We start from the raw sequence: 57,671 nt of genomic DNA, 5'->3' as shown, positions 1-57,671 counted from the left end.
TTCGCGACGCGGAACGCGCCGGTCAGGTTGGCGTCGACGACGGAGGTGAACTGCTCCTCGGTCATCCGCATGATCAGCGTGTCGTCGGTGATGCCGGCGTTCGCGACGAGAACCTCGACGGGACCCTGGTGCGCTTCGACCTCCTTGAAGGCGCGGTCGACCGACTCGGTGTCGGTGACGTCGCACTGGACGCCGAACAGGCCGTCCGGCGCACCCGAGCCGCGGTGCGTGACCGCGACCTTGTGGCCGTCCGCCGCGAGGCGCTGCGCGACAGCGAGGCCGATCCCGCGGTTGCCGCCGGTGACGAGCACCGACCGGGGAGTGGACACCGTCCTAACTGACGCGTCAGTAGTTTGTGGGGTAGACATGGGGATCAACCTATCTGTTCAGATGTGCAGAAGTGGAAGCGCGGGGCCGCGGTGGAACGCAGATCACGGCAGCCGTTGACGCAGGACCAGCGCGAGGATCAGCCCCGCCGTGGCGGACAGGACACCCAGCACGAGCCAGGGGCGGCTGGCGTCGCCGCGGGTGGTCTCGAAACCGATCTGCTCCTCGAGGGTGTCGTAGACGTCGCGCAGTTCCTCCAGGCTCGAGGCCGTGAAGAAGCTGCCGCCGGAGAGATTCGCGATCTCCCGCAGCGACGGATCGTCGACGGGCACCGGAATGCGTTCGTCCTCGATCTCGACCTTGCCGTAGCTGGTGCCGAACGAGATCGTCGAAATGGGGACGTCCTTGTCCTTCGCCTGCCGGGCCGCGGTGAACCCGCCGCGCGGATCGTCCGGGTTCTCGGGCACCGTCTGCTTGCCGTCCGAGAGCAACACGATGCGGGCGGGCGGCGCCTGATCACTGCCGCCGAGCACCGCGGCCAGCGTGTCGATCGACTGCAGCGAGGTGAAGATCGCCTCACCGGTGGCGGTCCGCTCGCTCAACTGCAGATTGTCGATCGCGACCTTCGACGCCTCGCGGTTGGTGGTCGGCGACACCAGCACCGACGCCGTGCCGGCGAACGCGACGAGACCGAGGTTGATGCCGGGGGTGAGCCCGTCGGCGAACGACTTCGCGGCGTCCTGCGCCGCGGCCAGCCGGGTCGGTTCCACGTCGGTCGCCTTCATCGACAACGACACGTCGATGACGAGGATCACGGTGGCCCGGTTCCGCGGAACCCGCTTGTCCTCCGTCGGACCGGCCAGCGCCACACTGAAGAACACCAGCGCCAGCACCATCAGCAGCGCCGGAATGTGCCGGGCCCGGCCCGGCCGCGACGGCGCGACCTTCTCGAGGAGCGCGAAGTTGGTGAACCGCAGGGTGTGCTTCTGCCGCTGACGCTGCACCCACACGTATCCCGCGACCAATGCCACGACGACCAGGAGGAACAGCAGCCACCACGGTGAGGTGAACTGGGAAAGGCTCACCGGCGGGACCTCTGGTTCGTCGAGGTCCCGTAACTGTGCTTCCGGGCGGACACGAACCGAACGACATCCGAGATCCAGTCCCGGTCGGTGCGCAGACTGAGCAGCGGGGCGCCGCAGCGCCGCAACGACTGCTCCACCTGCAGGCGGTGCTCGTCCGCGGCCCGCGCGAAGTCGGCGCGCAGTTGCGGTGTGGTCGTGAACTCGCGGGTCCGTCCGGACTCCGGATCGTGCAGCACTACATCCCCTATGTCGGGTAATTCCAGATCTCGCGGGTCGAGCACCTCGACACCGAGTACGTCGTGGCGTCCCGAGATCGCCCGCAGCGACCGCTCCCAGTCGATCGGTCCCAGGAAGTCACTGATGACGACGGCCAGACCGCGGCGACGCTGGGGGCGGCGCAACGACTCCACCGCACCCTGCAGGTCGCCCCGCACCCCGTCCGGGGCGTGCGGGGTGGTCGCGATCTGACGCAGCATCGCCTGCGCGTGGATGCGGCCACCGCGGGCCGGGATCCGGGTGGTCTGGGCGCCGGTCGAGACGATCGCCCCGATCCGGTTCCCACCGCCGCTGGTCAGATGCGTGACGGCGGCGGCAGCAGCCACCGCGAGGTCCCGCTTCTCGCAGCCGGCGGTACCGAAGTCGAGGCTCGACGACAGATCGACCACGAGCCACGTCTCGAGCTCCCGGTCGGCCACCGACTGCCGGACGTGCGGGTGCGTCGTCCGTGCGGTCACCGACCAGTCCATCTGACGCACATCGTCGCCCGGCTGGTACTCGCGGGCATCACCCGGTTCGGAGCCCGGTCCCGGGATCAGGCCCAGATGGTCGCCGTGCAGCACGCCGTCGAGGCGGCGGCGGACGGTCAGTTCCAGCGTCCGCAGCGCGGCGGACAGTTTGGGATCACGGAGTTCGCCGGAGCGGAACGACGGCGGCGGGCCGGAGCTCTGCGCACCGGCGGTACGCGCACTCACCGTGGCTGGCTCATCGCCGTCGGTCCGGGCACCGACGTGGACGGGACGGGCGGTCCGTGCTGACCGGCGGGAGCCGCCGGGACCGTGGTCGGCTGTGCGGCGATCTGCGGCAGACCCACGGTCTGCAGCACGCGGGAGATGACGTCGTCCGGGCTGACCTCGTCGGCGAGGGCGTCATAGGACAGCACGAGACGGTGACGCAGCACGTCCGGGATCACCTCGAGCACGTCCTGCGGCACCACGTAGTCACGCCCGCGCAGCAACGCCAGCGCCCGCGCCGAGGAGATGATGCCCAGCGTCGCGCGCGGAGACGCGCCGTACGCGATCCAGCCGTCGACCTCGGGCAGACCGAACTCGGCCGGCGTGCGCGTGGCCGCGATGACCCGGACCACGTAGTCGACGAGCGCATGGTGCACGAAGACACCGCTTGCGACCTTCTGCAGACGGACGAGCTCCTCCGGATCGAGGACCTGGTGGGGTTCCGGCGCATCGACACCCATCCGGTAGACGATCTCGCGCTCCTCCTCCACCGTCGGGTAGTCGACGAGGATCTTGAACAGGAAGCGGTCGCGCTGCGCCTCCGGCAGCGGGTACACACCCTCGTTCTCGATCGGGTTCTGCGTCGCCATCACCAGGAACGGGTCGGGCATGTGGTACCGCTTGCCGCCGATCGACACGTGCCGCTCGGCCATCACCTCGAGCAGCGCCGACTGCACCTTCGCCGGCGCGCGGTTGATCTCGTCGGCGAGCACGAAGTTCGCGACGACGGGACCGAGTTCGGTGTCGAACTCCTCGCGCCCCTGCCGGTAGATGCGCGTACCGATCAGGTCGGTGGGCACCAGGTCGGGGGTGAACTGGACACGCGAGAAGGATCCGCCGACCACTTTCGCGAACGTCTCGACGGCCAGGGTCTTCGCGACACCCGGCACACCCTCGAGCAGCACATGGCCTTTCGCGAGCAGACCGACCAGGATTCGCTCCACCAGCCGGTCCTGCCCGACGATCACGCGCTTGACCTCGTAGATCGCGCGTTCCAGCGTCTGCACGTCGGCGGCGAGACTGGGCGCGACCGTCTTCGTCGTCGCGCTCTGCGTGCCCGCATTCTGTGAGGGTGCATTCGGCGCGGGGACGTTCTGGGGGCCCGATCCGTTGGCGGCACCCCCGTTCTTCACACCTTCGGGAGCGGCCGTCGCGGGCGACTCCTTCCGGGCTGCACCCTCCGATACCGCATCATCACGTGAGGTCACCAAGAATCCACCGCTTTCACCTAGATCGTTCCGCCCGTTCACGTACTTGCTCAACTATTCCAGGTGCAAGCAACCCCCGCCGCAACCAAGCACGATCCGCACTGCGGACTACTTCATCGACATCATGGATCACGACACCATACGGACAGCGTAAGGGGTCATGCCATCCCATCGCACCGGGGAGATCTTGACGACGTCGCCCGACTGGGGAGCCTCGAGCATCTGGTCGTCGCCGAGATACAGGGCGACGTGCTGGCTCGCGTTCGGGCCCCAGAAGATCATGTCGCCGCGCTGCATCTCCTCCGACGGAATCTGCTCCCCCGCGGTGTACTGATAACCGGTGTAGTGCGGCAGGGAGATGCCGATCCCGGCGAACGCGTAGATCATCAGACCGGAGCAGTCGAAACCGACCTTGTTGAAGTCGCCGTAACTGTCGGCGACACCGCCGTCGCGGATGCCGAGGGTGGGACCGTTCTCGTCGCCGCCACCCCACGCGTACTCCACACCGATCTGGGACAGTCCCCGGTCGATGACGGTCTCGATGGCCTCGCTGCCGGTCAGGTCCTCACCGCTGGTCGACGGTTTCGACTTGGGGGTGGACTTGGGCGTGGTCGTCCCGCCGTCGGCGGAGTCCTCGTCCTCCGAGTCGTCCTCGATCGTGGTGTGCGCGCGCTGCCCCGCGGCGAGTTCGGCGGCGCGCTGTCGTGCCGCCTCGTTGGCGGCGACCCGCGCGGCAGCCTGTGTCGCGGCCTCCCGGGCCGCGGCGGCGATGGCAGCCTTCTGCGCGTCCTCGGCGCGTTTCTGCTCCTCCCACGTCGCGTACGCCTCACGTTGCCCCTGCAACCCCGCGACGTTCCCGCGGGCGGCGTCGAGCTGGGCCTGGGCGGCCGCGCGATTGCTCTCGATCTGCGCCTTCTTGGCCGCCTGGTCCTGCAGCGCCGACCGCGCGACCGCGATCGCCTGCTCCGCCAGCGACTTCTTCGACGCGGCCTGGTCGGCGGCCACGTCCGCCTGCTGCTTGGCCTCGCGTGCCGCGGAATCCTTGTTGGCCTGCGCGGTCCGTGCCCGCTGCAGACCCTCGAGCACCGCGTTCTGGCTGGTGGCCAGGAGTTTCAGAACCTGCGCGCGATCGAGGACGTCGCCGGGACCCTGGGCGCCCAGGTACGTCGAGATCGAGGAGACGTTGGTGCCCTGCGTGTAGCTCGACCGGGCGTACTTGTCGAAGTCCTTCTGCGCGAGTTCGATCTGGGCCCCGGCGTCACGCAGAGCCTGCTGCGAGGCCCCGACCACACTGGCCGCCAGATCGGCGGCGCTGCGCGCGTTCTGCAGATCGACCAGGGCCCGGTTCACGTCCTCGCGCTTGATGGCGACCTCGTTGTCGAGCTGGGCGAGCTGCTGATCCGCGGAGGCGACCTGGTTGATCAGTTCGCTGACCTGCCCGAGGCCCGCCGACACCTGGGTCTGGGCCTGCGCGATGTCGTTGTCGGACGGATTCGGCGGCGGGGGTGGTACCGCTGCGGCCAGGCCCGGTGTGCTGCCGACCAGGGCTCCGACGATGCCCAATCCGATCAGGAGGCGCGCTGCGCGAGTGTGCCCGCGGGAGAAGCTACGGTGCCCCACTCCAGCTCGTGCTTGTCGCTTCACAACTCTCTCCCTCGGTTCTGCACCGATCGCGCACACCGCGCCGTGCTCGTCGTGGGGAGAAATTTGCGGCAACCACACCTTCCCGCGCTTCGGCGACGCCGACATATACCGGATCGCCGTCACTCTGGACGTCAATCACCAGCCTGCGACACTTCTTCCCCAAGAGCGCCAAATGCACCGTACGACACTTCCGGACTCTATGGAAACTTTAGTCACAAATAACACATGAGTAATTTGACCAGCGGAAATGTCCAACTGTGAATCGTCGGCGCTAGTTAGGCGCATCGACGCAGGCAGCGGCCACGCTCGGGCGAATCGTGAAATTGCCGCCGAGTTATCCCGGAAATTCGGGAGGAGTCAGGGCTTCTGTCGCTCGTACGACGTGCCGGCCCCCGCGGCGCTGTCACCCTTTTCCGCGGCGCCGTCGCGAGATACGGACGCCCGGCGCGATTTCGCGAAGAACGTGGCAGCCGACGCGATGACGACGATCGCGACGATGACGGCCGTGAACAGGGCCCACGGAGGTCCCGGCTCGATGACTTCGTCGACGAAGTGATTCGCGGAGACCACCGCATCGCCGGTGTAGGTGCGGTCCTGACCCGATTCGAGCAGGACCCGGCTGATCGAATCGCTGTACGTGCCGACCCAGCTGGGGCTCAGCACCAGGACGGTGCCTCCCTCTTCCGCGCCGACCTCGGTCGCGAGGTCGCGCAGCTGCGAATCGCGGCCGGGATCCTCGTCCAGCACCACGATGCTCAGCTTGATCCCGTGGTCGGCCGCGCGATCGACCACGGCGGCGAGTTCGGTCGCCTCGTCGGACGGCGCCGACACGCCGTCGTCGGACACGTCCGCGACCACGTCGGAGACGTCGAGGTCTTCCGGAAGGTCCGTCGACAACGGGAGCGCCGAATGGACGGGGAGCATGGCACTGGCAGGAAGTGCGGTGGCGATAGGGGCAGGCATCTCTCATCCGGGTTTGCTGTAGGAACGTAAGCCTCGCGTGAACACTACGTGAGGTGTCCCCGAAGTTCCGTTCCGTCTGCGCGCTTCCCGCGTCGGGGTCGAGGAGAATCTGCGAAGGGAACACGCCCCATGCCGACCCGAATTCTCACAGGACAAGCGTACTGTTAGACTATCGGAGGTACCGCGGTAGGGGCCGATTCCGTCATCGCTAGCACTACAGCGCACACGGATCAGCCGTGCCCGCAGTGCCTGCAGCCGTCGACACAGCCCCGTCGGCGGCGACCCTCATAGACGAGTGGAGCTGACGTGAGCACGAGTATTGATTCGTTCGGCGCCAAAGGCACCCTCGAGGTCGGTGAGAACTCCTACGAGATCTTCCGCCTCTCGGCCGTGCCCGGCACCGAAAAACTGCCCTATGCACTGAAGGTTCTCGCCGAGAACCTGCTTCGCACCGAGGACGGCGCGAACATCACCGCCGACCACATTCGCGCCATCGCGAGCTGGGATCCCTCGGCCGACCCGAACGTCGAGATCCAGTTCACGCCCGCCCGCGTGATCATGCAGGACTTCACCGGCGTCCCCTGCATCGTGGACCTCGCCACCATGCGTGAAGCGGTCACCGCACTCGGCGGCGACCCGAACAAGGTGAACCCCCTCGCACCCGCCGAAATGGTCATCGACCACTCGGTCATCATCGACGTCGCCGGCCGCGCCGACGCCTTCGAGCGCAACGTCGAGATCGAGTACTCCCGCAACGGTGAGCGTTACCAGTTCCTCCGCTGGGGCCAGGGCGCGTTCGACGACTTCAAGGTCGTCCCCCCGGGCACCGGCATCGTCCACCAGGTCAACATCGAGCACCTGGCCCGGACGATCATGGTCCGCAACGGCCAGGCATACCCCGACACCTGCGTCGGCACCGACTCGCACACCACCATGGTCAACGGCCTGGGCGTGCTCGGCTGGGGCGTCGGCGGCATCGAGGCCGAGGCTGCCATGCTCGGCCAGCCCGTCTCCATGCTGATCCCGCGCGTCGTCGGCTTCAAGCTGACCGGTGAGATCAAGCCCGGCGTCACCGCCACCGACGTGGTCCTCACCGTCACCGACATGCTGCGCAAGCACGGCGTCGTCGGCAAGTTCGTCGAGTTCTACGGCAAGGGTGTGGCCGAGGTTCCCCTGGCCAACCGCGCAACGCTCGGCAACATGAGCCCCGAGTTCGGTTCCACCGCCGCGATCTTCCCGATCGACGCCGAGACCGTCAGCTACCTCCGCCTGACCGGCCGCTCCGAGGAGCAGCTCGCCCTCGTCGAGGCGTACGCGAAGGAACAGGGCCTCTGGCACGACGCCGACCACGAGCCCGAGTACTCCGAGTACCTCGAACTCGACCTCGGTGACGTGGTTCCGTCCATCGCAGGCCCGAAGCGCCCGCAGGACCGAATCCTGTTGTCGGACTCGAAGAACGCGTTCCGCAAGGACATCCACAACTACGTGGAGGAGCACCACCCCGCGGGTCACTCGCAGCTCGACGAGGCCGTCGAGGAGTCGTTCCCCGCGAGCGATCCCGCCGCCCTGTCGTTCGCCGACGACGGCGCCGTCGACGTGCAGTCGGCCGCCAACGGATCCGAGGGCCGCCCGACCAAGCCGGTCAAGGTTCTGTCCGAGGACAAGGGCGAGTTCATCCTCGACCACGGTGCCGTCGTGATCGCGTCGATCACCTCCTGCACCAACACGTCCAACCCGTCGGTCATGCTCGGCGCTGCCCTGCTCGCCCGCAACGCCGTCGAGAAGGGCCTGTCCGCCAAGCCGTGGGTCAAGACCTCCATGGCTCCCGGTTCGCAGGTCGTCACCGACTACTACAACAAGTCCGGCCTCTGGCCGTACCTGGAGAAGCTCGGCTTCTACCTCGTCGGCTACGGCTGCGCCACCTGCATCGGTAACTCCGGCCCGCTGGACGAGCAGATCTCGCAGGCCATCCAGGACAACGACCTCACCGCCACCGCGGTGCTGTCGGGCAACCGCAACTTCGAGGGACGCATCTCCCCCGACGTGAAGATGAACTACCTGGCCTCCCCGCCGCTGGTCATCGCATACGCCCTCGCAGGCACGATGGACTTCGACTTCGAGCACGACGCCCTCGGCAAGGACGCCGACGGCAACGACGTGTTCCTGAAGGACATCTGGCCCTCGCCCCAGGAGATCCAGGAGACCATCAACTCCTCGATCAGCCAGGAGATGTACGTCAAGGGTTATGCGGACGTCTTCAAGGGCGACGAGCGCTGGCGCGGGCTGCCCACCCCGGAGGGCAAGACCTTCGAGTGGGACGCCAACTCCACCTACGTGCGGAAGCCACCCTACTTCGACGGCATGCCGAAGGAGCCGACCCCGGTCAGCGACATCAAGGGCGCCCGCGTCCTCGCGCTGCTCGGCGACTCGGTCACCACGGACCACATCTCCCCGGCAGGCAACATCAAGGCCGGCACGCCCGCGTCGCAGTACCTGGACGCGAACGGCATCGACCGCAAGGACTACAACTCCTACGGTTCGCGTCGCGGTAACCACGAGGTGATGATCCGCGGCACGTTCGCGAACATCCGTCTGCGCAACCAGCTCCTCGACGACGTCTCCGGTGGCTACACCCGCGACTTCACCCAGGACGGCGGCCCGCAGGCGTTCATCTACGACGCGTCGCAGAACTACCAGGAGGCCGGCATCCCGCTGGTCGTGCTGGGCGGCAAGGAGTACGGCTCCGGATCGTCCCGTGACTGGGCCGCCAAGGGCACCAGCCTCCTCGGCGTCAAGGCCGTCATCACCGAGTCGTTCGAGCGCATCCACCGCTCCAACCTCATCGGCATGGGCGTTGTGCCGCTGCAGTTCCCGGCCGGCGAGTCCGCTGCGTCGCTGAAGCTGGACGGCACCGAGGTCTTCGACATCGAAGGCGTCGAGAAGCTCAACGAGGGTGTCACGCCGAAGACCGTCAAGGTCACGGCAACCCGCGAGAACGGTGAGAAGGTCGTCTTCGACGCGGTCGTGCGCATCGACACGCCCGGCGAGGCCGACTACTACCGCAACGGCGGCATCCTGCAGTACGTGCTCCGCAACATGATCAAGGGCTAGGCGCTCTAGGCGCTACCGCGCCTGTGCGCGTTTTCGGCCAGGACAGGCACTAAGCGCGCACGACCATCTTCGAGCGGATCTCACCGTCCCGGACACATGGTCGTGCGCGCTTAGTGCATGAGGTGACCTTTCTCGCGAAGGGCCGAAAACGCGCACAGGCGAACGACGAAGGAGGAAGCCTTTGCCCAAGGTCAGTGAAGACCATCTCGCGGCACGGCGCAGTCAGATCCTCGACGGCGCCCGCCGTTGCTTTGCCGAATACGGCTACGACGGCGCCACCGTCCGCCGGCTCGAAGAAGTGACCGGACTGTCACGCGGGGCGATCTTCCATCACTTCAAGGACAAGGACGGCTTGTTCCTGGCGCTCGCCCACGAGGACGCGACCAGGATGGCCGACGTGGTCGCCCACGAGGGCCTCGTCCAGGTGATGCGGGACATGCTCGCCCAGCCCGAACAGTTCGACTGGCTGGGAACCCGGCTCGAGATCGCCCGGCGCCTGCGGAACGATCCCGACTTCCGCAGAAGCTGGTCACAGCGGTCGGCGGAACTCACCGAGGCGACTATGGCGCGCCTCGCGCGGCAGAAGTCCGCGGGCCGCCTCCGCGACGACGTCCCGACCGACGTCCTGATCGGCTACCTGGACCTGGTGCTCGACGGCCTCGTCGCACGCATCGCCTCCGGGCACGCCGGCGACAACCTGTCGGCCGTCCTCGACCTCGTCGAGGAATCCGTCCGACGCCGCGACTGACACCGCACTCCCCCACCGACACCGGTCAGGTCTTGCGACGGTGAGCTCCGCCTCGTCCGCGGAGCTCCACCTCGGACTCCGCGAGGATGTTGCGGACGAATCCGTACGATCTCCCCATTTCCCGGGCAAGGGATCGAATACTCGCACCGGCCTGGTAGCGCTCCTTCAGCTCCGCCTGCAGATCGGCGCGCGACGGTCCCGTGATCCGAGCGCTCTTGGCGAAGACCCCGATGTCAGCCATGAACTCCTCCAGTCGGCGAGCGACGGTGGTTTCCACGGTAGAGCCCCGCGACGGCGATATCTACGCGCAGTGCTCAGGCGAGCTGAATCAGTTCCAGGTAGTCCTGCGACCAGTGGTCCTCCGTGCCGTCGGGCAGGAGAATGACTCGCTCCGGGTCGAGCGCCTCGGCCGCGCCCGGGTCGTGCGTCACCAGCACCACGGCACCGGTGTAGCTGCGGAGCGCGTCCAGCACCTGCTCGCGGGAGACGGGGTCGAGGTTGTTCGTCGGCTCGTCGAGCAGCAGAACGTTCGCCGCGGACGACACGAGACCCGCAAGTGCCAGGCGCGTCTTCTCACCGCCCGACAGGGTCCCCGCGGGCTGCTCGAGCTGCGGGCCGGTGAACATGAACGCACCGAGCAGCGAACGCAGCTCCTGCTCCCCCGTGTCCGGCGCCGCGTGGCGAATGTTCTCCCACACCGACGCGTTGTCGTCGAGGGTGTCGTGTTCCTGCGCGAAGTAGCCGATCTTCAGCCCGTGACCGGGGACGAGTCCGCCCGCGTCCGGCGTCTCGACGCCGCCGAGAATGCGCAGGAGCGTCGTCTTACCGGCACCGTTGAGACCGAGCACCACGACGCGTGACCCACGGTCGATCGCGAGGTCCACCCCGGTGAAGATCTCGAGCGAACCGTAGACCTTGGTCAGGTTGTCCGCCATCAGCGGAGTCTTGCCACACGCCGCCGGCTCAGGGAACCGGATCCGGGCCACCTTGTCGGACACACGTTCCGCGTCGAGGTCCGACATCAGCTTGTCGGCGCGCTTCGCCATGTTCTGCGCCGCCACCGCCTTGGTGGCCTTCGCGCCGAGCTTCGCGGCCTGAGCGCGCAGCGCACCGGCCTTCTTCTCCGCGTTGGCGCGCTCACGGCGACGACGCTGCTCGTCGGTCGCTCGGGCGTCGAGGTACTTCTTCCAGCTCATGTTGTACACGTCGGCCTCGCCGCGCACGGCGTCGAGGAACCACACCCGATTCACCACGTCGTTGAGCAGATCGACATCGTGGCTGATCACGATCAGACCACCCTCGTGGTTCTGCAGGAATCCCCGCAGCCAGGTGATCGAGTCGGCGTCGAGGTGGTTGGTCGGCTCGTCGAGCAGAAGGGTCGTGTCCGACCGTCCGCCGCTACCGTCCGACGCGGCGAACAGGATGCGCGCCAATTCGACACGGCGGCGCTGACCACCCGACAGGGTGTGCAACTGCTGACCGAGGATGCGGTCGGCCAGACCGAGGCTGTTGCAGATGCGTGCCGCCTCGCTCTCGGCCTCGTACCCGCCGAGGGCGGAGAAGCGGTCCTCGAGGTTGCCGTACTTGCGCACGGCCTTGTCACGCTCGGCGTCGTCGACGACCTCCGACATCAGGATCTGCTGCTTCTCCATGTCCCGAAGCAACGAGTCGAGTCCGCGCGCGGACAACACTCGGTCCTTCGCGAGGACGTCGAGGTCGCCTTCCTTCGGGTCCTGCGGCAGATATCCGAGATCGCCGGTGCGTACCACGGCACCCGCGTACGCCTCCCCCTCCCCCGCGAGGATGCGGAGGGTGGTCGTCTTGCCGGCACCGTTGCGGCCGACCAGCCCGATGCGGTCGCCGGGCTGTACCCGCAAGGCCGGCCCGGGCGCGGACAGCAACGTCCGTACTCCAGCTCGAACTTCCAGGTCGGTAGCGGTGATCAACAAGACTCCTAGGAAAATGACGCTCGCGTTGAATGAGGAAAACTGCGCAATGGACACACGAACCAGCAATTTTACCCGACCGCCGACGACTCGGAACACGCCTGCCAGTGATCCCGCTAACGTTCGCCGCCGTAAACGCCCCCCGGTAGGCCCGGGCCCCTGCGTGGAGGCGTGATCGAGGGTGCGGTGTGTGGTCGTGAGGTGGTGGGGCTGGCGACCCCCGGTGGGTCGTCCTGACAGGGGCAAACCTCACATTCGGAAAACTCTGCTGTTCCGTCACGGCCCGACTCATTCACCGCCTTCGGACCCGGCGTCCGGTGGAGCCAGGAAGCCCGGCCGGCACCTTTCCGAAAATCGGAGGCGCGTTCACGTTCCCGCACCTGCCCAACTGCTTCTCGCTCACCTCTCGCGCTCACCCGCAGCCAGGCCGACCCGGCGGCACCACCCCGCTCCCCTGATCGGGGATTGCGGTGGTGTGTTCATGGGTTCGGGACCTGTGGGGTGAGTCCCCACTTCCCCGGGCGCCCGGGGCGACACAGCCGAAATTCGGGAAACTTGCGCGTTCCGTCCGCGTCCGATTGTGGAACCTGGCATGTCTCCGGCCGACAACTCCCGGCCGTGACAGGCTTGCGGCGTGACAGCTTCCCCTCGTCCAGCGATCTGGGACGTCGCGATCGTCGGCCTCGGGCCTGCCGGCCGCGCCCTCGCCCACCGGGCCACGGCTCTCGGTTCGACGGTCGTCTCGGTCGACCCGCTCCCCCGCAGATCGTGGACCGCGACGTACGCAGCCTGGGAAGACGAGCTCCCCGACTGGCTCCCTCGGGACGCCGTCGTGACGAGAACTCCTCGCCCGACAGCCTGGACGACACGTCGCCACACCATCGATCGCACATATTGCGTTTTGAATACATCAGTACTGCAATCAATACTCAGCAGCGAATGTGGAACAGTTCTCGCAGGTAGAGCCATCGACCTCTCCCCCACTTCCGTCCAACTGGACGACGGCTCGACCCTGAAGGCACACGTCGTCGTCGATGCCCGCGGCACCGGCGACAGCCCCGACCTCGCCCAGCAGACGGCGTACGGCGTCGTGGTGGACCCCGGCACGGCCGCACACGCGCTCGCCGGCGAGCGCTCGGTCTTCATGGATTGGCGCCGCGACAACGGCACGTCGCCGTTGGACTCGCCGTCGTTCCTCTACGGCGTGCCGCTCTCGCGGGAACGGTTTCTGCTCGAGGAGACGTGCCTCGTCGGTCGCCCCCCGCTCCCGATCTCGGAGCTCGCCACCAGACTCCACGACCGGCTACGACAGCGGGGCGTCACCGTGCCGTCCCATTCGGACGTCGAGAGGGTCCGATTCGCCGTCGAGCCACCACCCGAGGCCGGTCGTGCTCACAGCTCGGATCAGGTGCGGTTCGGGGCCCGAGCCGGGTTGATGCACCCCGGAACCGGCTACAGCGTGGCGGCGTCGCTCCTGTGCGCAGATGTTCTGGCCCGCGATCTTCGTGACGGTTCGAACGCCCGACTGTGGCCGTGGAAGGCCCGCACCGTCGCGTCGCTGCGATCGGTCGGCCTTCGCGTCCTCCTGAATCTGGATGCGGAGCACGTCCCCGAATTCTTCGAGCATTTCTTCGATCTGCCGCCACAACTCCAGGCGGCATATCTGTCCCAGCGGTCGAATCCGCGCGGAACCCTGTCGGCAATGGGCCGGATGTTTCGAGCGTCCTCCGGCGATATCCGCAGTGTGATTCTCCGTTCGACGCTGCGCCGGGAAGTTCGATGAACTGTCGCGCGAACGCGAAAAGGAGACCATCATGGAACGCATGCGGTCGATATGGAAGGGCTCGATAGCGTTCGGACTCGTGAATGTGCCGGTCAAGGTCTATTCGGCAACCGAGGATCACGACATCAGATTTCATCAGGTCCATGCCAAGGACGGCGGCCGGATCAAATACAACCGCGTCTGCTCCGAATGCGGCAACGTCGTCCAATACGCCGATATCGACAAGGCCTACGACTCCGACGACGGCGTGCGCGTGGTGTTGACGGACGATGATTTCGGGAAACTGCCCGCCGCCGAGAAACACGAGATTCCCGTTCTGCAGTTCGTGCCGACCGAACAGATCGACCCCATTCTGTTCGAGAAGAGTTACTTCCTCGAACCGGATTCCAGCTCTCCGAAGGCCTACGTCCTACTCGCGACAGCCCTCGAGAACAGCGACCGTACAGCCCTCGTCCACTTCACCCTCCGGCAGCGCACCCGACTGGCCGCGATGCGTTCACGGGACGGGGTGCTGGTGATCCAGACGCTGCTGTGGCCGGACGAGGTACGGGCGGCGGAATTCTCCTCACTCGACGGCGTCGACAAACCGAAGGCGAAGGAACTCGCGATGGCCGAGACGCTCGTCGACAGCATGGCCGACGACTTCGACCCCACCGAATTCACCGACGACTACCAGGTGCAGTTGCGGGAACTGCTGGACGAGATGATCGAGTCCGGCGGCAAGAAGGTCATCCCCGTCGCCGAGGTCGAGAAGAGCGGCGAGGACGCCGAAGTGGTCGATCTGGTGGCCGCACTGCAGCGCAGCGTCGACGCCGCCGGGAAGAAGGCCGCACCGGCCAAGAAGAAGCCGGCGAAGAAGGCACCGGCCAAGACCGCGGCGAAGAAGGCCGCCTCGAAGTCGTCCACCTCGGAACGCAAACGCGCCTGAACCGACGCGGAGGGGCTCGGCGAGATGATTCTCGCCGAGCCCCTCCGCGTTACCAGTGGTGGGTGGTCAGACCGTGAAGCCGAGCGCGCGCAACTGCTCGCGTCCGTCCTCGGTGATCTTGTCGGGGCCCCACGGCGGGAGCCACACCCAGTTGATCTTCAGTTCGTTGCACAGACCGCTGCGCACGAGCGCGCCCCGCGACTGGTCCTCGATGACATCGGTCAGCGGGCAGGCCGCCGACGTGAGCGTCATGTCGAGGGTCACGACGTCCTCTTCCTCGGTGATCCCGTACACGAGACCGAGGTCGACGACGTTGATGCCGAGTTCGGGATCGACGACGTCGCGCATCGCCTCCTCGAGCTCCTCGAGGCGTTTCGGGTCGGTAATAGCACCCGACGCGGCGGTGGCGGTCTCGCCGCCCTGGTCGGCCGTCGCCTGCTCCGGAACGGCCGTGGCGTCCGCCTCCGGCGTCTGCGTCTCGCTCATGATGCCTGTCCTCCGATTCGAGCTGGTTCGCCGTCTGCTGTCGGAACGGCCGAATCCTGTTCGTCCACAACACGGTCGTCCACTATCTGAACAACCGCGTCCTTGAATGCCATCCATCCCAGCAACGCGCATTTCACACGCGCCGGGTACTTCGAGACGCCGACGAAGGCGATGCCGTCCCCGAGGACGTCCTCGTCCCCCTCGACGGTACCGCGGCTGCTGACCATTTCATTGAACGCGGCAACGGTCTGCAGGGCCTGCTCGACGGGCATACCCACCACCTGATCGGTGAGCACCGACGTCGACGCCTGGCTGATGGAGCAGCCCTGGCCGTCGTACGACACATCCACCACGGTGCCGTCGTCGGAAAGCTGCACCCGCAGCGTCACTTCGTCACCGCACGTGGGATTGACGTGGTGGACTTCGGCGCCGAACGGTTCACGCAGGCCGCGGCCGTGGGGATGCTTGTAATGATCCAGGATCACTTCCTGGTACATCTGTTCCATTCTCATGCAGGAACCTCCCCGAAGAACTCCTGTGCACGCCGCACGGCTGCCGCGAGAGCCTCGACCTCGTCGATCGTGTTGTACAACGCGAACGACGCCCTCGCCGTGGCCGCGACACCGAAGCGGCGGTGCAGGGGCCAGGCGCAGTGGTGGCCGACGCGGATGGCGACTCCCTCGTCGTCGAGGATCTGCCCGAGATCGTGGGCGTGGATTCCGTCGACCACGAACGACACGGCCCCGCCGCGGTCCTCGGCGGTCGTGGGTCCGATGATGCGCACGCCGTCGATGGCACCGAGCGCTGCCAGCGCCGCCTCGACCAGGGTGTGCTCGTGCGCGGCGACCGCGTCCATCCCGATCTCTTCGAGATACCGGACCGCGGCACCGAGCCCGACCACCTGCGACGTCATCGGGACGCCGGCCTCGAACCGCTGCGGGGGCGGCGCGTAGGTGGTGCGTTCCATCGTGACGGTCTCGATCATCGAACCACCGGTGATGAACGGCGGCATAGCGTTCAGCAGTTCGCGGCGGCCGTACAGGACACCCACCCCGGACGGACCGAGCATCTTGTGCCCCGAGAAGGCTGCGTAGTCCACACCGAGCGCGTGGAAGTCCACCGCCATGTGCGGGACGGACTGGCATGCGTCGAGTACCACCAGCGCACCGACCGCGCGGGCGCGGCGCACCAACTCCTCGACGGGTGCCACCGCCCCGGTGACGTTGGACTGGTGGGTGAACGCCACGACCTTGACAGCGTCGGTCAGCTCGAGCGAATCGAGATCGATTCGGCCGTCGTCGGTGACGCCGTACCAGCGCAACGTCGCACCGGTGCTGCGCGCAAGTTCCTGCCACGGCACGAGATTGGCGTGATGCTCGAGTTCGGTGATGACGATCTCGTCACCGGGGCCGAGGTGCCGCTCGAAGCGATCGTCGCCGAGGACGTGGGTGACGAGGTTCAGGGACTCCGTCGCGTTCTTGGTGAAGACGAGTTCGTCGCTGTCGGCGCCGACGAACGCGGCGATCGCCGCACGTGCGTTCTCGTACGCGTCCGTGGCCTCTTCGGCGAGCTGGTGAGCGCCCCGGTGCACGGCCGCGTTACAGGTGGTGAGGAACTCCCTCTCGGCGTCGAGCACCTGATTCGGGCGCTGAGACGTCGCGCCCGAATCGAGGTACACCAGCGGTTTTCCGTCGCGAACCGTACGCGCCAGGATCGGGAAGTCCTCCCGGATCCGGGTGACGTCGAATACGCGCACCGAGGTGGTCATCTGCGTTTATGCTCCTTGCGTTGCTGCAGCCTGGGTGAAGCGCTCGTAGCCGTTCGCTTCGAGCTCGTCGGCCAGTTCCGGTCCGCCCGACTCGACGACACGACCGCCGACGAACACGTGGACGTATTCCGGCTTGATGTACCGGAGGATGCGCGTGTAGTGCGTGATCAGCAGGATTCCGCCGTGCTCGCGTTCCTTGTACTTGTTCACGCCCTCGGAGACGACGCGCAGGGCGTCGACGTCGAGACCGGAGTCGGTCTCGTCGAGAATCGCGATCTTCGGCTTCAGGAGACCGAGCTGCAGGATCTCATGGCGCTTCTTCTCACCGCCTGAGAAACCTTCGTTGACACTGCGCTCGCCGAACGAGGGGTCGATGTCCAGCTCGGTCAGCGCTTCCTTCACTTCCTTCACCCAGTGGCGGAGCTTCGGGGCCTCGCCACGGACTGCGGTGGCCGCGGTGCGCAGGAAGTTCGACATGGAGACGCCGGGGACCTCGACGGGGTACTGCATCGCGAGGAACAGTCCCGCGCGGGCGCGCTCGTCGACGCTCATCTCGAGGACGTCCTCACCGTTGAGGGTGATGGAGCCCGAGGTGATCTGGTACTTGGGGTGACCCGCGATGGCGTACGACAGCGTCGACTTGCCGGACCCGTTGGGTCCCATGATCGCGTGGGTCTCGCCGGAACGAACCGTCAGGTTCACACCCTTGAGGATGTTGATCGGTTCGGCGTTCTCGTCGGTGTTCGCGACGTCGACGTGCAGGTCCTTGATTTCCAGGACCGAGGTTTCGGGGGTGGAAGCGTCAGGGGTAGACATTGTGATCCTTCGAAGAAATGGGAAGTAATGGTCCGGCGGCGTGGGTCACACGCCGACTGCGGCGAGTTCGGCCTCGACGGCAGCCTCGAGACGCTCGCGAATCTCGGCGACGGCGATCTTGTTGATGATCTCGTGGAAGAACCCGCGCACGACGAGTCGCCGTGCCGCGTCTTCGGGGATTCCACGGGCGCGCAGGTAGAACAACTGCTCGTCGTCGAATCGACCCGTGGCGCTGGCGTGGCCGGCACCCACGATCTCACCGGTCTCGATCTCCAGGTTCGGAACCGAGTCCGCGCGTGCACCGTCCGTGAGGACGAGGTTGCGGTTCAGCTCGAACGTGTCGGTTCCCTCGGCCGCGGCGCGGATCAGCACGTCGCCGATCCACACGGTGTGGGCGTCGGGCTTTCCCGAATTCGGATCACCCTGCAGGGCGCCCTTGTAGACCACGTTGGACTTGCAGTGCGGCTGGGAGTGATCCACCAGCAGCCGCTGCTCGAAGTGCTGTCCGGCGTCGGCGAAGTACAGGCCCAGCAGTTCCGCGTCGCCGCCCGGGCCGTCGTACTTCACGGTCGCGGACAGGCGCACGAGGTCGCCGCCGAGGCTGACCGCGTTGTGCCGCAGCACCGCGTCACGGCCCAGCCGCGCGTGATGCGAGGCGACGTGCACGGCGTCGTCCGCCCAGTCCTGGACGGCGACCACGGTGAGGCGGGAGCTGTCGCCGAGAACGAATTCGACGTTCTCGGCGAACGTGCCGCTACCGCGCTGGTCGATGACGACGGTCGCCTTCGCGAAGGCTTCGAGCCGGATCTGCAGGTGCCCGAAGGCGACCTTGTCCTCGCCCGGGCCGGTCACGGTGATGTTGATCGTCTCGGCGACCTCGACCTCACGGCCGACGGTCACGACGGTGGCTGTCTCGAAACCCGAGTAGGCCTGCGCGGCCACCCGATCGGCGGGGACGCCGGCCTTGCCGAGCCGGTCGTCGTCACGCCCGACGGTCTCGACCCGGACGGAGTCCGGACCGGCGACGTCGACGGTGACCGTGCCGTTCGCGACAGCCGTTCCGTCGTGCAGTCCGCGGAGTCGGCGCAGCGGTGTGAACCGCCAGACCTCGTCACGACCACCCGGGATCTCGAAGGCGTTGACGTCGAACGAGGTGAAGACCTCACCCTTGTTCTTGATCGGCGAGCCGGTGGCGGTCCGCGCTATCCGCGGATTCTCGCCTGCGACGGCTCCCGCGACTCCGAGATTCTGGACACCAGTTTCTGGCGTGGTCACTAACCCACCGCCCCTTCCATCTGCAGTTCGATCAGGCGGTTCAGTTCCAGGGCGTACTCCATCGGGAGTTCCTTGGCGATCGGCTCGACGAAGCCGCGCACGACCGTGGCCATGGCCTCGTCTTCGGTGAGCCCGCGGCTCATCAGGTAGAACAGCTGGTCGTCGCTCACCTTCGAGACGGTGGCCTCGTGGCCCATGGTCACGTCGTCCTCGCGGATGTCGACGTACGGGTAGGTGTCCGAGCGGCTGATCTGGTCGACCAGCAGCGCGTCACACTTGACCGTGGACTTGGAACCGTGAGCGCCCTTGTTGACCTGGACGAGTCCGCGGTAGGACGCGCGTCCGCCGCCCCGGGCCACCGACTTGCTGATGATGGTCGACGACGTGTACGGCGCGAGGTGCAGCATCTTGGCACCGGTGTCCTGGTGCTGGCCCTCACCGGCGAATGCCACGGAGAGAACCTCGCCGCGGGCGTGCTCGCCCATCATCCAGACGGCCGGGTACTTCATGGTGACCTTGGACCCGATGTTGCCGTCGATCCACTCCATGGATCCGCCGGCTTCGACCTTGGTGCGCTTGGTGACCAGGTTGTAGACGTTGTTCGACCAGTTCTGGATGGTCGTGTAGCGGCAGTGACCGCCCTTCTTCACGATGATCTCGACGACCGCGGAGTGCAGGGAGTCCGACTTGTAGATCGGCGCCGTGCAGCCCTCGACGTAGTGCACCGAGGCGCCCTCGTCGACGATGATCAGGGTCCGCTCGAACTGGCCCATGTTCTCCGTGTTGATGCGGAAGTAGGCCTGCAGCGGAATGTCGACGTGAACACCCGGCGGGACATAGATGAAGGAGCCACCCGACCACACCGCGGTGTTCAGCGCGGAGAACTTGTTGTCGCCGGCCGGGATGACCGTGCCGAAGTACTCCCGGAACAGCTCGGGGTGCTGCTTCAGACCGGTGTCGGTGTCGAGGAAGATCACGCCCTGCGCCTCGAGGTCTTCACGGATCGAGTGGTAGACCACCTCGGACTCGTACTGAGCCGCGACACCGGCGACGAGGCGCTGCTTCTCGGCCTCGGGGATGCCCAGCTTGTCGTACGTGTTCTTGATGTCCTCGGGCAGGTCTTCCCAGCTCTCGGCCTGCTTCTCGCTCGAGCGGACGAAGTACTTGATGTTGTCGAAGTCGATGCCCTCGAGGTTCGATCCCCAGTTCGGCATCGGCTTCTTGTCGAAGGTCTTCAGCGCGCGCAGGCGGATGTCGAGCATCCAGTCCGGCTCGCTCTTCTTCGCCGAGATGTCGCGCACGACGTCTTCGGACAGACCGCGCTGTGCACTGGCACCGGCCTCGTCGGAATCGGACCAGCCGTACCCGTAATGCCCGAGTGACGCGATGGTCTCTTCCTGCGTGAGCGGCTCGGCGTTGGCCGACGCAGTGGATGTCACCTGGTCTGATGTGACGGTCATGCGAGCTCCTTCCGGAGTCTTGTTACGAGACCGGCGAGGGCTGGTCGCCGGTGGAATACAGGTTGCTGACTAGGGGATCTATCGGGAGAGCGTTGTTATTTGGGACCGGACGGTGGGACGAGTGGAACGTGGGTGGTGCATGCGCAGTCACCGTTCGCGATGGTCGCGAGCCGCTGGACGTGGGTGCCGAGCAGTTGGGCGAACGCTTCCTGCTCGGCTTCGCACAGTTCCGGGAACTCTTCGGCCACGTGTGAGACCGGGCAGTGGTGCTGGCAGATCTGCACGCCGTTGCCGACCGGGCGCGTCGATGCCGCGAATCCGGCGGTGGTGAAGGCGTCGGCGATGGCGTCGGCGGTGTTTTCGAGGCCCTCGGCGCTCTGGTCGGCTGCCGGGGTCACGTTTCCGACGATCGCCTGGACTCGGCGACGCGCGAAATCGGTGATCGCGGCGTCTCCCCCGACCTCCCGCAGTTGACGCATGGCCGCGCCGGCGAGGTCGTCGTACGCGTGTCCGAGCCTGCCGCGGCCCTTGGCGGTGATCTGGAAGTATTTGGCGGGACGTCCCCGTCCGCGGTGACGCACGGCGACGGACGACGCCTCGCGCGCCTCTCCGGATTCCAGGAGCGCGTCGAGGTGTCGACGGACACCGGCGGCACTCAGACCGAGGCGGGTTCCGATTTCCGACGCGGTGATCGGCCCCTCCTCGAGGAGGAGCTTCACGACGGCAGCGCGGGTGTGGCCTTCGTGGCCGACGGCGACGGGTGACGCGGTTTCGACAGGCGCCGCCGAGGAAGGCGCGTGAACTGCGCTTTCCTTCGTTGCACGTGGTGTCGTTTCCGTTTTCACAACACTAGTGTGACGGAATTCGGATCGCAGGTCTACTAAGGGTGCCCTGCCTTACACCTGTGATTATGTGCTGTCGCCGCTCGGGAATACTGGCCGAACCGGCTGTGTTCGGCGCACCGCTACGCTGCCTGTGTGCCGCAGACCCCCGAGAACCCGGAGCCGACCCGCGCGGAGCCGACCTTCACGGCTCGCGCCGCTCTTCGACATCCGGCCGAGCTCGCCCGGCGGGCGCTGGGCATCGACGGCCGCTCCCCGCGCCCCTCGGTGGCGGCCGCGTTGCACGGCGACGAGCCGGAGACCGCGGGCCTGAACGAGCAGGAGACCGCGCAGCTCCGCGGAATCCGCCGGTTCGGCGCGACCGGGGCCGTCCTGATGGCGGTGGGCGCGCTGGGCGCCGGCGCCCAGCCGGTACTGCAGAACCCTGTCCAGGGTCTTCGCGTCATCGGTCTGCCCGCCCGTATCCCCAGCGTCGCGTTGACGCTGACCATGACCGGCACCGTGATGATCGTGCTCGCGTGGCTCCTCCTCGGACGCTTCGCGATCGGCAGTCTGCAGTCGGGGGCCGTGCGCCGCCTCAACCGGTCCCAGCTCGACCGCACCCTGCTGCTGTGGATCATCCCGCTGTCCGTCGCGCCGCCGATGTTCAGCAAGGACGTGTACTCGTACCTCGCGCAGAGCGAGATCGCGGCCCGCGGGCTCGATCCCTACGCCATCGGTCCCGCGGGTGCGCTCGGCGTCGATCACGTCCTGACCCGGACCGTGCCGACGATCTGGCGCGACACGCCGGCGCCGTACGGGCCGCTGTTCCTCTGGATGGGGCGCGGGATCAGCTGGCTGACCGGTGAGAACATCGTCGCGGGAATCTTCCTGCACCGGCTGCTGGCCCTCGCCGGTGTGGCCATGATCGTCTGGGCGCTCCCCCGGCTGGCGCGGCGCTGCGGCGTCGCCGAGGTCAGCGCCCTGTGGCTGGGCGCCGCCAACCCCCTGCTGCTGTTCCACCTGGTCGCGGGAATTCACAACGAGGCGCTGATGCTCGGTCTCATGCTGGCCGGGATCGAGCTGGCGCTGCGGGCGATCGAACGGTCGGAGCCGATCCGCGGGCAATCCCTTCTCCTGTTGCTGTCGGGGGCGGCACTCATCGCCCTGTCGTCGACGATCAAGATCCCCTCCCTCCTCGCACTGGGATTCGTCGGGATGGCCCTGGCCCGGAGATGGGGCGGGACTCCGAAGGCCGTGCTCATGGCGGCCGCCCTGCTCGGCGGGGTGGCCCTGGTGGTCACCCTCGTCATCAGCACGTCCAGCGGACTCGGCATCGGCTGGGTACACACCCTCGGCACCGCGAACGCGGTCCGCAGCTGGATGTCCATCCCCACCCTCCTCGGGCTGGGCACCGGACTGGCCGGGGTCCTGTTGGGCCTCGGCGACCACACGACGGCGGTGCTGAGCCTGACCCGGCCGATCGCGGCCGTCGCTGCGGCGTTCATCACACTGCGGATGCTCGTCGCCACGCTCGTCGGCCGCATCCACGCTGTCGGCGCGCTGGGACTGTCCCTCGGCGCGGTCGTCCTCCTCTTCCCCGTGGTGCAGCCCTGGTATCTGCTGTGGGCGGTCCTGCCGCTCGCGGCCTGGGCCACGGCACCCGCCTTCCGCGTCCCCGCCATCGTCTTCTCGTCCATCGTCAGCGTCATCCTGATGCCGAACGGCGGCGAGTACCAGCCCTTCGTCATCGTGCAGGCCGCCATCGCCACCATCTTCACGGCCGGAACGCTGATCGTGATCACCCGCAACCGGCTGCCCTGGCGGGTCGATTCGGAGCAGCACCCGACCGTGCCGGATCCGCAGGATCCGCCCCGGGACGACGTCGACGCGGAAAGCCGGGGCACCGGCCGGGTCACACCAGGCCAAGGCTTACGCTGATTCCCCGTGACCTCGCGAACGCCCGGATCGGCGCAACCTGCTGTACGCCTGGAAGGCGTGGTGAAGACCTTCGACGGTGTGAGGGCCGTCGACGGACTCGATCTCACCGTCGAACCTGCACAGGTGGTCGCGTTGCTCGGTCCCAACGGCGCGGGTAAGACCACCACAGTCGAAATGTGCGAGGGCTTCGTCCGCCCGGACAGCGGCACCGTCCGTGTCCTCGGACTCGACCCCGTCGCCGATGCCGGCGCCGTCCGGGCCCGGATCGGTGTGATGCTCCAGGGCGGCGGCGCGTACCCCGGCTCCCGCGCCGGTGAGATGCTCGACCTCGTCGCGGCCTACTCGGCCGACCCCCTCGACCCCGACTGGTTGCTGCGCAGCCTCGGACTCGAGGATTCCCGTCGCACCCCGTACCGCAGGCTGTCGGGCGGGCAGCAGCAGCGCTTGTCCCTGGCCTGCGCGCTGGTCGGCAGGCCGGAACTGGTCTTCCTCGACGAGCCCACCGCCGGACTCGACGCCCAGGCCCGCCTGCTCGTGTGGGAACTGATCGACGCGCTGCGCCGCGACGGCGTCAGTGTGCTGCTGACGACGCACCTGATGGACGAGGCCGAGGAACTCGCGGACCGGCTCGTCATCATCGACCACGGGTCGATCGTCGCGGCGGGTACGCCCGCCGAGGTCACCAGCCGCGGCGCCGAGGGGCAGCTGCGGCTCAGCGCGCCCGCAGGCCTCGACACCGAGCCCCTCGCGAGAGCCCTCCCCGACGGTTTCCGGGTGGCCGAGTCCGGGCCGGGCACCTACCTCGTCGAAGGGCCGATCGACCCGAAGGTGGTGGCGTCGGTCGCGTCGTGGTGCGCCGACCTGGACGCCCTGATCAGCGACATCCGTGTCGACCAGCGCAGCCTCGAGGACGTCTTCCTCGAACTCACCGGCCGGGAACTGAGGGGATGACGATGAGCACCAGTGACCGTCTGACGGAGAATCGTTTCGCCCCCGGCACGTTCACACCCGATCCCCGCCCGAGCGGTGCGGCGGTCATGTTGAGGGCGCAGACCGCGCTCGAACTCAAACTGCTCCTGCGCAACGGCGAACAGCTGCTGCTGACCATGTTCATCCCGATCACGCTGCTGATCGGCCTGTGTCTGCTGCCCATCGGCGACCTCGGAACGTCGCGGGTCGACAAGGTGGTGCCCGCCGTGATGATGGTGGCGGTGATGTCCACCGCGTTCACCGGCCAGGCCATCGCGGTCGGTTTCGATCGCCGGTACGGGGCCCTCAAGCGGCTCGGCGCCACTCCCCTGCCGACGTGGGGAATCATCGCCGGGAAGAGCGCCGCCGTGGTCATCGTCGTCGCCCTGCAATCGGTGCTCCTCGGTTCGATCGGACTGGCGCTCGGCTGGCGTCCGAGTGCGTGGGGACTCGTCCTCGGCGCCGTGATCATCGCCATGGGCACCGTGACGTTCGCGGCGATGGGACTGCTGCTCGGCGGCACCCTCCGCGCCGACATCGTCCTCGCCCTGGCCAACATCCTGTGGTTCGTGATGGTCGGCGTCGGCAGTGTGGTGTTCGCCACCGGCGATCTGCCCTGGCTCCTGCACACCGGGGCCCGGCTGATCCCGTCCGGTGCGCTCGCGCACGCGCTCGACGCCGCCCTGTCGGGGTCGGTGGACCTGCTCAGCGTCGTGGTCCTCGTCGTCTGGGGTGCGGCCGCGGGAGCCCTGGCGGCCCGGACGTTCCGGTTCACGTGATCCGCCGACCCACAGCCCGGCGCGCCCGCAGCCTCGGCACCGTCCTGGCAGTCCTGCTCGCCGTCCTCGGCTGCGGCACCCTGCCCGCGGGCGCCGCACCGCAGTGGGGATCGCCCGCCGCGCCGAACCCGTTCCTCGGACCCGCAGGCACGTCCACGATGCACGGCGATGCGGGGTCCACCGACGTGACTCCGCTGCCCGGTCCCGGCACCGGCCCGGTCACCCTGTCCGCGTACCCGCTGGTCTCGGCGTGCCCGACCCTCCTGCAGGGTTCCGACCGGCTCGTCGTCGCCCTGTGCACGTCCGTGGCCGGCCAGGTCCCCACCGTGCACCTGATCGACCCCGCCGCTCCCGCCGCCCCGTTCGGCGCCTCACTCGCCACGTTCGCACTGGCGAAGGGCAGCCTCCTGGGCGGCGTGTACGCGTTCCTCGACAACGACAACCGACTGGTCGTGGTGGACGGAAACCGTCAGCTACTGCGCCTCGGACATTCGAAGGACCCCGAAGGCCGCTGGCGGATCACCGTCGACTCGCACGTCGACCTGTCCGGCAGTGTTCCGCCGGGAGACAACGTGACCGGGCTGACGCCGGACTGGCAGGGCAACGTCTGGTTCGCGACGGGCGGCGTCGTCGGAGCCGTGGATCGCGCCGGCGTCGCGCACAGCCTGCCGCTGGCCGCGGGCGAGCAGGTCCAGAACAGCATCTCCACCTCGCCCGCCGGCACCGCGGTCGCGACGACGCACGCGCTGTACCAGTTCACGCTCCGCGACGGCGCGGTGCGCGTGGACTGGCGGCGGGACTATGACCGCGGTCCGGACCGTAAGCCGGGGCAACTCAGCCACGGCACCGGCTCCACTCCCACCTACTTCGGGCCGTCGACCGGCAGCGATTTCGTCGCGATCGTCGACAACGCCGACCCGCAGGTGAATCTTCGGGTCTTCCGCGCCGATTCCGGTGACGAGATCTGCTCCCTCCCCGTGCTCGGCAACCCGGGCGGCAGCGAGAACTCCCCGATCGGCATCGCCAATTCGGTGTACGTCGCCGGGACCTACGGCTACCCGTATCCCGCCGTCCCGGACGGCGCGGGCCCGGCGGTTCCGACGAACGCCCCCTTCACCGGCGGCATGACCCGCGTCGACATCGACCCGATCGGCTGCCACCAGGTGTGGAGCAACGACGTCCGCAGCGCGGCGGTGCCCCACCTCTCGACCGGTGACGGCCTGCTGTACACCGTGATCCGCCACGGGTTCGACGTCACGACACCCCTGGACGGCTTCTCGTTCGCGGTGATCGATCCGGCGGACGGCTCGGTCGAGCGCACCAGCCCACTCCCCGGTACCGCGGTCAACGACACCCTGCAGATGTCCGGACTCGTCACCGACACCGGCGACTTCTGGCAGGGCACGGTGACCGGCATCCTGCGGATTCGCGGCGAGTAGCACGGAGTCGAGCGCGCCGCCACCGGCCCAACGACACGCTGTAGTTGACGGCCCTCTACCATCGACGTCGTGCTGTATCGCGGGTTTCTGAGCCTGGTAGACCGTCTTCCCCTTCCGTCGCTGACCGTGCAGCGTGTCATCGCGTTCGCGGTGATCCTCACGCAGGGCGGGATCGCCGTCACCGGGGCCGTCGTGCGGGTGACCGCCTCCGGCCTCGGATGCCCCACCTGGCCGCAGTGCTTCCCCGGCAGCTTCGTGCCGGTCGGGCACGGCGAGGTCGCCGTCGTCCATCAGGCGGTCGAGTTCGGCAACCGGTTGCTCACGTTCGTCGTCGTTGTCGCCGCGGCCCTGATCGTCCTCGCGGTCACCCGCGCCCGCCGCCGGAAAGAGGTCCTCGTCTACGCGTGGATGATGCCCCTCGGCACCGTCGTGCAGGCCGTCATCGGCGGTGTCACGGTGCTCACCGGACTGCTGTGGTGGACGGTCGCGGTCCACCTGCTCGCGTCGATGGCGATGGTGTGGCTGGCGACCGTGATGTACGCGAAGATCTGCGAACCCGACGACGCGCCGGCGATCGACGTGATCCCCGCCCCGCTGCGGTGGCTCACCGCGCTGTCGGGTGTTGCGCTGGCCGGGGTGCTCGCCGCCGGAACGCTGGTCACGGGCGCCGGACCGCACGCGGGAGACAAGAGTCTCGACCGCGTGGTTCCCCGTCTCGAGGTAGAGATCGTCACGCTCGTGCACCTGCATGCCCAGCTGCTGGTGGGCTACCTGGCGTTGCTGGTCGGCCTGTGCTTCGGCCTGTACGCCGTGGGCGCCACCCGCGCGGTGAAGGTACGCGTGCAGGTACTACTCGCGCTGGTGGTGGCGCAGGCGCTGATCGGACTCGTCCAGTTCTTCACCGACGTTCCCGCGGTCCTCGTGGCATTCCACGTCGCGGGAGCCGGGCTGTGCACCGCCGCCACCGCGGCGGTGTGGGCTGCGGGACGCACCCGCGAGTTCGTCACGCAGCCCGACACCGCGAGCGTCTAGCGCTCGTTGCGGGCCTTCGGGAAGCGCGTCTGCCGCGCGACCCAGCCGGCCATCTTCTGGAAGTGGCCCTTGCGGGGCGTGACGATGCTGGTGATCGCGCGGTCCCACTCCGAGACGGTGACGTCGTCGAAGGATGCGACGACGGCGTTCGCGGTGGCGAGGTCCTCGACCACCTGGTCACCGAGGATGCCGTCGGCTCCGACGAGCGTGATGCGGACGCCGGCGAGTCCGATCGGCTGGATGACCGCACTGGCGGAACCGCCGTGCTCGGCCACGAACTTCTTGATCGCGTCGACCGTGTGGGACGGGAGCGAGGGCGCCGGGCTCGCGGGCGCCGGTTCGGCATGGGTATCGGTACTCATGCCCCCGAGAATACTGGGCGGTACCGGTGTCGCGCCCGCCAGGCTCGGTGCGGCGGCACTGGCCGTGTAGAACTGAAACCATGCGCGCTATACAGGTTTCCCGTCTCGGTGGTCCCGACGTCCTCGAACCCGTAGAGGTTCCCGAACCCGAGATCGGAGCGACGGATCTTCTGGTTCGCACCGACGCGATCGGCATCAACTTCATCGACACGTACTTCCGGACGGGGCTGTACCCGCGGCCACTCCCCTACGTCCCCGGAGACGAGGGTTCCGGGGTCGTGGAGGCCGTCGGCGGCGACGTGACCGGTATCGCTCCCGGCGATCGGGTGGCCTGGTGCTCCGCCCCCGGCAGTTACGCCGAGAAGGTGGTCGTGCCCGCGGCGGTGGCGATCGCCGTCCCCGACTCCGTGCCCGCCCCGCAGGCCGCTTCCGCTCTGCTGCAGGGAATGACGGCCCACTACCTGGCCCACTCGACCTACCCGATCCAGTCCGGCGACACCGTCCTGGTCCACGCCGGAGCGGGCGGAGTCGGCCTGCTGCTGACCCAGATGGCGACCACGCTGGGCGCGCGGGTGATCACCACGGTGTCCTCCGACGCCAAGGAGCAATTGTCCCGTGACGCCGGCGCACACGAGGTGCTGCGATACGACGACGACATCGCCGCCCGGGTGCGTGAGCTGACCGACGGCGAGGGCGTCGCAGCCGCCTACGACGGTGTCGGCGCGTCCACGTTCGAGGCCAGTCTCGCGTCGGTGCGGATCCGGGGGACGGTCGCGTTGTTCGGTGCGGCGAGCGGCCCGGTGCCGCCGTTCGATCCACAACGGCTGAACCCGGCCGGATCGCTGTTCCTCACCCGGCCCACACTCGCGCACCACGTCCGAAACCGTGAGGAACTGGCGTGGCGGGCGGGAGACGTGTTCTCCGCCCTGGCCGACGGTTCACTGACGGTCCGGGTGGGCGCGGAGTACCCGCTCGCACGGGCCGAGGACGCGCACCGCGACCTCGAGGCGCGTGCGACGACGGGCTCGATCGTGCTGGTGCCCTGACGCGGAGCGTCACCTCGGGCCGTGACGCGGAGGTCAGCTCAGCAGGCCGGCCACGGTCTGCAGTCCCAGCACGGAGTCGACGGCGAGTCCCACGAAGACGATGGCCAGATAGTTGTTGGACTGCAGGAACAGGCGGAGCGGTTTCACGGCCGCTCCGCCGCGGACGCTGCGGTACAGCTGATGGGCCATCAGCAGGAACCAGGCACCGGCCACGAGGGTCACGGCGGCATAGACGACACCCGCGGCGGGGACGAGCACGAGGGACGTGATCACCATCGCCCAGCTGTACAGCAGGATCTGCTTGGTGACGTGCTCCTCGGTGGCGATCACCGGCAGCATCGGGACACCGGCCGCCTTGTAGTCCTCCTTGTAGCGCATGGCGAGGGCCCACGTGTGCGGCGGCGTCCAGAAGAAGATGACCAGGAACAGCACGATGGGCTGCCAGCTCAGCGACCCGGTGACCGCCGACCAGCCGACCATGACGGGCATGCAGCCCGCGGCGCCGCCCCAGACGACGTTCTGCCAGGTCCGGCGCTTGAGCACCATTGTGTACACGAGTACGTAGAACGCGATGGTCAGGACGACCAGGCAGCCGGCGAGCAGGTTGGCGCGCCACCACAGCCAGAGGAACGACGCGACACCGAGAGTCATGCCGAACACGAACGCGTGGGACGTGGGCACCGCGTCGCGGGCCAGCGGCCGGCGGGCGGTGCGTTTCATGACCTTGTCGATGTCGGCGTCGACGACGCAGTTGAGGGAGTTCGCGCTCGCGGCGCCCATCCACCCGCCGAACAGCGTGCTGAGGATCAGCAGGATGTCTACATTGCCGCGATCTGCCAGCAGCATCGCCGGGATGGTGGCGACCAGCAGCAGCTCGATCACCCGCGGCTTGGTCAATGCGATGTAGGCCAGGACCTTGCCCGTGACGCGACCCAGCACCGTACCGGTGTCGGTCGCGCGGGGGGCGGGGCTGGGGCTGCCGAAGCCGTGTCCGCTCGGCTGATGCCCTGTCCGCACGTTCTCTCCTCGCACCACGCGTAATTCCACATCCGAATGCCGCCGCCTGCTCCCGAAGTCGTTCGCGACGGCCGGCCGTCTACTACAAACGATGGTAGACCGCCGTAATGCGCGAACCGAATCGACCCGGATACGACCGCACACTAGGCTGGAGTCGCACAAGAGGCCCACGCATCCTCAGGCTCCACGTTCACCCATGTCAGGAGACTTCTGCCCGTGTCGATCACAGACGACATCCACGTCCTCACGCAACCGGTTCACCCCGCCGACTGGACCGAACTGGACACCAAGGCCGTCGACACCATCCGGGTGCTCGCCGCGGACGCGGTGCAGAAGGTGGGTAACGGTCACCCCGGCACGGCCATGAGCCTCGCCCCCCTCGCCTACACCCTCTTCCAGCGCGTCATGCGCCACGACCCCACCGACGCCGACTGGATCGGTCGCGACCGGTTCGTCCTGTCCTGCGGGCACTCCAGCCTCACCCTGTACATCCAGCTGTACCTCGCCGGCTACGGTCTCGAACTCGACGACCTGGAGGCGCTGCGCACGTGGGGCTCGAAGACCCCCGGCCACCCCGAACACGGCCACACCCGCGGTGTCGAGATCACCACCGGGCCGCTCGGTCAGGGCCTCGCCTCCGCCGTGGGCATGGCGATGGCCGCCCGCCGCGAACGCGGCCTCTTCGACCCTGAGCCCGCCCTCGGCGACAGCCCGTTCGACCACCACATCTACGTCATCGCCTCCGACGGCGACATCGAGGAAGGCGTCACCTCCGAGGCCTCCTCCATCGCGGGTGTCCAGCAGCTCGGCAACCTCACCCTGATCTACGACGACAACAAGATCTCCATCGAGGACGACACCGCCATCGCGCTGTCCGAGGACACCGCCGCCCGCTACGAGGCGTACGGCTGGCACGTGCAGATCGTCGAGGGCGGCGAGAACGTCGTCGCCATCGAAGAGGCCCTGAACAAGGCCCGCGAGGTCACCGACAAGCCGTCGCTGATCCTGCTCCGCACGATCATCGGTTTCCCCGCACCGACCAAGATGAACACGGGCGCGGCGCACGGCGCCGCCCTCGGCGCCGACGAGGTCGCGGCCGTGAAGAAGGCTCTCGGCTTCGATCCGGACAAGACGTTCGAGGTCGCCGACGAGGTCATCGCCCACACCCGCAAGGTCGTCGAGCGCGGCGCGCAGGCACACAAGGAATGGCAGGCCCAGTACGACGAGTGGACGCAGCGCGCCCCCGAGGGCAAGAAGCTCCTCGACCGTCTGATCGGCCGCGACCTTCCCGCCGGCTGGGCCGACGTCCTCCCCACCTGGGAGCCCGATCCCAAGGGCGTCGCGACCCGCAAGGCGTCCGCCGCCGTTCTCAACGCCGTCGGACCGGTGCTCCCCGAACTGTGGGGCGGCTCCGCCGACCTCGCCGAGAGCAACAACACCACCATCAAGGGCGCCGACTCGTTCGGTCCCGAAGCCATCTCCACCCGGATGTGGACGGCCCAGCCCTACGGCCGCACCCTGCACTTCGGGGTCCGCGAACACGCCATGGGCTCGATCCTCAACGGCATCGCGCTGCACGGACCGACCCGCCCGTACGGCGGCACCTTCCTCGTCTTCAGCGACTACATGCGTCCCGCCGTGCGACTCGCCGCGATCATGAAGACCCCGGTCACCTACGTGTGGACGCACGACTCCATCGGACTCGGCGAGGACGGGCCCACCCACCAGCCGATCGAGCACCTCGCCGCGCTGCGCGCGATCCCCGGCCTGTACGTCGTGCGGCCCGGCGACGCCAACGAGACCGCCCACGCCTGGCGCGCCGTCCTCGAGAAGGGCGCCGACGAGGCCACCCGCGCTCCCGCCGGCCTCGCCCTGACCCGCCAGGACCTCCCCGTCCTCGAGGGCACCAGCTACGAGGGTGTCTCCCGCGGCGGCTACGTCCTCGCCGACGCCTCCACCGGGGCACCGGAGGTCGTGCTCATCGGCACCGGATCCGAGCTGCAACTCGCCGTCGCCGCCCGCGAGACCCTCGAGGCCGACGGCATCCCCACCCGGGTCGTGTCCATGCCCTGCGTCGAATGGTTCGACGCCCAGGACCAGGCCTACCGCGACGGCGTCCTCCCCCCGACGGTCAAGGCACGGGTCTCCGTCGAAGCCGGCATCTCCATGCCCTGGTACCGCTTCGTCGGCGACGCGGGCGAAATCGTCTCCATCGAGCACTTCGGCGCCTCCGCCGACTACAAGACCCTGTTCCGCGAGTTCGGTTTCACCGCCGAAGCGGTCACCGCCGCCGCACAGCGCTCACTCGCACGCGTGAAGGGATAGACCGCCATGACTCAGAACCCCAACCTCCAGAAGCTCTCCGAAGCAGGCGTGTCGGTGTGGCTCGACGACCTCTCCCGTGACCGCATCGAGTCCGGCAACCTCGCCGAGCTCGTCGCGACCAAGTCCGTCGTCGGTGTCACCACCAACCCGTCGATCTTCCAGGCCGCACTCAGCAAGGGCCACGTCTACGACGCACAGGTCCGGGAGCTCGCCGAGCGCGGTGCCGACGTCGAGGCCACCATCCGCACGGTGACCACCGACGACGTGCGCGCCGCCTGCGACGTTCTCGCCCCGCAGTTCGAGGCGAGCCACGGCGTCGACGGCCGGGTGTCCATCGAGGTCGACCCGCGCCTCGCGCACGACGCCGACAAGACGGTCGCGCAGGCCGTCGAACTGTGGAAGATCGTCGACCGCCCCAACCTGTTCATCAAGATTCCGGCCACCGAGGCCGGTATCCCGGCCATCGCCAAGGTGCTCGGTGAGGGGATCAGCGTCAACGTCACGCTGATCTTCTCGGTGGAGCGCTACGAACTCGTCATGGGCGCGTACCTGGACGGCCTCGAGGCGGCGAAGGCGGCCGGTCACGACCTGTCCCGCATCCACTCGGTGGCCTCGTTCTTCGTCTCCCGTGTCGACACGGAGATCGACAAGCGGCTCGACAAGATCGGCACCCCCGAGGCGCTGGAGCTGCGCGGCCAGGCCGCCGTCGCCAACGCCCGCCTGGCGTACGCCGCGTACCAGCAGATTTTCGAGGTGCAGCCGCGGTTCCAGGGTCTGCTGTCCGACGGTGCGCGCCCGCAGCGCGCGCTCTGGGCGTCGACGGGAGTCAAGAACCCCGATTACCCCGACACTCTGTACGTCGCCGAACTGGTGGCTCCGAACACCGTGAACACGATGCCGGAGAAGACTCTCGACGCGTTCGCCGATCACGGTGAGGTCGCCGGCGACACGGTGTCCGGCACCGCGGTCGAGTCGCAGGAGGTGTTCGACAAGCTCAGCGCCGTCGGCATCGACCTCACCGACGTGTTCAAGGTCCTCGAGGACGAGGGCGTCGACAAGTTCGAGGTGTCCTGGACCGAGCTCCTGGAGGCCACCGCGGAGCAGCTGCGCGCAGCAGGGCAGAAGAGCTGATACGTGAGCGAGCCCGCAGCGTCAGACGATTGGGTCAATCCACTCCGCGACGGTAGGGACAAGCGCCTACCACGCATCGCCGGGCCGTGTGCGCTGGTGATCTTCGGTGTCACCGGCGACCTGGCCCGGCGCAAGTTGATGCCCGCCATCTACGATCTGGCCAATCGTGGTCTTCTGCCGCCCGGGTTCGCTCTCGTCGGGTTCGCCCGCAGGGATTGGTCGGACGAGGACTTCGGCAAGATCGTCCACGATGCCGTGCGCGACCATTCCCGCACCCCGTTCCGGGAGGACGTCTGGGAGCGACTGTCGGAGGGCCTGCGTTTCGTCAAGGGCAGCTTCGACGACCCGGCCGCCTTCCAGGAACTGGCCAACACTCTCGGGACGCTCGAACGCGAACGCGGGACCGGCGGCAATCACGGGTTCTATCTCGCGATTCCGCCGGACGCGTTCCCGGTGGTCCTGAAGCAGCTGTCCGAGGCCGGTCTCGCGCAGTCGAACGACGACCAGTGGCGCCGGGTGGTCATCGAGAAGCCGTTCGGTCACGACCTCGAGAGCGCACGCGAGCTCAACGCGGTCGTGAACGAGGTCTTCCCGGAGGACACGGTCTTCCGGATCGACCATTACCTCGGCAAGGAGACCGTCCAGAACATTCTGGCGTTGCGCTTCGCGAACCAGTTGTTCGATCCGATCTGGAACGCCCACTACGTGGATCACGTCCAGATCACCATGGCCGAGGACATCGGTCTCGGTGGACGCGCCGGGTATTACGACGGCATCGGGGCGGCGCGCGACGTCATCCAGAATCATCTGCTGCAACTTCTCGCATTCACCGCGATGGAGGAGCCGATCAGCTTCGAACCGTCCGAGTTGCAGGCGGAGAAGATCAAGGTGCTCTCCGCCACCAGGCTCGCCCAGCCGCTCGACGAGACCACGGCACGCGGCCAGTACGCGGGCGGCTGGCAGGGCGGTACCCGGGTGGTCGGACTGCTGGAGGAGGAAGGGTTCTCGAAGGACTCCACCACGGAGACGTTCGCGGCCATCACCCTCGAGGTCGACACCCGCCGCTGGGCGGGGGTGCCGTTCTACCTCCGCACCGGGAAGCGGCTCGGCCGCCGGGTCACCGAGATCGCCGTGATCTTCAAGCGCGCACCGCATCTGCCGTTCGATCAGACGATGACCGAGGAACTGGGGCAGAACGCCCTCGTCATCCGGGTGCAGCCGGACGAGGGTGTGACCATGCGGTTCGGGTCCAAGGTGCCGGGGTCGAGCATGGAAGTCCGCGACGTCAACATGGACTTCAGCTACGGTCAGGCGTTCACGGAGTCGTCGCCCGAGGCGTACGAGCGCCTCATCCTCGACGTACTCCTCGGTGAGCCCTCGCTGTTCCCCGTGAACGCCGAGGTCGAACTGTCCTGGGAGATCCTCGACCCCGCGCTCGGGCACTGGGCTGCGGGCGGCAGGCCGGAACCGTACGAGGCCGGCACGTGGGGCCCGCCGTCGGCAGACGAAATGATGCACCGTACCGGTCGCGAATGGAGAAGGCCGTAGATGATCATCGACATTCCCGCGACCACCACCGGACAGGTCAACAAGAAACTGGTGGAGGTGCGCAAGACCGGCGGCGCAGTGACCCTGGGACGAGTCCTCACGCTGGTGGTATGCACCCGCGACAGTGAGTACTCGGAGGACATCATCGACGCCGCCAACGAGGCGAGCCGGGAGCATCCGTGCCGCGTCATCGTCGTCGCCTGGGGGTCCCGTGACGCGGAACCCCGCCTGGACGCGCAGATCCGCGTCGGCGGCGACGCCGGTGCGTCGGAGGTCGTCGTGCTCCGCCTGTTCGGCGAACTCGCCGACCACGAGAGCAGCGTGGTGGTGCCGTTCCTCCTCCCCGACACTCCCGTCGTCGTGTGGTGGCCGGAGACGGCCCCGGAGGTCCCCGCCGAGGACCCGGTGGGCAAGCTGGCGATCCGCCGCATCACCGACGCGACCGATCGCGCGGATCCGGCCGCCGAGATCAAGAGCCGCCTCGCGTCGTACTCGTCCGGTGACTCGGACCTGGCCTGGAGTCGCATCACCTACTGGCGTGCGCTCCTGACCTCGGCCGTCGATCAGCCGCCGCACTCGCCGATCACGTCCGCTGTGGTGTCCGGGCTGGTGGACGAGCCCGCCGTCGACATGATCGCGGGGTGGTTGGCGAGCCGCGTCGACGTCCCCGTCACCCGGCGGGTCGGCCCGCTGTTCGTGGAGATCAACTTCGCCGACGGTGGTGCTCTGACCATCAGCCGCCCCCAGACCGGCACCACGGCGACGCTGACACGTACCGGCAAACCCGATGCGCGGGTCGCGCTCCGCAGGCGGGAAACGAGCGAGTGCCTGGCCGAAGAACTACGCAGGCTCGACGCCGACGAGGTCTACGAGACCGCACTCGCCGGGCTGACGAAGGTGACCTATGAGTGACATCCATGTAGAAGTCCACCCCGACACCGACACGCTGGTGACGAGGGCCGCGGAGCGGTTCGTCGCCACCGTCGTCGCCGCCCAGAAGGACCGTGGTACGGCGTCGGTGGTCCTCACCGGAGGCGGCACCGGGATCGGGCTGCTCGAGAAGGTGCGGGAGAACCCAGGCGACATCGACTGGCGCGCGATCGACATCTACTGGGGTGACGAGCGCTTCCTGCCGGCCGGCGACCCGGAACGCAACGACGTGCAGGCGCGGGCCGCACTGCTCGACCACGTCGACGTCGACCCCGACCGGGTGCACACCATGCCCGTCGCCGACGGCATCTACGAGAACGATCCGGAGGCGGCTGCCGTCGCGTACGCGCAGGTGCTCGGGGCCCACGCCGACGGCAAGCAGGTTCCGGTCTTCGATGTCCACCTGCTCGGCATGGGCGGTGAGGGACACGTCAATTCGCTGTTCCCCGACACCGACGCGGTACGCGAGGAGCACCGGTTCGTCGTCGCGGTGACGGACTCCCCCAAGCCGCCGCCGGTGCGGGTCACGCTGACCCTGCCCGCTGTCCGGCACGCCGACGAGGTGTGGCTCGTCGTGGCGGGCGACGCCAAGGCCGAGGCCGTGGCCGCCGCGATCGCGGGCGCTCCGCCCGTCGAGATCCCGGCATCCGGGGCGCGCGGACTGTCGGCCACCCGGTGGCTGCTCGACACGTCGGCCGCGTCCCGGCTGCCGGGCTGACGCTGTCATCCGACGGGGTCCTCGTCGTCGTCCGCCGGCAACCCGGCGGGCGACCGAGGGTCCCGCTCGATCGGTGACCGGGTGACCCGGCATTCGGTGACGATCCGACCGGCCCGACGCGGGCTCGCCGCGCTCGTCCCCCGCCGTCCCACTCCCCCGCGCCAGTAGTCCGGGTTGCCCGCGCAACGCCTCATCCGTCGCCCCACTTCGTCTCGGAAACGTTCGTGCTCTTTCCCGTTTTGACGCAGCGACGGACGGTTCGGTTCCCCCGCCCCGCAAGAAAGTTCACTCGCTTCTCGCGGGACGCGGGAACCGGCGCGCTACCCGCTGTTGCGCAGCGCGGTCGCCAGCCCGTTCATCGTGAGCTGGATGCCGCGGCGCGTCTGATCACTGTCGTCCCCGGCCCGGTAGCGGCGCAGCAGTTCCACCTGCAGGTGGTTGAGGGGCTCGAGGTACGGGAACCGATTGTGCACCGACCTCTCCAGACCGGGGTTGTCGGCGAACAGGGTGTCGTTCCCGGTGATCGCCTTGTACATCCGGATGGTCCGCTCGTGTTCCTCGGCGATCTTGCCGAACACCCGCCGGCGGAGTTCCTCGTCGGGAACCAGTTCCGCGTAGCGGGCCGCGAGACCCATGTCGGACTTCGACATCACCATGGCCAGGTTCGACAGCACGGTCCGGAAGAACGGCCACGTCTCGTACAGGCGGGACAGCGTGGCCACCCGCTCGGGGTCGCCCTGCGTCCATTCCTCGAACGCCGCACCCGTGCCGTACCACCCGGGCAGCATGACCCGGGACTGGCTCCACGACAGCACCCACGGGATGGCCCGGAGATCGGAGATGGACGTGGTCTGCTTCCGTGAGGCGGGGCGGCTGCCGATGTTGAGGGCACCGATCTCCGCGACCGGAGTCGACATCTCGAAGTACTCCACGAATCCGGGTGTCTCGTGCACCAATTCGCCGTACGCGCGGCGGGCCAGCGCCGCGAGCTCGTCGAGAATGCGGTACGCCGGTTCCGCGTCGTCGCCGAGTCCCTCGACGTCGAGCAGGGTGGCTTCGAGGGTCGCGGCGAGCAGCGTCTCCAGATTGCGTTGCGCGAGGCGGGGTTCCGCGTACTTGGCGGCGATCACCTCACCCTGTTCGGTGATCCGCAACGACCCGGCCACCGCGCCGGGCGGTTGCGCGAGGATCGCCTCGTAGCTGGGGCCGCCGCCGCGACCCACGGTGCCGCCGCGACCGTGGAAGAGCCGCAACCGGATTCCCGTCTTGCGGGCGGCGTCGACCAGATCCAGCTCGGCGCGGTACAGCGCCCAGTTGGCCGCCAGGTAGCCGCCGTCCTTGTTGGAATCGGAGTACCCGAGCATCACTTCCTGCGAGTCGCCGCGCGACGTCACCAGCGCCCGGTAGATCGGCACCTCGAGGGTGGCCTCGAGCGTGGCGGCCCCCTGCTGCAGGTCCTCGATCGTCTCGAACAGCGGCACGATCCCCACCGGGCAGGACGGCGCCTCCCCCGATCCGGGGTCGAGCAGACCCACCTCCTTCAGCAGCACGGCGGCCTCGAGCATGTCGCTGACGGAGGTGCACATGCTGATGATGTAATTGGGCACGGCGCCCGCACCGAGGGTCCGCACCGCGTCGGCGCCGGCCTGGAGAATGGCGAGTTCCTTCGTGGTCAGCTCGCTGAAGTCCGCGTTCGCGGTGGTCAGTGGTCGCCGGGTGGACAGCTCCGCCGACAGCAACTCCACCCGCTCGTCCTCGGACAGCGACGGGTAGTCGGCGTGCACGCCCGCCCACGCCAGCAGCTCGGCGACGACGGTCTCGTGCACGTCCGAGTTCTGCCGCATGTCCAGTCCGGAGAGGTGGAAACCGAACACCTCCACCGAGTCCCGCAGGCCCGCGAGCCCGTCGTCGGCGATGGTGCCGTCGCCGCCACGCCGCAGGGAGTCGTCGACGACGTCCAGTTCGTCGAGCATCTGCCGTGGCGAGTCGTACGGTGCGAGCCCGAGGTCGAGCCCGTGATCGGGTGCCTCACCCAGAATGCGGTGCGCGGTGGCCGTGAGACGCCCCCGGATGCCCCGCACCGCGCGCCGGTAGGGCTCGTCGGCCCGGAACGGGGAATCGTCCTGCGACGCCGCGGCCAGGAGGTCGAGAGCGGGGGTGACGGTGACGAGGCGAGCCGACATCGACAGTTCACGTTCGAGTGTCTCGAGTTCCCCGAGGTGGTGCTCGAGGGCGGTGGCCGCGGCACGGATGGTGGCCTGCCGGACCACCTCGTCGGTGACATAGGGGTTGCCGTCGCGGTCTCCGCCGATCCACGACCCGGGACGCAGAATCGGCTCCCGGCCCAGATCCGCGTCCGGCCACCGCGATCGCAGGGCGCTGCGCAGTTCGGCGTTGATCTTCGGGACGACCTCGAACAGTGCGGCGTCGTAGTACCGCAGTCCGACCTCGATCTCGTCCTGGATCCGCAACCGCGACAACCGGATCAGTGCGGTCTGCCACAGGGTGAGGATCTGCCGTCGCAGCCGGACGTCGACGTCGGCCGTCTCGGTCTCGGTCAGGGCGGTGCGCTCGCGGTAGCGCATCAGCTCGGTGATGCGGGACTGGGTCTCGAACACCGTCCGGCGGCGGGTCTCGGTGGGATGGGCGGTGATGACCGGCGACACGAGCGCCCCGCGCAACGCGTCCGCGACGACGTCGCTGCCGAGGTGCGCGGCGTCGAGTTTGGCGAACGTGGCGGTCAGCGTGCTGTCGGGGGCGGGTTCACCGGCGGCGACGTGGACGGCGCGCCGGCGTTCGCGGTGGATGTCCTCGGCGAGATTCGCCAGCAGGGCGAAGTGGCTGAAGGCCCGGATGACGGGGATGGTGTCGCTCGTGGAGACCTGGGTGAACATGTCCGCCAGATCTGCGCGGTCGATTTCGGAACGACGAACCCGGAACGATTCGACCCTGGCCTTCTCGACGAGGTCGAAGACGCTGTCCCCGGCCTGTTCCCGCACTATCTGACCGAGGATGCCGCCCAGGAGCCGAATGTCTTCGCGGAGTGGTTCAGTGGCCTCACGTGGGGTTTCGATCATTCATCCAGTATCGACCGGTGACGGCCCGTCTGCATGATGAAGCCGATCAGCCGAACTTGATCTCCAGGCCGATGCCGATGATGGCGATCAACCAGATCAGGCCGGTGAAGACGGTGAGCCGGTCGAGGTTCTTCTCGACCACGGTGGAACCGGACAGGCTCGACTGGACGCCACCGCCGAACAGGCTGGACAGACCGCCGCCCTTACCGCGGTGCAGCAGCACCAGCAGAATCAGCAGCAAGCTGGTGACCACCAGCAAGATATCCAGAAACAGTTCCATGTCTGTCTACGTCCACCCATCCAGTAGGAACAACAACGACCTCGTACACCCTACAGGCGCTCCGCGCCCGTGCGCCTTTCCGGTACCTAGCGCTGCCGGAAAGGCGCACGGGCGCCGAAGGCGCCTTACGGCAGAGGTCCGCCCGCGGCGATCGCCGACAGGGTGGCGAACTCGTCGGCCTTCAGTGAGGCGCCGCCCACCAGGGCGCCGTCCACATCGGTCTGACCGACGATCTCGCCGACGTTCTTGGCGTTGACGCTACCGCCGTAGAGAACGCGGACACCGGACGCGACGTCCGGCGAGGCGAGCTCACCGAGCGTGGCGCGGATCGCGGCGCACACTTCCTGCGCGTCCGCGGCACTGGCCACGCGACCGGTTCCGATGGCCCACACCGGCTCGTACGCGATGACGACCTTGGCGATGTCCTCGGCGGACAGTCCGGCGAGCGAGCCCCGCAACTGTTCGACGTTGTAGGACACGTGCTCGCCGGCCTCGCGCACGTCGAGACCCTCACCGATGCAGACGATCGGGGTGATCCCGTTCTTCAGCGCGGCCTTGGTCTTGGCCAGCACGGTGTCGTTGTCCTCGCAGTGCAGGGTCCGGCGCTCCGAGTGCCCGACGACGACGAACGTGCAGCCCAGCTTGGCCAGCATGGAGCCGCTGATCTCACCGGTGTACGCACCCGAATCCTGGGCCGACACGTCCTGCGCACCGTAGGTGAGCAGGAGCTTGTCGCCCTCGACGAGGGTCTGCACGCTGCGGATGTCGGTGAACGGCGGGATCACCGTCACGTCGACCTTGTCGAAGTACTTCGCCGGGAGCGAGAAGGCGATCTTCTGAACCAGCGCGATGGCCTCGAGGTGGTTCAGATTCATCTTCCAGTTGCCGGCGATCAGCGGCTTCCGTGCCATGCCTCAGCCCTCCAGAACTGCGATGCCGGGGAGTTCCTTGCCCTCGAGGTACTCGAGGGAGGCGCCGCCACCGGTGGAGATGTGCGAGAACCCGTCCTCGGGCAGACCGAGCTGGCGCACCGCCGCGGCGGAGTCACCGCCACCGACGACGCTGTACGCGCCCTTCCCGGTGGCCTCGATGATCGCCTCGGCGACACCCTTGGTGCCCGCGGCGAACTTCTCGAACTCGAACACGCCCATCGGGCCGTTCCAGAACACGGTCTTCGCGCTGGTCAGGATCGCGGCGAACCGGCGAACCGACTGCGGTCCGATGTCGAGACCCATCCAGCCGTCCGGAATCTCGAGTACCGAGACGATCTTCGACTCGGCGTCGGCCGAGAACGAATCGGCGATGACCACGTCCTGCGGGATGTGGATCACGTCGGCGTACTGCTCGAGCAGCGCCTTGCACGTGTCGATCATCGACTCCTCGCACAGCGAGTCGCCGACCGAGACGCCCTGCGCCGCCAGGAACGTGTAGTACATGCCGCCACCGATGACGAGGGTGTCGACCTTGGGGGCCAGCGCCTCGATCACCGCGAGCTTGTCCGACACCTTCGACCCACCGAGCACGACCGCGTACGGCCGCTCGGGCTCCTCGGTGAGCTTGCCGAGCACCTTGATCTCGGCTTCGACGAGCGTGCCCGCGTAATGCGGGAGCAGCTTGGCCACCTCGTACACCGACGCCTGCGCGCGGTGCACGACACCGAACCCGTCGGACACGAACGCGCCGTCGTCGCCGACGAGTTCGACCAGGGCCTTGGCGAGCTTCGTCCGCTCGGCCTCGTCCTTGCTGGTCTCCCGCGGATCGAAGCGGATGTTCTCCAGCAGGAGAACGTCGCCGTCCGTGAGCCCCTCGGCCCGTGCCAGAGCGTCCTGCCCGACGACGTCGCCGGCGAGCTGGACGTTGCGTCCCAGCACCTCGGCGAGCTTCACCGCCACCGGTGCGAGGGAGTACTGCGGGTCGGGCTCGCCCTTGGGGCGACCCAGATGGGCGGTGACGATGACCTTGGCGCCCGCCTCCGCCAACGCCTTCAGCGTCGGCGCGGAAGCGATGATGCGCCCGGGATCGGTGATCCGGTCACCGTCGAGCGGAACGTTGAGGTCGGAGCGCACCAGCACGGCGCGCCCCTCGACCCCAGCGTTCAGCAAATCGTCGAGAGTCTGTACTGCCACTGTTACCGGACCTTCGCTCAGAGAGACTTGGCGACGAGACCGATGAGGTCGGCCAGACGGTTGGAGTAACCCCACTCGTTGTCGTACCAGGACACGATCTTGGCCTGATCGTCGATGACCTTGGTGAGGCCGGAGTCGAAGATCGAGCTGTGCGGGTCGGTGACGATGTCGGACGACACGATCGGGGCGTCCGTGTACTTCAGGATGCCCTTGAGCGGTCCCTCGGCGGCGGCCTTCATCGCGGCGTTGATGTCCTCGACGCTGGCCGACTTCTTCAGGTTCGCGGTGAGGTCGGTCACCGAGCCCGTGGGGATCGGGACACGCAGCGCGTAGCCGTCCAGCTTGCCGAGCAGCTGCGGGAGGACCAGGCCGATGGCCTTGGCGGCACCGGTGCCGGTGGGGACCACGTTCAGGGCGGCGGCGCGGGCGCGACGCAGGTCGCTGTGCGGGCCGTCCTGCAGGTTCTGGTCCTGGGTGTAGGCGTGGACCGTGGTCATGAGGCCCTTGACGATGCCGAACTCGTCGTCGAGCACCTTGGCGATGGGGCCGAGGCAGTTGGTGGTGCACGAGGCGTTGGAGATGATGTTCTGGCTGCCGTCATACTTGTCGTCGTTGACGCCCATCACGATGGTGATGTCCTCGCCCTTGGCCGGGGCGGAGATGATGACCTTCTTGGCGCCGGCCTCGAGGTGGCCCTTCGCCTTGGCTGCGTCGGTGAAGATTCCGGTGGACTCGACGACGACGTCGACGCCCAGGTCACCCCAGGGAAGCGCCGCGGGGCCTTCCTTGATGGCGAGTGCCTTGATCTTCTGGTTTCCGACGACGATGGTGTCTTCACCTTCGAGCGAGACGTCGTGCGGGAGACGACCCAAGATGGAGTCGTACTTCAGGAGATGCGCCAGCGTAGCGTTGTCCGTGAGGTCGTTGACCGCCACAATCTCGATGTCGGTGGTTCCGAGCGCCTTCTGCGCATCCACCGCCCTGAAGAAGTTACGCCCGATACGGCCGAAACCGTTTACGCCTACCCGGACAGTCACAATCTGCTCCTTTGCGCATGATTCTGGTTGTGCAGCTCTGCTCCCGCGCCGCTACGACACCACCGACGGTGGTCGGCGCGAGGGTTCATCGGTCGATGTGGCTCTTACCCTAGTGCGCATGCCACTCGCGCGCGCAGTCACCTCCGGGCACCTTTCCGGCCGCCCCGACCCGGACGAACGGGACGCTCGTTCGATCTGACGCAACGAGCGTCCCGTTCGTCCGGGGAGTGGGAGTGGCGGGCGGCGACTGCCGGCGACGGTCAGGCGTCGTCGAGAAGGTCTGCGGTGACGGCCGACTCGGTGTCGGGGATGCCGGTTTCCTTGGCCTTGCGGTCTGCCATGGACAGCAACCGCCGGATGCGGCCGGCCACGGCGTCCTTCGTCATCGGCGGGTCGGCGAGCTGGCCGAGTTCCTCCAGGGACGCCTGCCGGTGCTCCACCCGGAGGTGACCGGCCGCCGCCAGATGGTCGGGAACCTCGTCACCCAGGATGTCGAGGGCCCGTTCGACGCGGGCAGCGGCCGCGACGGCCGCCCGCGCGGACCGGCGCAGGTTGGCGTCGTCGAAGTTGGCGAGCCGGTTGGCGGTGGCACGGACCTCCCGGCGCATGCGGCGTTCCTCCCACACGAGGCGGGTGTCCTGGGCCCCCATCCGGGTGAGCAGTGCGCCGATGGCCTCGCCGTCACGGATCACCACCCGGTCGGTGCCGCGGACCTCGCGGGCCTTCGCGGAGATGCCCAGCCTGCGCGCCGCCCCGACGAGGGCGAGCGCCGCCTCCGGGCCGGGGCAGCTGACCTCGAGCGCGGACGATCGCCCCGGCTCGGTCAGCGAACCGTGTGCCAGGAACGCGCCGCGCCACGCGGCCTCCGCGTCGGCGACGCTGCCACCGACCACCTGCGCGGGAAGCCCGCGCACGGGGCGTCCCCGCAGGTCCAGGAGACCGGTCTGGCGGGCGAGAGCCTCGCCCTCCTTCGCGACCCGCACGATGTACCGGGACGACTTGCGCAGCCCGCCCGCACTGAGGACGTGGACGTCGGCGCTGTAGGTGAACAGGTCGAAGATCTCGCGGCGCAACCGGCGGGCCGTGGACCCCAGGTCCACTTCCGCCTCGACCACTACCCGGCCGCCGACGATGTGCAATCCCCCGGCGAACCGCAGCAGCGACGAGACCTCGGCCTTCCGGCAACTCACATGAGTGATGACGAGACGACTGAGTTCGTCTTTGACCTCTGCTGTCATTGCCACGAAGCGCTCTCCCTTTCCTCTGGTGTCTCGGCCACTTCGCTCCCCCGAGACCCCGCGTCGGGGTCGCTCCAGAGCTGTTCGAGAACGGACGCAAGTTTTCCTGCATGGTGCGTGTGGGTGCCGTGCTCCGACACGTCGGCGTACACGACGCGTGCCTGGAACTGTCCGGCGGCGCGGGCGAGGTGCTCGCGCTCGCGACCCGGTGGCACCGAACCCGAATCGACCACGACGAAGTCGACGGTGAGTTCGGGTGCGTGTTGGGACAGTACGTGCAGATGACGCTCGGTGGAGAATCCTGCCGTCTCGCCCGGCTCCGGAGCCAGGTTGAGCACCAGCACCTTCCGCGCGGCGGTGGCGATCAGCGTGTCGAGGAGTTCCGGCACGAGGACGTGCGGGATGACGCTGGAGAACCACGACCCCGGACCGAGGACGACCATGTCTGCCACGTCGATCGCCCGGACCGCGTCCGGGCACGCGGGCGGATTCGCCGGCAGCAGACGCACGCGGCGCACCTTGCCGGGCGTGGTCGCGACCGCGACCTGACCGCGGATGCAGCGGCTGACCCGCGGGTCCGCCTCGAGGCCCTGCACGTCAGCCTCGATGTCCAGGGCGATCGGCGACATCGGTAGCACCCGCCCGTTGATCCGCAGCAACCGGGCGAGTTCGTCCAGCGCGGCGACGGGGTCGCCGAGCACCTCGGTGAGGCCGGCCAGGATGAGATTGCCCACCGAGTGGCCGGCGAGGGCGCCGATTCCGCCGAAGCGGTGCTGGATGGTGTCCGTCCAGTCCTGCACCTCGGGGTCGTCCGCGGCGAGTGCGGCGAGCGCCATCCGCAGATCCCCCGGCGGGATGACACCCAGTTCGGCGCGCAGCCGTCCCGAGGATCCGCCGTCGTCCGCGACGGTCACGACCGCCGTGACGTCACGGCTGAGCCGGCGCGCGGCACTGAGAGTGGCGAACAGTCCGTGGCCGCCGCCGAGCGCGACGATCGCAGGCGGCTGGTGCACCGGCCTCATTCGCGCCCCAGATCACGATGGACGACACGCACGTTCAGCCCGGAGTCCTTTCCGAGTCGGCTCGCCAAGGCCTCCGACATCGCGACACTCCGATGTTTCCCTCCGGTGCACCCCACCGCGATGGTCATGTAGCGCTTCCCCTCCCGACGATATCCCGCGATCGTCAGATCCAGCAGGTGGTGATAGGTGGCGAGATAGTCCTCGGCACCGTCCTGCGACAACACGTAGTCCCGCACGTCCGCACTCTGCCCGGTGTGCGGACGCAACTCGGGTATCCAGTGCGGGTTGGGCAGGAAGCGGACGTCGCAGACGAGATCGGCGTCCATCGGAAGACCGTACTTGAAACCGAACGACTGGACTGTTACTTGCATGGTCCGGTTCTCGGCGTCGCCGAACGCGTCCTCGATCTTCTGCCGCAACTGGTGCGCGGCGAGGGACGACGTGTCGATCACCAGATCCGCGGCGGCCTTCACCTTCGCGAGCTGATCGCGCTCGGCGGCGATGCCCTCCGACAAGGTGCCCTCGGCGCCTCCCCCCGACAGCGGGTGGCTGCGGCGTACCTGTTCGAAACGGCGCACCAGGACCTCGTCCGACGCGTCGAGGTACAGCACCCGTGTGTGCACGGGTTTGCTTTCCAGTTCGGTGAGGACCCAGCCGAGGTCGCCGGTGAACAACCGGCTGCGCACGTCGATGACGACGGCGAGCCGCTCGAGCCGCGAATCGGATTCCAGGCTCAGATCCACCATCCGGGAAATCAGTTCCGGGGGAAGGTTGTCCGCGACGTACCACCCGAGGTCCTCGAGGACCTTCGCCGCCGTCTGCAGCCCCGCCCCGGAGAGCCCGGTGACGAGAAGGAAGTCCATCGGCCGAACCGTGGGTGGACGGTCGCTCTGCGCGTGCTGCTCGTTCACTCGACACCTGTCCGTTGCGAAGCGCTCTGTGCTGCCTGGCCGTGCTGTGCTACCGGTTCGCGGGGAAGATCCGCGCCGTTCTGATCTGCCGTGCCCGGCCCGTTCCGATCTGGTTCATCATCCCCCACTCCCGCGACGTCCGCAGACGGTTCCTCCGCCCCGAGAGCGGTGAGTACCGCTTTCGCCGTGGCCGTTCCGATGCCGGGGACCGCGGTGATCTCCTCGACGGAGGCCTGCTTGAGTCGGGCGACGGAACCGAAATGCGTCACCAGGGCCTTGCGCCGGGTCTCACCGAGCCCGCGGACGGAGTCGAGTGCGGATGCCGTCATCCGGCGGGACCGCTTGCTGCGGTGGAACGTGATCGCGAAGCGGTGGGCCTCGTCGCGCACCCGCTGCAGGAGGTACAGCGACTCGCTCGTGCGCGGGAGGATCACCGGGTCCTCCTCCCCCGGCACCCACACCTCCTCGAGCCGCTTGGCCAGCCCGATCACCGCGACGTCGGTGATGCCCAGTTCGTCGAGCACCGCCGAGGCCGCGGCCACCTGCGGGGCCCCGCCGTCCACGACGAACAGATTCGGTGGGTACGCGAACCGCCGCGGCCGGCCGGTCTGCGGGTCGATCGCCGCCTCCGGGGCGAGGTCGCCGCCGTCCCCGCCCGACACCTGGTCTGCGTCCGCCCCGGCCGCTTCGGCGCGCAGCACCCCGACGTCACGGTTGTGCCGGAGGAACCGCCGCCGGGTGACCTCGGCGATGCTGGCGACGTCGTCGGAGCGACCGTCGCCCGCGGCCTCCTTGATCGCGTAGTGGCGGTAGTCGGACTTACGGGGAAGGCCGTCCTCGAAGACGACGAGGGAGGCCACCACGTCGGTGCCCTGCACATGACTGATGTCGACGCATTCGATGCGCAGGGGCGCCGAGTCCAGGTCGAGGGCCTCCTGGATGCCCTGCAGGGCCGCCGACCGCGACGTGAAGTCGCCGGCGCGGCGCAGCTTGTGCTGCTGCAATGCCTCCATCGCGTTCCGCTGCACGGTCTCGGCGAGAGCCTTCTTGTCGCCGCGCTGCGGCACGCGGAGGCGGACCGCGGATCCGCGGAGACCGCTGAGCCACTCCTGCACCTGTTCGGCGTCGGGCGGCAGCACGGGCACCAGGACCTCCCGCGGCACGCCGCTGGTGCCGGCCTCCTGGTCGGTCGCGCCCGACAGCGCCGCCTGCTCACCGTAGAACTGGGTGAGGAACTGCTCCACGAGCAGCGGCAGGTCCGATCCCGCCTCGGAATCGACGCTGGCCCAGTCGATGACGTCGCCGGCCTTCTCGACCACCCAGCCGCGCTGACCGCGCACGCGGCCACCCCGGACGTGGAAGACCTGGACCGCGGCCTCGAGCTCGTCGGTCGCGAACGCGGCGACGTCGGCGTCGGTGCCGTCACCGAGCACGACGGCCTGCTTCTCGAGCGCTCGCCGCAACGCGCCCACGTCGTCGCGCAGCCGCGCCGCCGTCTCGAAGTCGAGTTCTTCCGACGCCTCCTGCATCCTGGCCTCGAGCTGCCGGACCAGCTTGTCGGTGCGTCCCGACAGGAAGTCGCAGAAGTCCTCGACGATCTTGCGGTGTTCGGCCGCGGACACGCGTCCGACGCACGGCGCGGAGCACTTGTCGATGTAGCCGAGCAGGCAGGGACGGCCGATCTGGTTGTGACGCTTGAACACCCCGGCCGAGCAGGTGCGGGCGGGGAACACCCGCAGCAGCAGGTCGAGGGTTTCGCGGATGGCCCACGCGTGCGAGTAGGGACCGAAGTAGCGGACACCCTTGCGCCGGGGCCCGCGGTAGACGAACAGCCGGGGGTATTCCTCGTTCAGGGTGACCGCGAGAACCGGGTACGTCTTGTCGTCGCGGTAGCGGACGTTGAACCGGGGATCGAATTCCTTGATCCAGTTGTACTCGAGCTGGAGAGCCTCGACCTCGGTGCTCACCACGGTCCACTCGACGCTGCCGGCCGTGGTCACCATCTGGCGGGTGCGCGGGTGCAGCGTCGAGACGTCGGCGAAATAGGAATTCAGCCGTGATCGAAGACTCTTCGCCTTCCCGACATAGATGACCCGGCCGTGCGGATCGCGGAACTTGTACACCCCCGGATCGACCGGAACAGTTCCGGTCGCGGGGCGATATGTCGAAGGATCGGGCACCCCTCCACGTTAGTCGGCGCCACCGACCAACCCCGCATCCGCGACGTCGCGGAGGGCCGACCCCCGGGTTAGGACGGTGCGTACTCCGACGCGAGCGCGCGGAAGCGGTCGACGGCGTCCACGGCGTATTCGCGATCGTTCGACTGGATGGCCATCACGGCCAGGTATTCGTCGTCGGGTAGCTCGATCCGGGCCCACGCCGCGCCGTCGGGGAAGGACAAGCCCTCGTACAGGTCCCATTCGACGATGCGCTCCCCGAGGACGTTGCGCACGGCGATGCCGCGGGGCCCGACCCGCACCCTGGGCCGAGTCAGCAGCAGGACCGCTGCCGCGAGGAGGCAGCCGATGCCCGCGAATGCCAGCTGGTCGGCGAGGCGGAAGTACACACCCGTCGAATCGCCGCGCAGCAGGATTGCGAACGTCACATGCACGACGACGAGTAAGGTCGCCACACCGATCGCGTATCGCCGCGACTTGCGCGGCGTCGCGACGAGTGTCCACTCGGATTGCGGAGTGGTCATGACTGGAGCCGGATCATACGAAGGACTCCTCGGCGCGGCGCAGTCGTGCCAGCGTGACAGCGGTGTCGAGCGCGGCCGCGCACGCCTGACCGCCCTTGTCCTCGACCGAGCCGGGCAGGCCACTGCGGTCGACGGCCTGCTGCTCGGTGTCCGTGGTGAGCACACCGTTTCCGACCGGGGTGCTCTCGTCCAGCGAGACCCGGGTCAGACCGGCCGTCACCGCGTCGCAGACATATTCGAAGTGCGGGGTCCCGCCGCGGATCACGACACCGAGCGCGACGACGGCGTCGTGCGTGCGGGCCAGGGCCTGCGCCACCACCGGAAGCTCGATGGCACCGGCGACCCGGACCAGCGTGACGTTCTTCACGTTCGCCTCGGCCGCCACCCGCTGCGCGCCGGCGATCAGCGCCTCGGAGATCTCGGCGTGCCAGCTGCCGGCGACGATGGCGAGCCGGAGGTCGCCCGCCTCGCCGAGTTGCAGCTCCGGCAGTCCCTCACCACTCACAGCATTTCTCCCGCTTCGAAGTCGTCGAGCCCGATCAGGTCGTGGCCCATGCGGTCACGCTTCGTGCGCAGGTACGTCAGGTTCTCTGCGTTCGCCCGCAGCGGCATCGACACCCGCTCGGTGATCTGCAGTCCGTACCCGTCGAGACCGACCCGCTTGGCCGGGTTGTTGGTGAGCAGGCGCATCGAGGAGATACCCAGATCCACCAGAATCTGCGCGCCGATGCCGTAGTCGCGGGCGTCGGCGGGCAGGCCGAGCTCGAGGTTGGCGTCGACGGTGTCCGAACCCGCGTCCTGCAGCTGGTAGGCCTGCAGTTTGTGCATGAGGCCGATGCCCCGGCCCTCGTGTCCGCGCATGTAGAGGACCACACCGCGGCCCTCCTGCGCGACCATGTCCAGGGCGGCGTCGAGCTGGGGCCCGCAGTCGCAGCGCAGCGAACCGAACACGTCGCCGGTGAGGCATTCGGAGTGCACGCGCACGAGCACGTCACTGCCGTCGCCGTCGGGGCCGGGCAGGTCGCCGCGGACCAGGGCCACGTGCTCGACGTCGTCGTAGATGCTCCGGTAGCCGACGGCCGTGAACTCGCCGTGCCGGGTGGGGATGCGCGCGGACGCGACCCGCTCCACGTGCTTCTCGTGCTTGCGGCGCCACGCGATGAGGTCGGCGATGGAGATCAGGGCGAGGTTGTGGTCGTCGGCGAAGACCCGCAGCTCGTCGGTCTGGGCCATGTGGCCCTCGTCCTTCTGGCTGACGATCTCGCAGATCACACCCGCCGGCCGCAGGTCGGCCATCCGGGCGAGGTCGACGGCGGCCTCGGTGTGGCCGGGACGGCGCAGCACGCCGCCCTCCTTGGCGCGCAGCGGCACGACGTGGCCGGGCCGGGTGAAGTCCTGGGCGCCGCTGGACGGGTCGGCCAGCAACCGCATGGTGGCGGCGCGGTCGGACGCGGAGATGCCGGTGCCGATGCCCTCGCGGGCGTCGACGGTCACGGTGTACGCGGTGCCGTGCTTGTCCTGGTTGGTGGCGTACATCGGAGGCAGGCCGAGGCGGTCGCAGTCGGCGCCGTCGAGCGGCACACAGAGATAGCCGGACGTGTATCGAACCATGAAGGCAACCAACTCGGGGGTGGCTTTCTCCGCGGCGAAGATGAGGTCTCCCTCGTTCTCGCGGTCTTCGTCGTCGACGACGACGACTGCCTTGCCTGCGGCGATGTCCGCAACGGCGCGCTCGATACTGTCGAACCTGGTCACGTGCTCGGTCTCCAAAGTCTTGACTTAGGCATCTTCGAATACAACGGATGCATCCGTGGGATGCTCCTCAACAGTACGACTCAGCGGCCGGCCGCTTGCAGCCGCTCCACATACTTCGCAATCACGTCGACCTCGAGGTTGACGGGCGTCCCGACGGACGCCGCCCCGAGCGTGGTCAATTGCAGCGTGGTCGGGATGAGTGAAATCTCGAAGTATTCCTCGCCACGTTCACCACCGAGGGCCGAGACCGTCAGCGACACACCGTCGACGGTGATCGAGCCCTTCTCCACGACGTACCGGGAGATCGCGTCGGGCAGCGCGATGCGCACGACCTCCCAGTTCTCGGACGGGCTGCGGCTGATGATGTGCCCGGTGCCGTCCACGTGACCCTGGACGAGGTGGCCGCCGAGGCGGCTGTTCAGGGCGGCGGCCCGCTCGAGGTTGACGCGGCTGCCCACGTCGATCTTCTGCAGGCTCGACCGGTTCAGCGTCTCCTGCATGACATCGGCCGTGAAGGAACCGTCGGCCAACACCTCCACGACGGTCAGGCACACCCCGTTCACCGCGATCGAATCCCCGTGCGACGCGTCGGAAGTCACGACCGGACCACGGACGGTGAACCGTGCGGCGTCGGCCAGTTCCTCCTTGGCGACGACCTCACCCAACTCTTCGACGATCCCGGTGAACACTGTGGCTTCTCCTACGTTCGGTGACTGTCAGGGTTATCGGACACTGCTGGAACCAGACTCAACAACAAATCGGGGCCGATTGTTTCGACCGACTCGTGACGGAACCGCAGCGCACCGCCGATCGTGTGCACACCCGCCTCCGTGACCGCGGACGTGCCGGCGCCGAGGACCAGCGGGGCGAGGTACGCCTGGATGCGGTCGACCCGGCCCGCGGCGAGGAACGCGCCCGCCAGCCGGGGCCCGCCCTCGAGCAGCACATCGGTGTACTCGGCGAGAGCGGCGAGGACCTCGTCCACGTCGCGTGTGCGCAACAGCAGGGTGGGCGCGGAGTCGTCGAGGACCCGGGCGTCCGCCGGGATGTCGCCGAGTCCGACGACGACGCGCACCGGCTGGTGCGCCGCGAGCGATCCGTCGGGCATCCGGGCGGTCAGCCGCGGGTCGTCGGCGAGCACCGTCCCCGTGCCGACCACGATCGCGTCGAGTTTCGCCCGGTCGGCGTGGACGCGTTCCCGGGCCTCGGGACCGGTGATCCACTGGCTGGTGCCGTCGGCGGCGGCGCTGCGCCCGTCCAGGGTGGCAGCGTATTTCCACGTCACGTGCGGCCGTCCGGTGCGCTGCCGGTGCAGCCAGGCCCGGAGCGGCCCGCGTTCGACGTCCTGGGCCCGCAGCCCGGACGTCACCTCGACACCGGCCGAGACGAGGGTTTCCGCGCCGCCGGCGGCCTCGGGGTTCGGATCGCCCACCGCATAGTGCACCGCGACCACGCCGGCATCGAGGAGCGCCTGCGAACACGGCCCGGTCCGCCCGTGGTGGTTGCACGGTTCCAGCGTGACGACGGCGGTGCCGCCGCGGGCGGCGTCCCCCGCCTCCCGCAGTGCGACGACCTCCGCGTGCGGACCGCCGGGAGGCTGCGTCATCCCGACACCGGCGATGCGCCCCGCGGAATCGAGGACCACCGCGCCGACCGCCGGATTGGGGCTGGTGAACCCGCGCGCCGACTCCGCGGCGCCGATGGCGATCTGCATCGCGGCGTCGAGGTCCGCAGCCGAATTCTCGTGCCGCACGTGGGAGTTCACGATGTGCCGGAGCGCCGTTACCGCGACAGGCTCAGGTGCGGCGACGCCGTGGCGGCGCTGGCGCGCAGGGCGCGCACGGCCTCCGCGGGATCGCTCGTGCCGTAGACGGCGGACCCGGCGACGAAGCAGTCGACGCCCGCCTCGGCGGCGGCCTCGACGGTGTCGGCGTTGATGCCGCCGTCGATCTCCACGACCAGCCGCAGCTCACCGGAGTCGACGAGACGGCGGACGGCCTTCGCCTTCGACAGCACCTCCGGGATGAACGACTGACCACCGAAGCCGGGCTCGACGCTCATGACGAGAAGGGTGTCGAAGTCCTTCAGGATCTCGAGGTACGGCTCGATCGGCGTGCCGGGCTTGACGCTGAGGCCGGCCTTGGCCCCGGCGGCGCGGATGTCGCGTGCCACGGATCGGGGGTCGTCGGTCGCCTCCGCGTGGAACGTGACGTTGTGCGCGCCCGCCTCCGCGTAGGGCGGCGCCCAGCGACCGGGGTCGTCGATCATGAGATGGCAGTCGAGCGGGATGTCCGTCGCCGCGAGCAGGCTCTGCACAACAGGAAGGCCGAGCGTCAGGTTCGGCACGAAATGAGCGTCCATCACGTCGACATGCAGCCAGTCGGCACCGGCGACCGCGGCCGCCTCCTCGGCGAGACGCGCGAAATCGGCAGACAGAATGGACGGTGCGATCATCGGGGTTGCCACGCGCCGCAGTTTAGTCGTACGCGTGCCGGGGCCGGATCCCGCGGTCCATACTGGGCTCATGCCGACCTGGACGGACGTCGTGGCGATCGGTGCGTCCCTGCCGCAGGTGCAGGAGAGCACCTCGTATCGCACTCCGGCACTGAAGGTCGCGGGCAAGCTGCTCGCCCGGTTACGGGCCGAGTCGGACGGGGGCCTGGTGGTGATGTGCGACCTCGACGAGAAGGCGGCCCTGCTGGCCCAGGGCGCGCCGTTCTACACCACTCCGCACTACGACGGTCACGGTTCGATCCTCGTCGACCTCGAGAACGTCGACGTCACGCAGCTGACCGAGTTGCTGCAGGACGCCTGGCGGATCAAGGCACCGGCGAAGCTGCGCAAGCAGTTCGATCAGATTTGACGAGAAAGGCGAGGGCCCGGGCGGCGCCCGCACACCGGCCCGGACCCTCATCGGATCGGCGTCAGACGCCGAGCTTGAGGCCCGCCCCCGCATCGACCCGGAGTTGCTGACCGGTGACGAACCGGGACTCGTCGGACGACAGGAACACCACCGCGTGCGAGATGTCCTCGGGCTCGACCCACGGGGTGGGCATCGCCTGCATGAACGGGAACGTGACTTTCGCGTCCTCGGCGGTCGGGTTCTCCAGGTCGGGGCGGAACGTGCGGAACATCGGCGGGCTCTGCAGCATGTCCGTGTTGCAGTTCGTGGGGTGGATCGCGTTGACGCGGATGGACTTCGGGCCCAGGGTGAGCGCGAGCGAGTTGGTGTACGTCCACAGCATCTTCTTGGCGAGACCGTAGCCGTCGCCGCCCGGCCCCTGCAGGGCCTGCTGACCGTTCAGGCCCGTCTGCGGGACCAGCCCGGCCACCGATCCCGTCGCGATGATCGACGCACCGGCGTCCAGGTGCGGAAGGGCCGAGTGGATGGTGTTGATCACTCCGACGAAGTCGACGTCGAACGCATCGACGAATCCCTCGACGGGCACGTCGTTCCCGAGAGGCGCGATCCCGGCATTGGCGACCACGACGTCCAGCCGGCCCAGCGTCGCGACCGCGGCGTCGAGTTCGCGCTGCAGGGCCGCGCGGTCGCGCACGTCCACCTTGGCGGTGACGACCCGGCGCCCCGCCTTCTCGACGAGCCGTCCCGTCTCCGCGAGATCGGCGTCGGTCGCCAGCGGGTATTCGTTGGATGCGATGTCCTCGCAGAGGTCGAAGGCGATGATGTCGGCGCCCTCGTCGGCGAGATGCACTGCATGACTACGACCCTGCCCCCGCGCCGCTCCGGTGATCAGAACGACCTTCCCCGCTACCCGATTCATCTGAAGTCCTCCACTCGCTTCGTGACGTACGTCTCTGTCGCGAGAAGAATTAGAACACGTTTCACACAAAAGTGAAACAGGTTCTACCGAGAGTCGGGCAGATGTCCAGGTAGCGGGGAGGCGACCGTCCTACGGCTTGCGCAACGCGGCCATGAACATCGCGTCGGTACCGTGCCGATGCGGCCAGAGCTGGACGCTCGGACCGTCTCCCAGACCCGGCACACCGGGAACGAGCTCACGCGTGTCGAGCGCCGTGAGCCCGTAGCGGCGCACCGCATCCGCGACCACGGCCACCGTCTCGGACAGATGCGGCGAACACGTCGCGTAGAGGATCACACCACCCGGACGGACCAGCTCGACGGCCGACGCGAGGAGTTCCCGCTGCAGTTTCGCGAGACCCGCCACATCCGACGGCTGGCGGCGCCACCGCGCCTCCGGACGTCGGCGCAGCGCACCCAGTCCCGTACACGGCGCGTCGACCAGGATGCGGTCGTACCCGCCGTCCAGCCCGGGATCGCGCCCGTCGGCGACGTGCACGTCCACGGGAAGTTCCTTGGTCGTCTTCCGGATCAGATCCGCGCGATGCTCCACCGGCTCCACGGCGTCGAGGCGTCCGCCCTCGATTCCGGCGAGGGCGCCCAGCAGGGCAGCCTTGCCACCCGGGCCGGCGCAGAGGTCGAGCCAGCGGCCGGTGTCCGGCCCGTCCAGCGGTGCCAGGGAGAGCGCCCGGGCGACGAGCTGACTGCCCTCGTCCTGCACTCCGGCGAGCCCCTCGCGGACGGCGTCGAGCAGCCCGGGATCACCGCCGTCGAGATAGACCGCGTACGGCGAGTACCGCCCCACCTCACCGCCGGTGGCGAGCGCGAGTTCCTCCGACGAGATCTCCCCCGGCCGGGCGACGAGGTGCACCACAGGCCGGGCGTCGTCGGCGATGAGGACGTCCTCGAGCTCCCCGGCGTCGGCACCGAGCGCGTCGGCGAACACCTGGGCGATCCAGGTGGGATGCGCGTGCTCGAACGCCAGCCGCCCCACCGGATCGGCGGGAGCCAGGCGCTCCACCCATTCCGCCTCGGACCGTTCCGACACCCGGCGCAGCACGGCGTTGACGAAGCCCGCCTTTCCCGGACCGGCCTCCGCGCGCACGAGATCGACCGAGGTGGCGACGGCCGCGTGCGGCGCGACGCGGGTGCGCAGCAGCTGGTAGGCGCCCAGCTGGAGGACGTCGAGCAGCGGTCCGTCGATCTCGGCGATCGGCCTGCCCGCGCAGTCGGCGATCACGGCGTCGAGGAGCCCCCGGGCGCGGGCGGCTCCGTAGGCCAGTTCCGTCGCGAGGGCCGCGTCGCGTCCGTCCAGGCGCCGCTCACGCAGCAGTCCGGGCAGCACCAGATTGGCGTAGGCATCGCGTTCCCGGACGGCGCGCAGCACGTCCCGCGCGGCGAGCCGCGGCTGGTCGAGACCGGACTGCGACGCGTCGGGCCGGCGGGCCTGACGGGGACGGTTGTTGCGGGCCCCCGAGCCGGACTGGCCGCGACGTGCGGGCCTTCTGGATTCGCTCACTGTGCCCGTACCTCCGCGTCGAGTCGTGCGCCTCGCGCCCAGTCCAGGGCGGCCATCTGTTTCTTGCCCTGCGGCTGGATGCGGTCGAGCCGCACCGCCACCGTGGACGTGCCGATCAGGAATCCGGCTTTGGTCACGGAGATCTCCCCCGGCTCCAGTCGCTCCTCCGTCGGAGTGACCGGGCCGACCTTGACGCGCAGATCACCGATCGTGGTCCAGGCGCCGGGCGCGGGGGTCACCGACCGGACGTGCCGGTCCACCACGGCAGCTGTTCTGTCCCAACGGATCCGGGCCGCCTCGACGGTCACCTTGGGGGCGTGGGACACCCCCTCGGCCGACTGCGGGACCGCGGTGATCGCGCCGTCCTCGATCCCGTCGAGAACCGACTCCAGGAGGACCGCGCCACTGTCGGCCAGGCGTCCGAGGAGATCCCCGGCGGTATCGGTGTCGCGGATCCTCTCGGTGACCACCCCGTAGACCGGCCCGGTGTCCATTCCCGCCTCGAGCCGGAACGCGCTCGCACCGGTCATGTCGTCGCCCGCGCCGATCGCGGCCTGCACGGGGGCGGCCCCGCGCCACGCCGGCAACAGGGAGAAGTGCAGGTTCACCCAGCCGTGGGCCGGGATGTCGAGGACCTTCTGCGGCAGCAGGGCCCCGTAGGCGACGACCGGCGCGCACTCGGGGGCGAGGTCGGCGAGACGCGCCAGGAATTCCGGTTCCGAGGGCCGCTCGGGAGTCAGCACCTCGATGCCGTGGGAATCGGCGAGTGCACCGATCGGCGAGCGGACGACCTTGCGTCCGCGGCCTGCGACCGCGTCCGGGCGGGTGATCACCGCCACGACGTCGTGGCGCGGCGAACGGATCAGACGTTCGAGTGAGGGAACGGCGGGCTCGGGGGTTCCGGCGAAGACTATGCGCACGTCGGCGACCCACACGACGGACGGTGGACCGCTGCGCGGGCCGAAACGATACTCACGAAGAAAGCTCCCCTTTGATCGACGATGTGCCGACCAGTCTAGGGAGTCGAACCCGGGCCATAACACTCGGCGAACAGTCGGCGAATCGATTCCGCAGAACCGCACACAGCAACGGCGGACGGGTATTGACTGTTCTGAGGCCGGCGCGAACGGTCGGGCCGGTGTCCCGTTTTCGAACCTCTGGAGGTCACGATGGCAGGAATTGAGAGCAAGTTCGACAAGGCATACGAGACGAAGCCCGTCGAGGAACTGGCCAGTGCCCCCGTCGCCGCCCTGCAGGGCGTGAGCGATTCCGACGCCGAACACCTCGCGGCCGCGTTCAACATCAAGACCGTCAAGGACCTCGGCACCAACAAGTACTTCCTGTGGGCGCAGGCCGTCGCGAGACTGGCGGAGTAGCACACACACGCAGAAGCGGGGAGCCGTGCGGGTGCACGGCTCCCCGCTTCATGTGCCGGGCTACCGGTTGCTGTCCAGGATCACCTGGGGAATGCCGGCGCCGACCGGGACGAACTCGCACCGAGCCAGCGGTGTCGCGTCGGGGTCGAGCGCCGCTCGGACGAGGTCGAGCGCGAACGGATCGTAGGGCGCC

The 57,671-nt window shown here is 68.5% G+C and carries 52 protein-coding genes (1 of these 52 running past the window's edge); 17 read left to right on the top strand and 35 right to left on the bottom strand.

Annotated elements, in window-relative coordinates:
* From fabG1 to DTA22_RS21015, 6 genes are all read right to left on the bottom strand, one after another.
* Positions 1 to 368: the beginning of a 3-oxoacyl-ACP reductase FabG1 gene (fabG1, locus tag DTA22_RS21040; RefSeq protein WP_005241843.1), read on the bottom strand. The gene continues 382 nt to the left of window position 1, outside the view; 368 of the gene's 750 nt are visible here — the first part of the coding sequence; it begins with the start codon at positions 366 to 368; its stop codon lies beyond the left edge, outside the window.
* 63 nt (positions 369 to 431) lie between these two features.
* Positions 432 to 1,412: a VWA domain-containing protein gene (locus DTA22_RS21035; RefSeq protein WP_009480477.1), complete on the bottom strand. Its 981-nt coding sequence runs from the start codon at positions 1,410 to 1,412 to the stop codon at positions 432 to 434.
* Positions 1,409 to 2,383 (bottom strand): DUF58 domain-containing protein, encoded by a 975-nt coding sequence (locus DTA22_RS21030; protein WP_112300774.1) that lies wholly within the window; start codon positions 2,381 to 2,383, stop codon positions 1,409 to 1,411. The genes DTA22_RS21035 and DTA22_RS21030 overlap by 4 nt, the downstream gene beginning before the upstream one ends.
* On the bottom strand, positions 2,380 to 3,555 hold the full coding sequence (locus DTA22_RS21025) for an AAA family ATPase (protein WP_037237754.1): 1,176 nt from the start codon (positions 3,553 to 3,555) through the stop codon (positions 2,380 to 2,382). Before DTA22_RS21025 ends, DTA22_RS21030 begins: the two co-directional genes overlap by 4 nt.
* Before the next feature lie 204 nt (positions 3,556 to 3,759).
* Positions 3,760 to 5,250, bottom strand: a complete 1,491-nt coding sequence (locus DTA22_RS21020) for an NlpC/P60 family protein (RefSeq protein WP_174233836.1) — start codon at positions 5,248 to 5,250, stop codon at positions 3,760 to 3,762.
* Between the two features lie 381 nt (positions 5,251 to 5,631).
* A complete protein-coding gene (locus tag DTA22_RS21015) occupies positions 5,632 to 6,237 on the bottom strand; it encodes an Rv1476 family membrane protein (protein ID WP_037237760.1) in 606 nt (201 codons plus the stop codon).
* Between the two features lie 306 nt (positions 6,238 to 6,543).
* Between DTA22_RS21015 and acnA the strand changes: the two genes are divergently transcribed.
* On the top strand, positions 6,544 to 9,348 hold the full coding sequence (acnA, locus tag DTA22_RS21010; protein WP_037237765.1) for an aconitate hydratase AcnA: 2,805 nt from the start codon (positions 6,544 to 6,546) through the stop codon (positions 9,346 to 9,348).
* Positions 9,349 to 9,529: 181 nt separating this feature from the next.
* Positions 9,530 to 10,096: a TetR/AcrR family transcriptional regulator gene (locus DTA22_RS21005; RefSeq protein WP_009480470.1), complete on the top strand. Its 567-nt coding sequence runs from the start codon at positions 9,530 to 9,532 to the stop codon at positions 10,094 to 10,096.
* A gap of 25 nt (positions 10,097 to 10,121) precedes the next feature.
* Here the strand turns inward: DTA22_RS21005 and DTA22_RS21000 are convergent, their stop codons facing one another.
* Together DTA22_RS21000 and DTA22_RS20995 are read right to left on the bottom strand one after the other, a co-directional pair.
* Entirely contained in the window at positions 10,122 to 10,337 is a 216-nt protein-coding gene (locus DTA22_RS21000; RefSeq protein WP_005255033.1) for a helix-turn-helix domain-containing protein, read from the bottom strand.
* Between the two features lie 73 nt (positions 10,338 to 10,410).
* Positions 10,411 to 12,042, bottom strand: a complete 1,632-nt coding sequence (locus DTA22_RS20995) for an ABC-F family ATP-binding cassette domain-containing protein (protein ID WP_112300788.1) — start codon at positions 12,040 to 12,042, stop codon at positions 10,411 to 10,413.
* 634 nt (positions 12,043 to 12,676) lie between these two features.
* Here DTA22_RS20995 and DTA22_RS20990 point away from each other — a divergent pair.
* Together DTA22_RS20990 and ku are read left to right on the top strand one after the other, a co-directional pair.
* The gene (locus DTA22_RS20990; RefSeq protein WP_112300772.1) at positions 12,677 to 13,825 is read left to right on the top strand and encodes a lycopene cyclase family protein; all 1,149 of its coding nucleotides are present in this window, start codon (positions 12,677 to 12,679) and stop codon (positions 13,823 to 13,825) included.
* A 40-nt stretch (positions 13,826 to 13,865) separates the two neighbouring features.
* Entirely contained in the window at positions 13,866 to 14,753 is an 888-nt protein-coding gene (gene ku, locus DTA22_RS20985) for a non-homologous end joining protein Ku (RefSeq protein ID WP_457920860.1), read from the top strand.
* A 66-nt stretch (positions 14,754 to 14,819) separates the two neighbouring features.
* Here ku and DTA22_RS20980 read toward each other — a convergent pair whose 3' ends face one another.
* The 7 genes from DTA22_RS20980 to DTA22_RS20950 all read right to left on the bottom strand — a co-directional run bounded on the left by DTA22_RS20980 (position 14,820) and on the right by DTA22_RS20950 (position 21,403).
* Positions 14,820 to 15,239 (bottom strand): metal-sulfur cluster assembly factor, encoded by a 420-nt coding sequence (locus tag DTA22_RS20980; RefSeq protein WP_009480466.1) that lies wholly within the window; start codon positions 15,237 to 15,239, stop codon positions 14,820 to 14,822.
* On the bottom strand, positions 15,236 to 15,751 hold the full coding sequence (sufU, locus tag DTA22_RS20975; RefSeq protein ID WP_037237770.1) for a Fe-S cluster assembly sulfur transfer protein SufU: 516 nt from the start codon (positions 15,749 to 15,751) through the stop codon (positions 15,236 to 15,238). The genes DTA22_RS20980 and sufU overlap by 4 nt, the downstream gene beginning before the upstream one ends.
* Positions 15,748 to 17,007: a cysteine desulfurase gene (locus DTA22_RS20970; protein WP_037237772.1), complete on the bottom strand. Its 1,260-nt coding sequence runs from the start codon at positions 17,005 to 17,007 to the stop codon at positions 15,748 to 15,750. Before DTA22_RS20970 ends, sufU begins: the two co-directional genes overlap by 4 nt.
* Positions 17,008 to 17,013: 6 nt before the next feature.
* Positions 17,014 to 17,823 carry a Fe-S cluster assembly ATPase SufC gene (sufC, locus tag DTA22_RS20965; RefSeq protein ID WP_005255023.1) on the bottom strand — a complete coding sequence of 270 codons (810 nt, stop codon included), beginning with the start codon at positions 17,821 to 17,823 and terminating at the stop codon, positions 17,014 to 17,016.
* A 45-nt stretch (positions 17,824 to 17,868) separates the two neighbouring features.
* Positions 17,869 to 19,098, bottom strand: a complete 1,230-nt coding sequence (gene sufD / locus DTA22_RS20960; RefSeq protein WP_112300770.1) for a Fe-S cluster assembly protein SufD — start codon at positions 19,096 to 19,098, stop codon at positions 17,869 to 17,871.
* Positions 19,098 to 20,558: a Fe-S cluster assembly protein SufB gene (sufB, locus tag DTA22_RS20955; RefSeq protein ID WP_009480461.1), complete on the bottom strand. Its 1,461-nt coding sequence runs from the start codon at positions 20,556 to 20,558 to the stop codon at positions 19,098 to 19,100. The genes sufD and sufB overlap by 1 nt, the downstream gene beginning before the upstream one ends.
* A 95-nt stretch (positions 20,559 to 20,653) precedes the next feature.
* Positions 20,654 to 21,403: a helix-turn-helix transcriptional regulator gene (locus tag DTA22_RS20950; RefSeq protein ID WP_281272459.1), complete on the bottom strand. Its 750-nt coding sequence runs from the start codon at positions 21,401 to 21,403 to the stop codon at positions 20,654 to 20,656.
* Between the two features lie 132 nt (positions 21,404 to 21,535).
* Between DTA22_RS20950 and mptB the strand changes: the two genes are divergently transcribed.
* From mptB to DTA22_RS20925, 5 genes are all read left to right on the top strand, one after another.
* The gene (mptB, locus tag DTA22_RS20945; RefSeq protein WP_112300768.1) at positions 21,536 to 23,320 is read left to right on the top strand and encodes a polyprenol phosphomannose-dependent alpha 1,6 mannosyltransferase MptB; all 1,785 of its coding nucleotides are present in this window, start codon (positions 21,536 to 21,538) and stop codon (positions 23,318 to 23,320) included.
* A 6-nt stretch (positions 23,321 to 23,326) separates the two neighbouring features.
* The gene (locus DTA22_RS20940; protein ID WP_037203409.1) at positions 23,327 to 24,271 is read left to right on the top strand and encodes an ABC transporter ATP-binding protein; all 945 of its coding nucleotides are present in this window, start codon (positions 23,327 to 23,329) and stop codon (positions 24,269 to 24,271) included.
* On the top strand, positions 24,268 to 25,068 hold the full coding sequence (locus DTA22_RS20935) for an ABC transporter permease (protein ID WP_112300767.1): 801 nt from the start codon (positions 24,268 to 24,270) through the stop codon (positions 25,066 to 25,068). Before DTA22_RS20940 ends, DTA22_RS20935 begins: the two co-directional genes overlap by 4 nt.
* Positions 25,065 to 26,507, top strand: a complete 1,443-nt coding sequence (locus tag DTA22_RS20930) for a hypothetical protein (RefSeq protein WP_112300766.1) — start codon at positions 25,065 to 25,067, stop codon at positions 26,505 to 26,507. The genes DTA22_RS20935 and DTA22_RS20930 overlap by 4 nt, the downstream gene beginning before the upstream one ends.
* A gap of 69 nt (positions 26,508 to 26,576) precedes the next feature.
* Positions 26,577 to 27,539 (top strand): COX15/CtaA family protein, encoded by a 963-nt coding sequence (locus tag DTA22_RS20925; RefSeq protein ID WP_037237794.1) that lies wholly within the window; start codon positions 26,577 to 26,579, stop codon positions 27,537 to 27,539.
* Here DTA22_RS20925 and DTA22_RS20920 read toward each other — a convergent pair.
* The gene (locus DTA22_RS20920; RefSeq protein WP_037237798.1) at positions 27,536 to 27,901 is read right to left on the bottom strand and encodes a hypothetical protein; all 366 of its coding nucleotides are present in this window, start codon (positions 27,899 to 27,901) and stop codon (positions 27,536 to 27,538) included. The genes DTA22_RS20925 and DTA22_RS20920 overlap by 4 nt on opposite strands.
* Positions 27,902 to 27,981: 80 nt before the next feature.
* Between DTA22_RS20920 and DTA22_RS20915 the strand changes: the two genes are divergently transcribed.
* Entirely contained in the window at positions 27,982 to 28,947 is a 966-nt protein-coding gene (locus DTA22_RS20915) for a quinone oxidoreductase family protein (RefSeq protein ID WP_112300765.1), read from the top strand.
* A 33-nt stretch (positions 28,948 to 28,980) separates the two neighbouring features.
* Here the strand turns inward: DTA22_RS20915 and DTA22_RS20910 are convergent, their stop codons facing one another.
* Positions 28,981 to 29,964 (bottom strand): heme o synthase, encoded by a 984-nt coding sequence (locus tag DTA22_RS20910; protein ID WP_037237848.1) that lies wholly within the window; start codon positions 29,962 to 29,964, stop codon positions 28,981 to 28,983.
* 216 nt (positions 29,965 to 30,180) lie between these two features.
* On the opposite strand from DTA22_RS20910, the gene tkt reads away from it, so the two are divergent.
* The 5 genes from tkt to pgl are packed head-to-tail and all read left to right on the top strand — an operon-like array spanning position 30,181 to position 36,616.
* Entirely contained in the window at positions 30,181 to 32,289 is a 2,109-nt protein-coding gene (gene tkt, locus DTA22_RS20905) for a transketolase (RefSeq protein ID WP_112300764.1), read from the top strand.
* Between the two features lie 6 nt (positions 32,290 to 32,295).
* Positions 32,296 to 33,420 (top strand): transaldolase, encoded by a 1,125-nt coding sequence (tal, locus tag DTA22_RS20900; protein WP_112300763.1) that lies wholly within the window; start codon positions 32,296 to 32,298, stop codon positions 33,418 to 33,420.
* 3 nt (positions 33,421 to 33,423) lie between these two features.
* Positions 33,424 to 34,968 (top strand): glucose-6-phosphate dehydrogenase, encoded by a 1,545-nt coding sequence (gene zwf, locus DTA22_RS20895; RefSeq protein ID WP_112300762.1) that lies wholly within the window; start codon positions 33,424 to 33,426, stop codon positions 34,966 to 34,968.
* Positions 34,969 to 35,880: a glucose-6-phosphate dehydrogenase assembly protein OpcA gene (gene opcA / locus DTA22_RS20890; RefSeq protein ID WP_112300761.1), complete on the top strand. Its 912-nt coding sequence runs from the start codon at positions 34,969 to 34,971 to the stop codon at positions 35,878 to 35,880.
* Positions 35,873 to 36,616, top strand: a complete 744-nt coding sequence (pgl, locus tag DTA22_RS20885; RefSeq protein ID WP_037237810.1) for a 6-phosphogluconolactonase — start codon at positions 35,873 to 35,875, stop codon at positions 36,614 to 36,616. The genes opcA and pgl overlap by 8 nt, the downstream gene beginning before the upstream one ends.
* A 320-nt stretch (positions 36,617 to 36,936) precedes the next feature.
* On the opposite strand, the gene ppc is transcribed toward pgl, so the two are convergent.
* The 15 genes from ppc to rpe form a co-directional block, all read right to left on the bottom strand.
* Positions 36,937 to 39,693, bottom strand: a complete 2,757-nt coding sequence (gene ppc, locus DTA22_RS20880; RefSeq protein ID WP_112300760.1) for a phosphoenolpyruvate carboxylase — start codon at positions 39,691 to 39,693, stop codon at positions 36,937 to 36,939.
* Positions 39,694 to 39,739: 46 nt separating this feature from the next.
* Entirely contained in the window at positions 39,740 to 39,973 is a 234-nt protein-coding gene (gene secG, locus DTA22_RS20875; RefSeq protein ID WP_005241788.1) for a preprotein translocase subunit SecG, read from the bottom strand.
* Between the two features lie 125 nt (positions 39,974 to 40,098).
* Positions 40,099 to 40,884, bottom strand: coding sequence for a triose-phosphate isomerase (tpiA, locus tag DTA22_RS20870; protein WP_037237815.1), 786 nt, complete (start codon positions 40,882 to 40,884; stop codon positions 40,099 to 40,101).
* Between the two features lie 3 nt (positions 40,885 to 40,887).
* Positions 40,888 to 42,099, bottom strand: coding sequence for a phosphoglycerate kinase (locus tag DTA22_RS20865; RefSeq protein WP_112300759.1), 1,212 nt, complete (start codon positions 42,097 to 42,099; stop codon positions 40,888 to 40,890).
* Positions 42,100 to 42,116: 17 nt separating this feature from the next.
* Positions 42,117 to 43,136 (bottom strand): type I glyceraldehyde-3-phosphate dehydrogenase, encoded by a 1,020-nt coding sequence (gap, locus tag DTA22_RS20860; RefSeq protein ID WP_005241784.1) that lies wholly within the window; start codon positions 43,134 to 43,136, stop codon positions 42,117 to 42,119.
* 260 nt (positions 43,137 to 43,396) lie between these two features.
* Positions 43,397 to 44,380 (bottom strand): DNA-binding protein WhiA, encoded by a 984-nt coding sequence (whiA, locus tag DTA22_RS20855; protein WP_037237817.1) that lies wholly within the window; start codon positions 44,378 to 44,380, stop codon positions 43,397 to 43,399.
* On the bottom strand, positions 44,371 to 45,396 hold the full coding sequence (locus DTA22_RS20850) for a gluconeogenesis factor YvcK family protein (protein WP_005241779.1): 1,026 nt from the start codon (positions 45,394 to 45,396) through the stop codon (positions 44,371 to 44,373). Before DTA22_RS20850 ends, whiA begins: the two co-directional genes overlap by 10 nt.
* Positions 45,393 to 46,259 carry an RNase adapter RapZ gene (gene rapZ, locus DTA22_RS20845; RefSeq protein WP_043943921.1) on the bottom strand — a complete coding sequence of 289 codons (867 nt, stop codon included), beginning with the start codon at positions 46,257 to 46,259 and terminating at the stop codon, positions 45,393 to 45,395. Before rapZ ends, DTA22_RS20850 begins: the two co-directional genes overlap by 4 nt.
* Positions 46,260 to 46,303: 44 nt before the next feature.
* Positions 46,304 to 48,487, bottom strand: a complete 2,184-nt coding sequence (uvrC, locus tag DTA22_RS20840; protein WP_037237820.1) for an excinuclease ABC subunit UvrC — start codon at positions 48,485 to 48,487, stop codon at positions 46,304 to 46,306.
* A gap of 68 nt (positions 48,488 to 48,555) precedes the next feature.
* Complete coding sequence (locus DTA22_RS20835; protein ID WP_112300758.1) at positions 48,556 to 49,008, bottom strand: PH domain-containing protein; 453 nt, start codon at positions 49,006 to 49,008, stop codon at positions 48,556 to 48,558.
* Between the two features lie 13 nt (positions 49,009 to 49,021).
* A complete protein-coding gene (gene ribH, locus DTA22_RS20830; RefSeq protein ID WP_005241766.1) occupies positions 49,022 to 49,513 on the bottom strand; it encodes a 6,7-dimethyl-8-ribityllumazine synthase in 492 nt (163 codons plus the stop codon).
* A complete protein-coding gene (locus DTA22_RS20825) occupies positions 49,510 to 50,763 on the bottom strand; it encodes a bifunctional 3,4-dihydroxy-2-butanone-4-phosphate synthase/GTP cyclohydrolase II (protein ID WP_009480441.1) in 1,254 nt (417 codons plus the stop codon). Before DTA22_RS20825 ends, ribH begins: the two co-directional genes overlap by 4 nt.
* 80 nt (positions 50,764 to 50,843) lie before the next feature.
* Positions 50,844 to 51,452: a riboflavin synthase gene (locus DTA22_RS20820; protein WP_005241761.1), complete on the bottom strand. Its 609-nt coding sequence runs from the start codon at positions 51,450 to 51,452 to the stop codon at positions 50,844 to 50,846.
* 11 nt (positions 51,453 to 51,463) lie between these two features.
* Positions 51,464 to 52,516, bottom strand: coding sequence for a bifunctional diaminohydroxyphosphoribosylaminopyrimidine deaminase/5-amino-6-(5-phosphoribosylamino)uracil reductase RibD (ribD, locus tag DTA22_RS20815; RefSeq protein WP_037237826.1), 1,053 nt, complete (start codon positions 52,514 to 52,516; stop codon positions 51,464 to 51,466).
* Between the two features lie 29 nt (positions 52,517 to 52,545).
* Positions 52,546 to 53,229 (bottom strand): ribulose-phosphate 3-epimerase, encoded by a 684-nt coding sequence (gene rpe / locus DTA22_RS20810; RefSeq protein ID WP_037237828.1) that lies wholly within the window; start codon positions 53,227 to 53,229, stop codon positions 52,546 to 52,548.
* Positions 53,230 to 53,287: 58 nt separating this feature from the next.
* On the opposite strand from rpe, the gene DTA22_RS20805 reads away from it, so the two are divergent.
* A complete protein-coding gene (locus DTA22_RS20805; RefSeq protein ID WP_037237830.1) occupies positions 53,288 to 53,626 on the top strand; it encodes an MmcQ/YjbR family DNA-binding protein in 339 nt (112 codons plus the stop codon).
* 61 nt (positions 53,627 to 53,687) lie between these two features.
* On the opposite strand, the gene DTA22_RS20800 is transcribed toward DTA22_RS20805, so the two are convergent.
* From DTA22_RS20800 to fmt, 3 genes are all read right to left on the bottom strand, one after another.
* On the bottom strand, positions 53,688 to 54,545 hold the full coding sequence (locus DTA22_RS20800) for a mycofactocin-coupled SDR family oxidoreductase (protein ID WP_037237832.1): 858 nt from the start codon (positions 54,543 to 54,545) through the stop codon (positions 53,688 to 53,690).
* A 129-nt stretch (positions 54,546 to 54,674) separates the two neighbouring features.
* Positions 54,675 to 56,102, bottom strand: coding sequence for an RsmB/NOP family class I SAM-dependent RNA methyltransferase (locus DTA22_RS20795; protein ID WP_112300757.1), 1,428 nt, complete (start codon positions 56,100 to 56,102; stop codon positions 54,675 to 54,677).
* Positions 56,099 to 57,022, bottom strand: coding sequence for a methionyl-tRNA formyltransferase (gene fmt / locus DTA22_RS20790; RefSeq protein WP_037237849.1), 924 nt, complete (start codon positions 57,020 to 57,022; stop codon positions 56,099 to 56,101). The genes DTA22_RS20795 and fmt overlap by 4 nt, the downstream gene beginning before the upstream one ends.
* A gap of 249 nt (positions 57,023 to 57,271) precedes the next feature.
* Here fmt and DTA22_RS20785 point away from each other — a divergent pair, with 249 nt between their 5' ends.
* Positions 57,272 to 57,478, top strand: a complete 207-nt coding sequence (locus DTA22_RS20785) for a hypothetical protein (protein ID WP_037237836.1) — start codon at positions 57,272 to 57,274, stop codon at positions 57,476 to 57,478.
* Positions 57,479 to 57,671: the final 193 nt, after the last annotated feature.

Origin of the sequence: Rhodococcus wratislaviensis (genome assembly GCF_900455735.1) — a bacterium.
GTDB lineage: Bacteria > Actinomycetota > Actinomycetes > Mycobacteriales > Mycobacteriaceae > Rhodococcus_F > Rhodococcus_F wratislaviensis.
Note: the sequence above shows the minus strand (reverse complement) of the source record. Positions and strands in the feature narration are given on the sequence as shown.

What these genes read in the sequence shown, in the direction of transcription:
- ppc (WP_112300760.1), bottom strand. Translation starts at nt 39,693, where the DNA reads ATGATCGAAACCCCACGTGAGGCCACTGAACCACTCCGCGAAGACATT.
- DTA22_RS21015 (WP_037237760.1), bottom strand. Translation starts at nt 6,237, where the DNA reads ATGCCTGCCCCTATCGCCACCGCACTTCCTGCCAGTGCCATGCTCCCC.
- DTA22_RS20970 (WP_037237772.1), bottom strand. Translation starts at nt 17,007, where the DNA reads ATGACCACCTCGGTGCGCGTATTCGACGTCACCCGGATCCGGGAGGAC.
- ku (WP_457920860.1), top strand. Translation starts at nt 13,866, where the DNA reads ATGCGGTCGATATGGAAGGGCTCGATAGCGTTCGGACTCGTGAATGTG.
- DTA22_RS20980 (WP_009480466.1), bottom strand. Translation starts at nt 15,239, where the DNA reads ATGAGCGAGACGCAGACGCCGGAGGCGGACGCCACGGCCGTTCCGGAG.
- opcA (WP_112300761.1), top strand. Translation starts at nt 34,969, where the DNA reads ATGATCATCGACATTCCCGCGACCACCACCGGACAGGTCAACAAGAAA.
- rapZ (WP_043943921.1), bottom strand. Translation starts at nt 46,259, where the DNA reads ATGGACTTCCTTCTCGTCACCGGGCTCTCCGGGGCGGGGCTGCAGACG.
- DTA22_RS20850 (WP_005241779.1), bottom strand. Translation starts at nt 45,396, where the DNA reads ATGAGGCCGGTGCACCAGCCGCCTGCGATCGTCGCGCTCGGCGGCGGC.
- sufB (WP_009480461.1), bottom strand. Translation starts at nt 20,558, where the DNA reads ATGACCGTCACATCAGACCAGGTGACATCCACTGCGTCGGCCAACGCC.
- DTA22_RS20920 (WP_037237798.1), bottom strand. Translation starts at nt 27,901, where the DNA reads ATGAGTACCGATACCCATGCCGAACCGGCGCCCGCGAGCCCGGCGCCC.
- sufU (WP_037237770.1), bottom strand. Translation starts at nt 15,751, where the DNA reads ATGAGAATGGAACAGATGTACCAGGAAGTGATCCTGGATCATTACAAG.
- secG (WP_005241788.1), bottom strand. Translation starts at nt 39,973, where the DNA reads ATGGAACTGTTTCTGGATATCTTGCTGGTGGTCACCAGCTTGCTGCTG.
- DTA22_RS20785 (WP_037237836.1), top strand. Translation starts at nt 57,272, where the DNA reads ATGGCAGGAATTGAGAGCAAGTTCGACAAGGCATACGAGACGAAGCCC.
- tpiA (WP_037237815.1), bottom strand. Translation starts at nt 40,884, where the DNA reads ATGGCACGGAAGCCGCTGATCGCCGGCAACTGGAAGATGAATCTGAAC.
- DTA22_RS21000 (WP_005255033.1), bottom strand. Translation starts at nt 10,337, where the DNA reads ATGGCTGACATCGGGGTCTTCGCCAAGAGCGCTCGGATCACGGGACCG.
- pgl (WP_037237810.1), top strand. Translation starts at nt 35,873, where the DNA reads ATGAGTGACATCCATGTAGAAGTCCACCCCGACACCGACACGCTGGTG.
- DTA22_RS20915 (WP_112300765.1), top strand. Translation starts at nt 27,982, where the DNA reads ATGCGCGCTATACAGGTTTCCCGTCTCGGTGGTCCCGACGTCCTCGAA.
- DTA22_RS20805 (WP_037237830.1), top strand. Translation starts at nt 53,288, where the DNA reads ATGCCGACCTGGACGGACGTCGTGGCGATCGGTGCGTCCCTGCCGCAG.
- tal (WP_112300763.1), top strand. Translation starts at nt 32,296, where the DNA reads ATGACTCAGAACCCCAACCTCCAGAAGCTCTCCGAAGCAGGCGTGTCG.
- DTA22_RS20935 (WP_112300767.1), top strand. Translation starts at nt 24,268, where the DNA reads ATGACGATGAGCACCAGTGACCGTCTGACGGAGAATCGTTTCGCCCCC.
- DTA22_RS20835 (WP_112300758.1), bottom strand. Translation starts at nt 49,008, where the DNA reads ATGACCACTCCGCAATCCGAGTGGACACTCGTCGCGACGCCGCGCAAG.
- sufC (WP_005255023.1), bottom strand. Translation starts at nt 17,823, where the DNA reads ATGTCTACCCCTGACGCTTCCACCCCCGAAACCTCGGTCCTGGAAATC.
- DTA22_RS20800 (WP_037237832.1), bottom strand. Translation starts at nt 54,545, where the DNA reads ATGAATCGGGTAGCGGGGAAGGTCGTTCTGATCACCGGAGCGGCGCGG.